General features: G+C 65.9%; 40 protein-coding genes and 2 pseudogenes. 7 read left to right on the top strand and 35 right to left on the bottom strand.

Annotated features, from left to right (window positions below):
- Positions 1-247 precede the first annotated feature (247 nt).
- Both AC1RWI_RS14475 and AC1RWI_RS14470 read right to left on the bottom strand, forming a co-directional pair.
- Positions 248-3,289: a two-partner secretion domain-containing protein gene (locus AC1RWI_RS14475; protein WP_492867116.1), complete on the bottom strand. Its 3,042-nt coding sequence runs from the start codon at positions 3,287-3,289 to the stop codon at positions 248-250.
- A gap of 79 nt (positions 3,290-3,368) precedes the next feature.
- Positions 3,369-4,946 (bottom strand): ShlB/FhaC/HecB family hemolysin secretion/activation protein, encoded by a 1,578-nt coding sequence (locus AC1RWI_RS14470; RefSeq protein WP_492867114.1) that lies wholly within the window; start codon positions 4,944-4,946, stop codon positions 3,369-3,371.
- An 84-nt stretch (positions 4,947-5,030) separates the two neighbouring features.
- Between AC1RWI_RS14470 and AC1RWI_RS14465 the strand changes: the two genes are divergently transcribed.
- On the top strand, positions 5,031-5,312 hold the full coding sequence (locus AC1RWI_RS14465) for a hypothetical protein (protein WP_492867112.1): 282 nt from the start codon (positions 5,031-5,033) through the stop codon (positions 5,310-5,312).
- Here AC1RWI_RS14465 and AC1RWI_RS14460 read toward each other — a convergent pair.
- From AC1RWI_RS14460 to AC1RWI_RS14435, 6 genes are all read right to left on the bottom strand, one after another.
- Positions 5,302-6,012 (bottom strand): fimbria/pilus periplasmic chaperone, encoded by a 711-nt coding sequence (locus AC1RWI_RS14460; protein WP_492867110.1) that lies wholly within the window; start codon positions 6,010-6,012, stop codon positions 5,302-5,304. The two genes, AC1RWI_RS14465 and AC1RWI_RS14460, sit on opposite strands and share 11 nt — an antisense overlap.
- A gap of 176 nt (positions 6,013-6,188) precedes the next feature.
- Entirely contained in the window at positions 6,189-8,498 is a 2,310-nt protein-coding gene (locus tag AC1RWI_RS14455) for a fimbria/pilus outer membrane usher protein (RefSeq protein ID WP_492867107.1), read from the bottom strand.
- A 21-nt stretch (positions 8,499-8,519) separates the two neighbouring features.
- Positions 8,520-9,287, bottom strand: a complete 768-nt coding sequence (locus AC1RWI_RS14450) for a fimbrial biogenesis chaperone (RefSeq protein WP_492867105.1) — start codon at positions 9,285-9,287, stop codon at positions 8,520-8,522.
- A 30-nt stretch (positions 9,288-9,317) separates the two neighbouring features.
- Positions 9,318-9,905, bottom strand: coding sequence for a fimbrial protein (locus AC1RWI_RS14445; RefSeq protein ID WP_043347068.1), 588 nt, complete (start codon positions 9,903-9,905; stop codon positions 9,318-9,320).
- 746 nt (positions 9,906-10,651) lie between these two features.
- Entirely contained in the window at positions 10,652-12,238 is a 1,587-nt protein-coding gene (gene aceB / locus AC1RWI_RS14440) for a malate synthase A (RefSeq protein ID WP_492867103.1), read from the bottom strand.
- 43 nt (positions 12,239-12,281) lie between these two features.
- Positions 12,282-12,983 (bottom strand): haloacid dehalogenase type II, encoded by a 702-nt coding sequence (locus AC1RWI_RS14435; RefSeq protein WP_043347073.1) that lies wholly within the window; start codon positions 12,981-12,983, stop codon positions 12,282-12,284.
- 271 nt (positions 12,984-13,254) lie between these two features.
- On the opposite strand from AC1RWI_RS14435, the gene AC1RWI_RS14430 reads away from it, so the two are divergent.
- Together AC1RWI_RS14430 and AC1RWI_RS14425 are read left to right on the top strand one after the other, a co-directional pair.
- The gene (locus AC1RWI_RS14430) at positions 13,255-14,208 is read left to right on the top strand and encodes a LysR family transcriptional regulator (RefSeq protein WP_043347077.1); all 954 of its coding nucleotides are present in this window, start codon (positions 13,255-13,257) and stop codon (positions 14,206-14,208) included.
- A 123-nt stretch (positions 14,209-14,331) separates the two neighbouring features.
- Positions 14,332-14,766 carry a universal stress protein gene (locus AC1RWI_RS14425; RefSeq protein ID WP_006161942.1) on the top strand — a complete coding sequence of 145 codons (435 nt, stop codon included), beginning with the start codon at positions 14,332-14,334 and terminating at the stop codon, positions 14,764-14,766.
- A 100-nt stretch (positions 14,767-14,866) separates the two neighbouring features.
- Here AC1RWI_RS14425 and loiP read toward each other — a convergent pair whose 3' ends face one another.
- The 21 genes from loiP to AC1RWI_RS14320 form a co-directional block, all read right to left on the bottom strand.
- Entirely contained in the window at positions 14,867-15,616 is a 750-nt protein-coding gene (gene loiP / locus AC1RWI_RS14420) for a metalloprotease LoiP (RefSeq protein ID WP_492867100.1), read from the bottom strand.
- Positions 15,617-15,958: 342 nt separating this feature from the next.
- Positions 15,959-17,251, bottom strand: a complete 1,293-nt coding sequence (aceA, locus tag AC1RWI_RS14415; RefSeq protein ID WP_043347080.1) for an isocitrate lyase — start codon at positions 17,249-17,251, stop codon at positions 15,959-15,961.
- A 352-nt stretch (positions 17,252-17,603) separates the two neighbouring features.
- Complete coding sequence (locus AC1RWI_RS14410) at positions 17,604-18,551, bottom strand: alpha/beta fold hydrolase (RefSeq protein ID WP_236701909.1); 948 nt, start codon at positions 18,549-18,551, stop codon at positions 17,604-17,606.
- A 97-nt stretch (positions 18,552-18,648) separates the two neighbouring features.
- Complete coding sequence (locus tag AC1RWI_RS14405) at positions 18,649-19,050, bottom strand: gamma-glutamylcyclotransferase family protein (protein WP_492867097.1); 402 nt, start codon at positions 19,048-19,050, stop codon at positions 18,649-18,651.
- Between the two features lie 2 nt (positions 19,051-19,052).
- Positions 19,053-19,550 carry a ribonuclease E activity regulator RraA gene (gene rraA, locus AC1RWI_RS14400; RefSeq protein WP_043347086.1) on the bottom strand — a complete coding sequence of 166 codons (498 nt, stop codon included), beginning with the start codon at positions 19,548-19,550 and terminating at the stop codon, positions 19,053-19,055.
- A 63-nt stretch (positions 19,551-19,613) separates the two neighbouring features.
- On the bottom strand, positions 19,614-20,891 hold the full coding sequence (locus AC1RWI_RS14395) for an MFS transporter (RefSeq protein ID WP_492867095.1): 1,278 nt from the start codon (positions 20,889-20,891) through the stop codon (positions 19,614-19,616).
- Positions 20,892-21,009: 118 nt separating this feature from the next.
- Positions 21,010-21,840: a LytR/AlgR family response regulator transcription factor gene (locus AC1RWI_RS14390; protein ID WP_043347088.1), complete on the bottom strand. Its 831-nt coding sequence runs from the start codon at positions 21,838-21,840 to the stop codon at positions 21,010-21,012.
- Positions 21,841-21,919: 79 nt separating this feature from the next.
- The gene (locus tag AC1RWI_RS14385) at positions 21,920-23,110 is read right to left on the bottom strand and encodes a sensor histidine kinase (protein WP_492867092.1); all 1,191 of its coding nucleotides are present in this window, start codon (positions 23,108-23,110) and stop codon (positions 21,920-21,922) included.
- 43 nt (positions 23,111-23,153) lie between these two features.
- Complete coding sequence (locus AC1RWI_RS14380; RefSeq protein WP_492867090.1) at positions 23,154-23,582, bottom strand: terminase; 429 nt, start codon at positions 23,580-23,582, stop codon at positions 23,154-23,156.
- A complete protein-coding gene (locus tag AC1RWI_RS14375; protein WP_043347092.1) occupies positions 23,579-23,785 on the bottom strand; it encodes a LiaI-LiaF-like domain-containing protein in 207 nt (68 codons plus the stop codon). Before AC1RWI_RS14375 ends, AC1RWI_RS14380 begins: the two co-directional genes overlap by 4 nt.
- A 215-nt stretch (positions 23,786-24,000) precedes the next feature.
- Positions 24,001-24,948, bottom strand: a complete 948-nt coding sequence (locus AC1RWI_RS14370; RefSeq protein ID WP_492867088.1) for a CysB family HTH-type transcriptional regulator — start codon at positions 24,946-24,948, stop codon at positions 24,001-24,003.
- The gene (locus AC1RWI_RS14365) at positions 24,945-26,069 is read right to left on the bottom strand and encodes a sulfate/molybdate ABC transporter ATP-binding protein (RefSeq protein ID WP_043347095.1); all 1,125 of its coding nucleotides are present in this window, start codon (positions 26,067-26,069) and stop codon (positions 24,945-24,947) included. Before AC1RWI_RS14365 ends, AC1RWI_RS14370 begins: the two co-directional genes overlap by 4 nt.
- Positions 26,066-27,007 (bottom strand): sulfate ABC transporter permease subunit CysW, encoded by a 942-nt coding sequence (gene cysW, locus AC1RWI_RS14360; protein WP_492867085.1) that lies wholly within the window; start codon positions 27,005-27,007, stop codon positions 26,066-26,068. The genes AC1RWI_RS14365 and cysW overlap by 4 nt, the downstream gene beginning before the upstream one ends.
- Position 27,008: 1 nt before the next feature.
- Positions 27,009-27,953: a sulfate ABC transporter permease subunit CysT gene (gene cysT, locus AC1RWI_RS14355; protein ID WP_043347100.1), complete on the bottom strand. Its 945-nt coding sequence runs from the start codon at positions 27,951-27,953 to the stop codon at positions 27,009-27,011.
- Between the two features lie 189 nt (positions 27,954-28,142).
- A complete protein-coding gene (locus tag AC1RWI_RS14350; RefSeq protein ID WP_236701910.1) occupies positions 28,143-28,853 on the bottom strand; it encodes an RBBP9/YdeN family alpha/beta hydrolase in 711 nt (236 codons plus the stop codon).
- Positions 28,854-28,866: 13 nt separating this feature from the next.
- Positions 28,867-29,751: an EAL domain-containing protein gene (locus AC1RWI_RS14345; RefSeq protein ID WP_492867083.1), complete on the bottom strand. Its 885-nt coding sequence runs from the start codon at positions 29,749-29,751 to the stop codon at positions 28,867-28,869.
- A 41-nt stretch (positions 29,752-29,792) separates the two neighbouring features.
- Positions 29,793-30,008, bottom strand: coding sequence for a TOBE domain-containing protein (locus tag AC1RWI_RS14340; protein ID WP_017224957.1), 216 nt, complete (start codon positions 30,006-30,008; stop codon positions 29,793-29,795).
- A 210-nt stretch (positions 30,009-30,218) separates the two neighbouring features.
- Positions 30,219-31,094 carry an ATP-binding cassette domain-containing protein gene (locus AC1RWI_RS14335; protein ID WP_492867080.1) on the bottom strand — a complete coding sequence of 292 codons (876 nt, stop codon included), beginning with the start codon at positions 31,092-31,094 and terminating at the stop codon, positions 30,219-30,221.
- Between the two features lie 26 nt (positions 31,095-31,120).
- Positions 31,121-31,930 carry an aliphatic sulfonate ABC transporter permease SsuC gene (gene ssuC / locus AC1RWI_RS14330; protein ID WP_043347110.1) on the bottom strand — a complete coding sequence of 270 codons (810 nt, stop codon included), beginning with the start codon at positions 31,928-31,930 and terminating at the stop codon, positions 31,121-31,123.
- Positions 31,931-31,939: 9 nt separating this feature from the next.
- Positions 31,940-33,103 (bottom strand): FMNH2-dependent alkanesulfonate monooxygenase, encoded by a 1,164-nt coding sequence (gene ssuD, locus AC1RWI_RS14325; protein ID WP_492867078.1) that lies wholly within the window; start codon positions 33,101-33,103, stop codon positions 31,940-31,942.
- A 67-nt stretch (positions 33,104-33,170) separates the two neighbouring features.
- Complete coding sequence (locus AC1RWI_RS14320; RefSeq protein ID WP_492867076.1) at positions 33,171-34,178, bottom strand: sulfate ABC transporter substrate-binding protein; 1,008 nt, start codon at positions 34,176-34,178, stop codon at positions 33,171-33,173.
- 465 nt (positions 34,179-34,643) lie between these two features.
- Here AC1RWI_RS14320 and AC1RWI_RS14315 point away from each other — a divergent pair, with 465 nt between their 5' ends.
- The 3 genes and pseudogenes from AC1RWI_RS14315 to AC1RWI_RS14305 all read left to right on the top strand — a co-directional run.
- Positions 34,644-35,018, top strand: coding sequence for a cupin domain-containing protein (locus AC1RWI_RS14315; protein WP_419188885.1), 375 nt, complete (start codon positions 34,644-34,646; stop codon positions 35,016-35,018).
- A gap of 209 nt (positions 35,019-35,227) precedes the next feature.
- Entirely contained in the window at positions 35,228-35,359 is a 132-nt protein-coding gene (locus AC1RWI_RS14310) for a hypothetical protein (RefSeq protein ID WP_492867074.1), read from the top strand.
- Positions 35,346-35,564: pseudogene (locus tag AC1RWI_RS14305) on the top strand (dehydratase); the annotation flags it as partial. The gene AC1RWI_RS14310 and the pseudogene AC1RWI_RS14305, both read left to right, overlap by 14 nt.
- Positions 35,565-35,626: 62 nt before the next feature.
- On the opposite strand, the gene AC1RWI_RS14300 reads toward AC1RWI_RS14305, so the two are convergent.
- Positions 35,627-36,298, bottom strand: coding sequence for a peroxiredoxin-like family protein (locus AC1RWI_RS14300; RefSeq protein ID WP_043347119.1), 672 nt, complete (start codon positions 36,296-36,298; stop codon positions 35,627-35,629).
- 162 nt (positions 36,299-36,460) lie between these two features.
- On the opposite strand from AC1RWI_RS14300, the gene AC1RWI_RS14295 reads away from it, so the two are divergent.
- Complete coding sequence (locus AC1RWI_RS14295) at positions 36,461-37,354, top strand: LysR family transcriptional regulator (protein WP_043347121.1); 894 nt, start codon at positions 36,461-36,463, stop codon at positions 37,352-37,354.
- 14 nt (positions 37,355-37,368) lie between these two features.
- On the opposite strand, the pseudogene AC1RWI_RS14290 reads toward AC1RWI_RS14295, so the two are convergent.
- The 5 genes and pseudogenes from AC1RWI_RS14290 to AC1RWI_RS14270 form a co-directional block, all read right to left on the bottom strand.
- Positions 37,369-37,695, bottom strand: a pseudogene (locus AC1RWI_RS14290) (hypothetical protein); the annotation flags it as partial.
- Between the two features lie 162 nt (positions 37,696-37,857).
- Positions 37,858-38,493, bottom strand: coding sequence for a glutathione S-transferase family protein (locus AC1RWI_RS14285; protein ID WP_043347127.1), 636 nt, complete (start codon positions 38,491-38,493; stop codon positions 37,858-37,860).
- A 31-nt stretch (positions 38,494-38,524) separates the two neighbouring features.
- Entirely contained in the window at positions 38,525-39,154 is a 630-nt protein-coding gene (locus AC1RWI_RS14280) for a glutathione S-transferase family protein (RefSeq protein WP_043347130.1), read from the bottom strand.
- Between the two features lie 85 nt (positions 39,155-39,239).
- A complete protein-coding gene (locus tag AC1RWI_RS14275; RefSeq protein WP_043347133.1) occupies positions 39,240-40,541 on the bottom strand; it encodes a sulfatase family protein in 1,302 nt (433 codons plus the stop codon).
- Positions 40,538-41,515, bottom strand: a complete 978-nt coding sequence (locus tag AC1RWI_RS14270) for a Bug family tripartite tricarboxylate transporter substrate binding protein (RefSeq protein WP_043347136.1) — start codon at positions 41,513-41,515, stop codon at positions 40,538-40,540. The genes AC1RWI_RS14275 and AC1RWI_RS14270 overlap by 4 nt, the downstream gene beginning before the upstream one ends.
- Positions 41,516-41,565: the final 50 nt, after the last annotated feature.

Raw genomic sequence — 41,565 nt, 5'->3', positions numbered from 1 at the left:
TGCCACCCCCGGCCGCCCCCGGCCGCCCGGCGATAGGCAATACATTGGTATTCATGCAACTCTCCATCTCCCCCCCTGTCTCCCCAGTCTTTCGAGGCGGCATCAAAATCCATGGCTCGCGCGGCCGGCAATGCATGTCCGTCCTTGTGTTCCATGGCGCGGTACTGAAATGCCCTTGCATGCCGTGCCGGAGCACGGCATGCAAGGGGCCTGCTAGGCAGGCAGTTCGGTGGACGGCTTCAGCACCTTAGTCAACGATGGTGCCGTAGTTGATGCCGGCCAGCGGCACCAGGGCAGCATTGCCGGCAACCCGGTTGCCACGCATGAGACCGAAGTTCACACCGACCAGGCCCCCATAGTTCTGGGAGTAGAACGGCATGAAGCTGACCTTGCCGCTCGCCGTCGAGTAATCGACTTGGCCCTGATTCACGCCAATCAGGCCGCCCATCGTCACATAGCTGCCACCACTCACCGTGCCGGAAGCCGACGAAGCGCGGACCATGCCGTGGTTCTGGCCAACCAGGCCACCCACCATGCTGCGGCTTTCACCCCTGACGTTGCCGCTGGCCACGCCCGACGCGATCGCGGCACCATTGGTGGCGACGTTGGTGCCGACCAGGCCGCCGACAAAGCTGTTCGCGCCGGCAGAGACGTCGCCGCTCGCTTCCACCGCCAGCAGGTCGCCGCCGTTGTAGCCGACCAGGCCGCCGGTGTGGCTGTTGCTGCCGCCCGAGGTCTTGCCTCGCGCCACCGAACTCTGGATGGTGCCGCTGTAGTTGCTGCCGACCAGGCCGCCCACGTGGTTGTTGGCGCCGCCAGTCACGGCGCCGGCGGCTTCCGCGCCGAAGATGGTGCCGCCCTCGTTGCTGCCGGCCAGGCCGCCCACATCGATGCCCGCAAAATCCGTGACGATGCTGCTGGTCTTGACGTTGGTCAGGCTACCGTTCCGGTTCTGCCCCACCAGGCCGCCGATGGCCGCGGCACCGCGGCCGTCTACGCGGCCGCTGGTAGAGGCATCGGCAATCCGGCCGCTGCCGTCGTTGAGGCCAACCAGGCCACCGATCACGGCGTTGCCGGAAGCGGCCGTGTTACCGGCGGAGAAGGCGCGCTCGATGACGCCACCGTTGTTGTAGCCCACCAGGCCGCCCACGTTCAGGCCGCCGTAGACCGTGCCGACGGTGCCCCGGCTGGACGAATCGGCTATGTACGCGTTGGGCCCGGCGTTCAGCCCGACCAGGCCACCCACGCCGCCCATGGCCGTGCGCTGCATGAACCCCCCGATGGAGACATCCGACGTGCTGCGCGTCACGCTGCCCGCGTTTTCACCGACCAGGCCGCCGATCGACTGGGTCAGGCCGCTGCCAGACAGCCAGGAAGCGCTCACCGAAGCGCGGTCGATGGCGCCGCCGGCGAGGTTCCTCCCCACCAGGCCACCCATTGAATGGGCCCGCCCGGTGGTGCTATTGAGGCGCACGCCGGTGGCGGTGACGTTGGAGATGGTGCCGGAGTTCTGACCAACCAGCGCGCCCAGCGCAGCGGCGCCGGCATCGGCGGACGTCGCGGTGACTGACAACGCCGCCAGGCCGAGGTTGCTGATGCTGCCGGACGATGCCGAGAACAGGCCGGACGAAGGCCCGGTGCTGGTCACCGAGAGATTGCTCAAGGTATTGCCCAGGCCGTCGAGGACACCGTAGAACGTGCCGTAGTCACCGCCGATCGACTTCAGCGAGTTGCCGCTGAACCAGCCGCCGCTGATCGTGTTGCCCAGCACGTAGTAGCCGCCCAGATTGTCGTTGATGCCCTGCAGCTGCGCGAGGTTCTGGATCACGTTGTAGAAAAACCCGTTCGACTTGAACGATGCCCCCGTCCCGGACAAGGTGACCACCACGCCGCTGTTCAGGTTCAGCGCACGGCCATAGTTCAACTCCAGGCCGTTGCCGGCCCCGCTGAGCGTGACCTTGTTGTTCAGGTTGATATCGTTGGCGCCGGCGGCAGTCATGGCCATGCCGGCGTTGACGCCGGTGGCGCTCAGCGCTGCGTTCACATTGACATCGCCAGCCGAGGCCAGCGTCAGCTTGTTGCCGCTGTTCCAGCTGATCGGCGCGTTGACCGAAAGATTGCCGACGGTGCTGGCCAGCTCGATATTGGTGGTGGCGAGGTTGCGCGAGAGCGTGTCGCCAAACGCGGTGATTTCGCCACTGGCGGCGGTCTGGCCGACGTTGACATCCGTCGCGCTGAGCTTCCAGGTGCCCGTCTGCCCGTTGTTGGCCTGGGTGTTGACCTGGGTGGCCAACTGCACCTGCACATCGGCGCCGCGGGTCTCGATGGTGCCGCCGTTGCCCGGGCCGGCCATCGCGCTGGCGTTCAGGCTGCCGGACACGCGCACGACGCCGGCGCTGCCGCCGTCCAGCGTGATCTTGCCGGCATTGCCCTGCAAGGTCTTGGCCTCGATCATGCCCGTGTTGTTCACCACCGCCTGCTGCAAGCTGCCAACGGCGCGGGCCGTCATCAGCACCTGGCCGCCGTCGGCCTTGAGCAGGCCGCCGTTTTGCACCAGCGAGCCCACCAGGCCGTCATTCACCTTCAGGTTGAGCAGGTTGCCGGCATCGAAGCTCACGGTGAAGTCATTGCCGGCGCCTAGCGCCACCCGGCCCATCTGTGCCTGGACAAGGCCAGTGTTGTTCACCGTCCTGCCCAGCAGTGCCACGCTGCCGCCCGCAGCGGCGGTAATCCGGCCGGCATTGGCCACCGACCCGCCCGGGCTGCCGGCAAAGCGGTAGGTCCCGCTGTTGAAATCCGCGTTGCTGATGTCCTGCGTCGAGGCCACCAGGCCGCCCACGTTGACCTGGGCGGTCTGCCCGAACACGATGCCGTTGGGGTTGACCAGGAAAACGCGGCCGTTGGCATCGATCTGGCCCTGGATACTGCTGGCGCTCGAAGTGATCACGCGGTTGAGCGCGATCGAGTTGCTGTCGGGCTGGTTGAAGAAGACCTTCTCCCCCGCGCCAACGCTGAACCCGTTCCAGTTGATGATCAGCTTGTCGCTCGACTGGTTGATCGACATGTCCCGGCCATTGTTGAAGGACGCGACATTGCCGGTGCCCGACACGATCACATTGCCGGTCGGCAGGGCATGCGCCGGCGCAAGCGCCCCCAGCCCCAGCAGTGCCACGGCGGCGGCAATCACGCGCCTGGCGCCGCCAGACTTGCCGCGGCGGCGAGTCCCTTCGCTGGCAACGTTCCAGCATCCCTGCGTCTGGTTCCAGACCAGTGCATAGTTATTGTTCATATTGACCTTTCCTTGTTATTGAGAAAGCTGCAACCATCCCTGCAGCACGGGTACTGCTCCGACACGATCCACGGCGCGCTCAGAAGTACTGCGCGCCCTGAACCCAAAACCTGGGGCTGCGCACCGGCCCCCCGCTCAGGTCGCGCTGGCCCAGCGGCCAGGCCAGCGCCAGGCTGATCTGATGTCCCTGCCCGGCCCAAGCGCCCCCAATGCCCGCCCCCGTCAACCGGCGCGTATTGCGCTCCCTGGTCCAGGGCTGCTTGTTGATGTCCACCACGCTCTTGTCCATGAAGGCGCTCAGCTGCCAGCCGGGGGCCACCGCGTAGCGCAGCTCCAGGCTGGCCTGCCAGCCCTGGTCGCCGCTGCCGGCGCCGAGCGCGTAGGCGCGTACGCCATAGGGCCCGCCCATGCCGAACTTCTCCGAGCCGTCCAGGTTGCCGGCCGCCCATTGCGCATTGGCCTGGGCATAGAGCTGGAAGCGATGGCTCAGGCGCTGCAGGCGCGCCGCGCTCAGGTTCATCTTGCTGAAGCTGCCGCCAGCCTTTGCGCTGATCTGGTCAATGAACTCGGTGAGCGGATCGTCGATGCGAAGCCGTCCGGTGCTGTAGCTCACCGAGAACATGGTCTGCCCGCCACCGAACACGTTGTCCTGCCCGTTGCCGTTCACGCCAGCGGTCCACAGCCCCACGCGCTTGCCGACGTTGGTCTCGAAGACATCCATCTGGTCGCGCAGCCGCTTGTCGTCGTACTGCAGCTGGGCGCTGAGGTTGAAGGCGCGGCCGCGCAGCAGCGGCTGCGAGACGAACACGCTGCGGATGCTGGCGCGGCCGTGCGCTTCCAGCACCGAGAAAACCTTGCCGAGGTGATAGCTCATATCCGAGTACGACACGCCCACGCGCGTGGACCAGGGCCCGGCCGGCAACTGGTAGCCGGCGCGGTAGTAGCGCTGCCGCTTGTCGCTGCCAAGCACGCGCAGGCTCAGCTGATCCCCCAGCCGCAACGGGTTGTTCAGGTAGAAGCTGCCGCCCAGGCGGTATTCGCCGGTGTAGTAGCCGCCATAGTTGTCCGCCTCCAGGCTGCCGCCGGCCAGCGGTCCGGCCTCCGCCTCGACCAGCAGGTCGGTGGTACCGGGATCGGTGCCGGACTGCAAGGTGCCCTTGGCCTCGGCACCGGGGATATCGTTGAGCAGCAGCAGGCTGCTTTCCAGTTCCGCGCTATGCACCGCCTCGCCGCTGCGGAGCTTCGACAGCGGCTGGCGCAGCACGCCGTCAAACGCGCGCGACTTGTTCTGCAGCACGATCCGACCGTACCTGCCCTCCATCACCTCGAGCCGGACCATGCCATCCTCGATATCCTGCGGCGGCAGGAAGGCGCGCGCCAGCAGGTAGCCATGCTCGTGGTAATACGCGGTAATGCGGTCCGCCGCCGCGCGCAGGCCGGCGAGATCCTGCTCGCTGCCATTCAGGTCGCCCAGCAAGGGCAGCAGCTGCGCCGAGTCGAATACCTTGTTCCCGTCGATGCGAAAGCCCTGCACCTTCAGGCGTATCCCCGGCGCGGCGGGTGCGGCGGGCGCGGTGCCATCCTCCGCCTTGGGCAGGTCCAGCTCCACCCTGGACGGCACAGGCAGTTCCGGCCGCACGGTCTCGAGATCGCGCATGGCCTGCCCGGCCCTGGGTATGCCGGATACATTCGGCGCAATGGGCGAAGTGGGCGAAGTGGGCGCAGGCGCATTCACCTGTGCATGCCCCGCGACCGGCAGCAGCAGCATCAGGCCGACACCACAGGCACGCAACCCGAAGGCGCGGCGCGCAGCCCGCCCACCGCGCGCCCGGCAGGCTTGCACATCGACATCGACATCGACATCGACAAATTTTTTACGGCCAGCATTCACTTGATTTTTTCCCATGGCAATCCCATTCATTTCATGAGCGGCCCACTCGATGTGCATGCGCCGCTCTCAGCCCGATGGCGTTGGCCCTGCTCATCGAGCCACCCATCGGCCTGCATCGAAGCTACTTTTTGACGTTTGCATTCCCGGCGATCAGTTCGCCGCTGTCCTTGACGGCTTCGTAGCGCACCACTGCTTCGTCCGCGGCGGCGCCCTTCAAGCCGGGCAGCGTGAACCGCGTGACGCCAAGTGGCGCGATGGTCTGGCCATCCAGTTCCACCGATGCGCCCCCGCGCTCGACCTCCATCCGCGCCAGCGACACGTGGTATGGCGTAGGGTTGGTCGCTTCCAGGACCGCGCCGCCTGCCTTCCCGGCCGTGACGAACGCCCATGTCACCTGCCCGATGGCCTCGTCCGCAGTGCCAGGCAATCCTGGCGGGCGGAACAGCAGCTTCATGCGCGTGCGGTAAGACAAGCGCAGAAGAGTGGCGCTGTCCTCGGCCAGCGGTGGCACCTCCAGAAAGTTGATCCAGAACACCGACTCGCGATCCTCCGGCAGCGGCTCACCGGTGTAGCGCAGCCGGAGCACCGTCTTGCGCCCCGGGTCCAGCCTGAGCAACGGCGGCGACAGGATGAAGGGCACGCTTAGCCTGGCCGGATCGGCGTTGATCTCTCCCTGGTCCAGCCACGCCTGGACCAGGATCGGGCTGTCGCCCGCATTGCGCAGCCTCACGCTCAGCGCCGACAGATCGGCGGGGTAGACGAAGCGGGTGCCGATGATTGACAACGCCGCCAGCGCCCCGGCCGGCGCCAGGCACAGCAGCAAGGCCAGCATGGCCCCGGCGCCTCGCCACGGCCGCTTGCATTGGGGCCTGCGGCAGCTTCTGCCCGCGATGATCGGATTGTTCATGCTGCTCGGCCTTTCCTGGTTCCGCATGCCGGCCGGATTGCCCGGCGCTGCCGTCCTGGTGGTACTCGCTTGCCCGGCCCCGACTCCGGGTTGGTTCGGCCTCACGGACGCGCGGCCAGTTTTTTGCTGCCCACGCCACCGGCCGGCATTGGAAGGCACGGCAGGTCCAGCATCTCGTAGCTCCTGCCTTTCCCCGCCACGCGCGCGGGCAGGGTGTAGTCGATCACGCAGCGCTCTTCAGGCTTCTTGCCCCATTCGACGCGGATCGTGCCGCGGTCCTTCTCGGTGCGCACCACCAGGCGGCTGCCCTGGCCCACGGCGCCAATCTCGGTCCCGCCTTCGGCATCGATGGCGGTCGCGGCGAAGGGCAGCAACTCGCCATTGGGCATGCGGCTATTGATGAGCACGGCGCGCGCCCTGCGGGTTTCGTAGGTGAGCATCACCACCGAGCCAGCGCGCGGCGCGACGCTGCGCGAGGTCGTCTTCAATTCGACGTCCTCGCGCATGCCCTTGGGATCGACATCGATGCTGTTCAACTGATAAGGGATCAGGCTGGGTACGATCGCGTAGCCGCGCCGGTCCACGCTGGCGCCGCCGTAGCCGACCCGGGCGCCCTGCGCATCCGCCGCATGGACCACGCCGATGGTCTCGCCAAGGGTCTGTGCCATGGAAACGCCACCCGGATGAACCACCAGGCCGCCCTGCGCGCTGGCCGATGCCTGCCGGTAACCTTTACCCTGGCCAACGCTGGCGCCCAGCGTGACGTCAGGCAAGCGCCAGTTGATGCTGGCGTTGCCCGAAGTGGCATTGCTCCGGTCGTCATAGGTGCCGGAGAGCGAGTACGAGCCCTTGCCCTGCTGGTCGACGAGCCCCGAAACGCCGGAAGAAACCTGCGTACCGGCACGGTCGTCGTGCGTGACGAAGGTGTTCAGGACGGGCGCGCCGCGGGCGGACTTTCCCAGTGGAATCGACAGGTTGAGGCTGACCAGCGTGCTGTTGCCGCTGCTAGCTCCCCCATACAACGCCCCGCCGCCCCCCGCGTTCTGCACGCGCTGCACGGACACGGAATAGGTGTTGCCGCGCCACTGGTTGCTGTAGCCCAGCGTGAAACTGAGCGCCTGGCCACGCCGGTTCCAGTACTGGAGCGAAGAGCCGTTGAGGTAGACACTGCCGCCGCGCGCGCCAAGCTGCTGGCTGATATTGGCATCCACTCTGCTGCGCATGCGCGCGAAGGAATCGGGCGCCGCGCCGCGCTCGACGGCATCGTGCAGCATCAGCGCGTCGCGCAGGCCAAGATAGCCGCGCGTGGAATAGCGATACGCCAGCAGAGAGAAGTTGGTGCCGCTGTTCGGCAGGTTCTTGCTGTACGAAACACGGAAGCTGGAACCGCGCAGGCTATCGCCGTTTGGCACGGTGGCCCTGGCCCACGTGACGTCGGCGCCAAAGCCGCCGAAAGGCGTATTGAGCGCCCCGCCCAGCAGCCCGGACGCATAGTTGCTGGCGAAGGCCACGCCACCGTAGCCGGTGACCATGTTGTTGATGCCGTGCTGCACCGTGCCCTGGACGATGTACTGTCCACTGCCTTGCAGGGAGAGATCGCTGGCCCTGCCCGCGGTCACGCTGTAGCGCGTGACGCCAGGGCGCAGCAATTGCGCGGTAGTGGCGAAGGGCACCAGGAAAGTGCGCGCCTGCCCGTTGGCCTCCGTCACGGTCACATGCAGGTCGCCGCCGTAGCTGGCAACCTGCAGGTCATTGATCTCGAACGGCCCCGGCGCCACGGTGGTCTCGTAGACCAGAAAGCCGCGCTGGTGGACCGAGACCCTGGCGTTCGAGCCGGCGGTGCCGCGCACCACAGGCGCGTAGTAGCGCTGCGTCTCGGGCAGCATGCGGTCGTCGCTGAAGATCTGCGCGCCGCGAAAAGACACCGGATCGAACAGCTCGCCGCTGGTCGAGCTCTCGCCAACCAGCAGTTGCGAGCGCAGCGCGGGCAGGTCGGTCTGCGCATAGATATAGCCACGCTGATAGCGCGTGCCGGTGCGCGGCGCCCAGGTGACCGAGCCGTTGTGGCGCAGCCGCAGCGGCCCGAGGTTTGCCCCCAGGTTCAGGCCCGCGTAGGCCTGGGTGGTGTTGTGCGCCTGGCTCTGCGTGGTGAAGATATTGGTGCTGTAGTTGAGCAGCAGCGCCGGAACGCCACTGTCCCAACTCTGCGGATCGACATAGTTCTTCGATGTGGTCAGCCGCAGATAGTATTGCGGCACGGAGAGATAGATCGTCTGCTCCGACTGGTCGAACTTGAGTTCCGCGCCGGGAACATAGTTGCCGATATCGGCACAGACCAGGCCTTCCGGCATGGGGTTGGGCGGCCGTTGCGGATCCTGGCCGCGCGCCCGGCCAGCACCGCGTCGCTTCATGTTGAAACGGCCGCCTGGTGGCTAATTTGCCAATGCCTTTTCTTCCGTGTACCGGCCACCGTAGTCGTTGATGACTTCGTATCGGACCAGGGCACCGGGATGATTGCCGGGCTTTGCTTCAGGCAGTACGAAGGTTTCCTTGCCAAGCGGGGCCACCATGCCACCACCCGCGGAGACAAACTTGCCGTCCAGCCTGGCGTCGACCCGGCCGAAGGAAACGTAGTAGGGCGTAGGGTTGCTGACCTCCACGGCAAGCTGCTTCGCCGCCTTTCCACCCGGCCCCTGGCCATCCACGGTGGCCAGCTTCCAGGCAAGCTTGCCGGGAGCGGCATCGACGTCCGTCAGTTGCACTGGACGGAAGAAGACCTTGATACGGCTCCGGAAGGCGAACAGGAGCGCGTTCTCGCCGCCCTCCTTCTTCGAGGGTACCTCCAGCACGTTGAGCCAGAACACCGTCTCGCGGTCGTCCGGCAGTGGTTCCCGCGTATAGACGATGCGCAGCACCGCGCCCTTGCTCGGCTCGACCCGGCTGACCGCCGGCGAGAGCACGAAGGGAACCTTGACTTTCTCGGGCGGCACGTCCGCCTGGCCATCGTCCAGCCAGTTCTGCACGAGAACCGGCTCGCTGCCGGTGTTGTTCAGCCTTACGGTGACCTCGCGGGCATCGGATGGGAACACCAGCCGCGTACCCTGTATGACAATGGAAGCCTGCGCCACGCTGGCGCAGGCGGCGAGCGCCACAACGCCGGCGGCGGCAAGAAGTGAAGAGATGCGAGCGACCGACGTCATGGCATTCCTGGCAATGAAACCTGGCTCGATTTAGTAGTAGGCCATCGTGTAGCGGATGAACGAGTTACCCGCACCCGCCGTGACGGCGGGCGCCGTCTGGACATAGGCCGCGCTGTAGGTCAGCGTTGCGGTGTTGCCGGTGATCGTGGCCACCTGAGGGGCCGCCTGTGCCTGGTTCAGCGCGATCTTGCCGGTGGCACTGTTGCCGTTGTCGCTGACCTCGATCTGCACGCCTTGCGCCGCGGAGGAGCCCTGCAGAATCAGGTTGCCGGTGACGGGATCGATGTTGGCGGAGCCCGTATCAAAGGAGATGGAGGCCTTCGTTTTATCCTTGCAGGCCGTGCCGCCGCCCAGTACCAGGCTGAACGGCACTGCGGGGGATTTCGTGCCAACGGCGGTGAAGATGACAGGGTCCACGCGGCCCAGATCCACGGTGGTGCGATTGTTGGGCCCGGCCGGTTTGCCGTTGATGGTACAGGTGACGTCCGTGATGGAGCCGGTGAAGTCGAGCTGGCCGTCGAACGCATGCGACAGCGAGGGAGCCATGGCTGCCATGACCACGCAGCCGGCTGCGAGAGAGCCGAGAATAGTACGCTTCCCGAGAATGGTACGCTTCATGTGATTTCCTTCTTCCGTTGATAGTTGGGGCAATGAATCGGCCGATTAGACGCACCCCGATTTAAATACGGTCCACAGGGAACCGATGCACCGGCTTCCGAACCGAACCGCACCCTGCCTGACGCACTGAACGCCAGTTGCAGTCACGGAACGATACGAAGTGGCACTGAAGCCACTCGACGGTGACCAAATCATAAGTCTCATCAAATGAAATAAACCCAAGAAAATTCTTGTTTTTGATAAAAACAATTAAATCAACACTTGGAACTTCTGGCCATTCGTCATGCACAACGCGAAGCAACGCCTCGACGACATGCCGCCATCAACAAATGAAATCTGGGCACAGCGAGCAGTAAGCCCGCGCAGGTTTGCCTTCGCGCCCGCATCTTTTCTCGCGCGAATGGAGAGCGAATGGAGAGCGCGCGATGGATGCTCGAAGACCATCCATCACTGCCTATCGGTTTCCAGGCGACGAGGAGATCGGGGGGACAGACGTGGGCGGCCTCATTGGGGGCGCACTGTGGCCAGTGCGGGCCGATTCCCGGTGGTGGACACGGATCGGGAGGATGACATCGGGGCGTTGATGACGCGTGCGAATGCACTCGGCCAGCTGGCCGGCTGACTGATGTGTTCACCCCCAAGTGGGTGCGCCCTGCCGGGCGCTCCCACAAAAAAAAACCGCAGCACCAGGCTGCGGTTTTTTACACCGGGGCGCAAGCCCCGGCCAGGCAAGTGCTACCGCCCGATCAGATCTCTTCGTACAGCGGCAGCGTCAGGAACTCGGCAAAGTCCTCCGACGTGGACATCTGCTCGAAGATCTCGCCGGCGCGGTCATACGTCGTGGTGTCGCCACCGACGAATGCCTTGACCTTGGCCAGCTCTTCCGGGATCAGCGCGCGCACCATCTCGGCGGTCACCTTGCGGCCGTCTTCCAGCTTGCCCTTGGGCGAGCGGATCCACTGCCACACTTGCGAGCGCGAGATTTCGGCGGTGGCGGCGTCTTCCATCAGGTTGTGAATGGGCACGCAGCCGTTGCCAGCCAGCCAGGAGCCGAGGTAGTGGATGCCGACGTTGATGTTCATGCGCAGGCCGGCTTCGGTGATCGGGGTTTCCGGCTGGAAGTCCAGCAGGTCCTTGGCCGCCACGTTGACGTCGTCGCGCTGCTTGTCGAACTGGTTGGGCTTGTCGCCCAGCACGGCCACGAATTCCTTCATGGCCGGCTCGACCAGGCCCGGGTGAGCCACCCAGCCGCCGTCGTAGCCGTCGGTGGCGTCGCGCTTCTTGTCGTTGATGATGCCTTGCATGGCGATGGCGTTCTTCTCCGGATCGTTCTTGATCGGGATCAGCGCGCTCATGCCGCCGATGGCGGGCGCGCCGCGCTTGTGGCAGGTCTTGAGCAGCAGCAGCGCGTACGAGCGCATGAACGGCGCGGTCATGGTGACCTTGGCGCGGTCGGCCAGGCAGAAGTTCTTGTCGACCTTGAACTTCTTGATGCACGAGAAGATGTAGTCCCAACGGCCAGCGTTCAGGCCGGCGCTGTGCTCGCGCAGTTCGTACAAGATTTCTTCCATCTCGAAGGCGGCCAGGATCGTTTCGATCAGCACGGTTGCCTTGACGGTGCCTTGCGGCAGGCCGATTTCGTTCTGGGCCATGACGAAGACGTCGTTCCACAGGCGCGCTTCGAGGTGGCTTTCCATCTTCGGCAGGTAGAAGAAGGGGCCGGCGCCGCGTGCGATCTGTTCCTTGGCGTTATGGAACAGGAACAGCGCGAAGTCGAAAATGCCGCCGGAGACGCGCTGGCCGTCGATGGTGACGTGCTTCTCGTCCAGGTGCCAGCCGCGCGGGCGCACTTGCAGCGTGGCGATCTTGTCGTTCAGCTTGTAGTGCTTGCCGTTGGAATCCAGCGTGAGGGTGCGGCGCACGGCGGCCTTGAGGTTGACCTGGCCCTGCAACTGGTTGTGCCAGTTGGGGGTGTTGGAGTCCTCGAAGTCGGTCATGTAGCTGTCCGCGCCGGAGTTGAACGCGTTGATGACCATCTTGGCTTCGACCGGGCCGGTGATTTCCACGCGGCGGCAATGCAGTGCCGGCGGCACCGGCGCGACCTTCCAGTCGCCTTCGCGCACGCTCTTGGTCTGCGGCAGGAAGTCGGGCAGCTCGCCGGCGTCCAGGCGCTTGGTGCGCTCGACACGGGCGGCCAGCAGTTCCTGGCGGCGCGGCTCGAAGGCGCGATGCAGTTTGTCCACCAGGGCCAGGGCCGCCGGCGTGAGGATGTCTTCGTAGGCCGGCAGGATTTCGCCGGTAATCTTCATGCCCGCAGGCAGCGTGATGGCCATCAGTGTTCTCCTGTGATCGATGGTTGATTTAAGGTGCCCGCCGTCAAACCGCCGCACCTTGGGTGCGGACGAATTCGAGCAGGTCATTCATGTCGTGCCCGGTGCCGGAAGGACTCACATCGAGCCGCTCCGCCGGATGACCGGCACGATTGATCCAGAACGTGGTGTAGCCGTACCAGGTGGCGCCGCAAGCGTCCCAGCCATTGGACGAGACGAAGAGGATCTCCCCTGCCGGCACGCCAAACGCCTTGGGGCCCAGCGCGTAGGCCTCGGGCGCCGTCTTGTACATGCGCACCGCGTCGACCGACAGCACATGGTCGAACAGCCCGTGCATGCCGGCACTCTTGACCGAGATATCCAGCATCTGCGGATTGCCGTTGGAAAGAATGCCCAGCGGCAGCCCGGCTGCCCGCAGACGCTTGAGCGCGCCGAGGTTTTCCGGGAAGGCCGACAAGCACGCGTACTCCTTGAGCAGTTGCGCCTCCAGGGCCGGGTCCAGCAGCAGTTGCAGGCGCTCGGCCGCATAGCGCAGCGCATCCACTGTCAGCGCCCAGAACGGCTTGTAGTATGCGCCGTCGGGCGCGGCCATCGAGCGGATGCGGGTGTAGTCGATCTGACGCTCGCGCCACAGCAGCGCCAGCGCCTCGCCCTTGCCCGGAAACAATTGCTCCGCGCGCGCGGTGACGGAATACACGTCGAACAGCGTGCCATAGGCATCGAAGACGACTGCGCGGATCTTTTGCATGAGCTGGAGCGGTTCCTTTGGACAAACTCGGCATACCCGGCATACCCGGCATACCCGGCAGGCCAGCGCTACTGCGTGGGCCTGTACACCAATGAATGCATAGCATTGTAGGGAGACGTTGCAGTGCGGCAAAGTCGGTCGAGGTCACTTGATCTTTTACTTTTACCCCACTAATCTTCGCTAACGGTGTAAAGATAAGGCACCAAATCCACCCCATTGCCTCACCCACCCCCTGCTTTGGGCGGCATGAGGCACAAAACTGGCGAGCTTCGTGGATCATTTCAAACAATTGGAGACATTGGTCTCGGTAGCCGCACGGGGCAGTCTTTCCGCGGCCGCGGCGGCTGAAGGCGTGGCGCCGGCCATCATCGGCCGGCGCATCGACGCGCTGGAAGAGCGGCTGGGCGTCAAGCTGCTGCTGCGCACCACGCGCAAGATCAGCCTGACCTTCGAAGGCTCGGCCTTCCTGGAGGACTGCCAGCGCATCCTCAACGACCTGCACAACGCCGAGGCCAGCGTCTCGGCGGGCGGCGTCAAGGCCAGCGGCCATCTGCGCGTGACTGCGCCGGCGGGCTACGGGCGCAAGCACGTGGCGCCGCTGGTGCCGTTGTTCATCGAATCGCACCCGGATGTGACCATCACGCTGGACCTGTCGGACCGCGTGGTGGATCTCGTCAACGAGGGCTTCGACTGCGCCATCCGCCTGGGCGACCTGCCTGACTCCAGCCTGGTGTCGATCCGCCTGGCGGAGAACCGGCGCGTGGTGGTGGCGTCCCCGGATTACCTGGCGCGCCATGGCGTGCCTGCCCTGCCCGAGGATCTCACCCGTCACAACTGCCTGGCCTTCGGCGCCAGCGCCAACGTGCAGCGCGGCTGGGCCTTCCAGCAGGAAGGCCGCGCGGTCACGGTCAAGGTGGGCGGCACCATGGAGTGCACCGATGGCGCGGTGCTGCACGCGTGGTGCCTGCATGGCCACGGGCTGGCATGGCGCTCCTGGTGGGAAGTCGGGCAGGAAATCGCTAGCGGCCGGCTGGTCACGGTGCTCGACGAGTTCCAGGCGCCGCCAATCGGCATCCACGCTGTCTTTCCGCAGCGCAAGCACCTGCCGCTGCGGGTACGACTGTTCATTGACCACCTGAAGAACACCTATGGGAACCCGGCCTACTGGCGCCGCGCGGAACAGGCATCCGCCGCCGGCAAGCCGCAACTGGCAGTCAATTCATAGTCCGATTTGATTTAAGGCAATGCCGCATGCGCCACCCCTGCCTACAATGAAAGCTGACAGGTGCCGTGCGGCCTGCCTCCACCCAAAGGTAAACCCGGTCCATTCGCCCCAAAGGAGCCCAGCATGTTCAAGCACATCCTGCTACCCACCGACGGTTCGGAACTGTCCAAGAAGGCCATCGACGGCGCGCTGGAGCTGGCAAAGACAATCAACGCGCGGGTCACCGCCTATGTCTGCCTGGAAGAGTATCCCTACACACCGTTCAGCGAGATCGTGGTGGAAGCGCCGCAGGCCTTCAGGGACCGCATCGAAAGCCAGGCCAAGCTATACCTGAAGGAAGTGGAAACCGCCGCCCGGGCCGACGGCATCAGCTTTGACGCCGACATGTCCACCTTTGCGGTGCCCTACCTGGGCATCATCGACGCGGCCGAGCGCCATGGCTGCGACGTGATCTTCATGGCCTCGCACGGCAGGCGCGGCTTGTCGGGCTTGCTGCTGGGCAGCGAAACCCAGAAGGTGCTGACGCACACCGACATCCCGGTGATCGTGTATCGCTGAGCGCGCCCTGGCGACAAACGACAAAAAGGCTGGCCACCCCGAACAGGGCAGCCAGCCTTTTTGCTTGACCGGCCCGCCTATGGGGCAAGGCCGGCCCGGATCAGCTGCTCTTCTTGATGCGGTCTTCGATGTGCCTGGCGCGGTCGTCCGAGCCAGGGTGCGACGAGAACATGCTGGACTTGCCGCCATCGAGCTTGGCCAGCTTCTGGAACGCCGTGACCAGGCCACGGGTATTGGCCTTGTTCTTGGTCAGCACGTCGAACGAGTAGTCGTCGGCGGCGCTTTCCTGCGTTTGCGAGAATTGCGCGTTGATCAGTTGCTCGCCCATTTCGCCCAGCTGCGAGGCCGACAGCGCGGCAACCGTGCCACCGGCGGCGGCCAGCGCGCCGCGCGCCGCCATGGCGGTATACGCCACCTGCATCTTGTTCTTGGTGTGGCCAAGCGCCACGTGGCCAAGCTCGTGCCCCACCACGCCGCGCACTTCGTCGTCGGTCATCATGTCCATCAGGCCGCTGTACACACGCACGCAGCCGTTGGCCATGGCCCAGGCATTGACATCCTTGGTCAGGTAGACCTTGGCGTTGACGCTGGGCAGGCCGCTCGACTGCAGGCCCCCCATGATCTTGGTCAGGCGCTTGTTGTAAGTGCTGCCAGGGGCCGCAATCTTGTTGGCCTTGTCGAGCTCGGCGCAAGACTGGTCGGACATGGACTTGACGTCGCCGTCGCTCAACGAGGCCGCCTTGAGCAGCGAGGTGCCCGCGCCCATCATGCCGTCGACATTGGTGCCGGCGCAGCCGGCCAAGGCAGCGCAGAGCGCAAGGATAGCGGCGAGGGAAAGTTTGTGCTTCATGTTTGTTGCCTTCTTGGGATCGACACCGACCGGGTTGCTCGCCAGTGACTTGAGTGGAGATGTGCCGGCGGCTGGCCGGCGACCTGCGGTGTGGCTCTGCTTGCACACGGACAGCATCATATCGCCTAAAACATCTCAATCAACCATTAAATGACATAATTGCCACAGACACATTTTTTAACATTTTCCGCAGGCTGCCCCCAAAAAGCAAAAAACCGCGCCGTCCCTGAGAGGGAGACGGCGCGGCGCCTAATTGAGGGGCGTGATGGTCGCACGCCCTTCAAGATGACCGGCTATCGGGCCGGTCAGCCATTCCGCTTTTCGATCTCGCGATCTGAAGCCTCAGGCCACCTTCTTGTCGAAGAATTGTTCGTCTTCGGTCGAACCCTTGAGGGCGGTCGTGGACGACTGGCCGCCTTCGATGGTCTGGGTCACGGCGTCGAAGTAACCCGTGCCGACTTCGCGCTGGTGCTTGACAGCGGTGAAGCCCTTCTCGGCGGCCGTGAACTCATTTTCCTGCAGTTCGACGAATGCGCTCATATGGTTGCGGGCATAGCCGTAGGCCAGGTTGAACATCGAGTAGTTCAGCGAGTGGAAGCCGGCCAGCGTGATGAACTGGAACTTGTAGCCCATGGCGCCCAGTTCCTTCTGGAACTTGGCGATGGTGGCATCGTCAAGGTTCTTCTTCCAGTTGAACGACGGCGAGCAGTTGTAGGCCAGCATCTTGCCCGGGAACTTGGCGTGAACAGCTTCGGCAAATTTCTTGGCGAATTCCAGGTCAGGCTTGCCGGTTTCGCACCACACCAGGTCGGCCACTTCGGCGTAGGCCAGAGCACGGGAGATCGATTGCTCGATGCCCGGCTTGACGCGGTAGAAGCCTTCCACCGTGCGCTCGCCGGTGCAGAACGGGCGATCGCGCTCGTCCACGTCGGAGGTCAGCAAATCGGCGGCTTCGGCGTCGGTACGGGCGATCACCAGGGTCGGCACGCCGGACACGTCGGCGGCCAGGCGCGCGGCGGTCAGCTTGGCAACGGCTTCACGCGTCGGCACCAGCACCTTGCCACCCATGTGGCCGCACTTCTTGACCGAAGCCAGCTGGTCTTCGAAGTGAACGCCGGCTGCGCCTGCGTCGATCATCGACTTCATCAGTTCGAAGGCATTGAGCACGCCGCCGAAACCGGCTTCGGCGTCAGCCACGATCGGCGCGAAGAAATCGGTATCGCCCTTGCCTTCGCTCCACTGGATCTGGTCGGCGCGCTGGAAGGTGTTGTTGATGCGGCGCACCACTTGCGGCACCGAGTTGGCCGGGTACAGCGACTGGTCGGGGTACATTTCGCCGGCCAGGTTGGCGTCGCCTGCGACTTGCCAGCCCGACAGGTAGATGGCCTTGAGGCCAGCCTTGACCTGTTGCATGGCCTGGTTGCCGGTCAGCGCGCCCAGCGTGTTGACGAACGGCTCGGTGTTCAGCAGGTGCCACAGCTTCTCCGCGCCGCGGCGGGCCAAGGTGTGCTCGATTTGCACGGAGCCGCGCAGGCGCACGACATCGTCGGCGGTGTAGTGACGCGCGACGCCCTTCCAGCGTGGATTGGTATCCCACTCTTTTTGCAGGTTCCTTGCTTCGGTTTCGCGGGACATTTCACTCTCCTGGTGTGTAAAGCGGGGATGGCACTGGATACTTGCGACAGGCTTGGCGGACCGTGGCGCCGACTTGCCGGCAGGGGCGCTTTCGGGGGTGTTTCGGCGGCGCTGACCTGCTGGCCTCACCACCCCTGTTTTTTGCCGCTCAGGTTATGTGTCTTATATAAGAGTGTAGAAAAACACACCGCATTGCAACAGCTCCGAATGCGGTCCTTGATTAGTTTTTTTATCTTTTATAATCAAATATTTACAAGTTATTTTCCACGATGTGGCAGGCAGTCTTCCATCATGAGAAATGCCCGTTGTGCCACGCATCACCATTTTTTGCCGCGCAAAACATCCTTCCGCATTATGGAATTTCGGAATTTGGCGCCATCCGTGCCTGGCGCAATGCCAGCGGCTCCGGGCCACCATCGATATGGCCGGCCAGGTCACGCACCATCGCGGCCATGCCGGCTGGGTCCGCCAGCGGTAGCCAGTGCCGCGCGCCGACCTCCCGGCGCCACCAGCGCCCCACCCAGCGCGACAGATCCTCGGACAGCGCCGGCCTGACGTAGCGATCCAGCAGCGGCACGATCACCTGCACCGGCGCGTGCGCGTGGCGCTCGCCCGGTGAAAGCAGGCGCGGCAGCATATTGGCGCGGTACAGCGCCAGCCCGTGACGGCCATCCGCGGCCTGGGTGGGATTGGGATCCGCCTCGATGCCCTCGGTTTGCCTCAGGTAAAGCGGCCAGGCGCGGCCCATCCAGAGCCGCCAGCTTAGCTCGGGCAGCCACGGCAGGTGGAAGATATAGATGTACCAGGACGAGGCCATTTGCCGCAGCGAGCGCGAAAGCGCCGTGAACGACAGGCGCCGGTTTCCCCGCATCCAGTGGCCGACATGGTCCAGGCAAGGCCCGGAGCACGACGTATAAGAAGCGATGCGGCCACGCAGGCGCGGCTCGGTGACAAACTCCCAGCACTGGATCGCGCCCCAGTCATGGCCGACCAGGTGGACTGGGGCATTGGGAGAAACGGCGTCGATCACCGCGCTGAAATCTTCCGTCAGCCGCTCCAGGCGATAGGCCGCCACGCCCTTGGGCGCCGAAGAACCGCCGGCACCGCGCACATCGTAGGCCACGACGTAATAGTCGTTGGCCAGCAGAGGCGCCACGCCATGCCAGACCGCGCTGTTGTCCGGATAGCCGTGCACCAGCACCATGGCCGGGTGCGCGGGATCGCCCCAGGTCTTGACGGCAAGCCGCACACCGCCGGACTGGACAAATCGCTGGTTGGGAAGGGAATGGGGAGCGTGCATGCTTGACCATGACATCGGACGATGGAATGGTTGCCGATGCTACGCCAAGACCGGCCGCGCGGCGAGCGCACGGCATGGCGTTTCAAACGAGAGCGGGCTAGCGGGCGCGCCGGTAGGCCACCCAGTCTCCGGATGCAATGCGCGGCAGGCCCGCGACCGCGTCCTCGCCCACCGGGTAAAGCAGGCAGCTGACGGCTTGATCGCCAACCGCCACCATGCGTTCCTCGCGCACGAACAACGAGGCTTGCCCCGGATAGACCTCCTCGATCTCGTCGAGCACAGGTACCAGCGCGGCATCGACCTCGTACAAGTCGCCGGCCACGCCGGGCGCGGCGGCGTCCAGCACCAGCCCGGGATACGTGCCGAAGTCATAGAGCCGCCCCGCCACGGTCGCGCGGCCGATCAGGCGCGGCGCGGCAATGCCGTGCTTGCGCGCGGCCGCGTTAAGGTCGTTGACCTCGCCCGCGCGCAGCGTGCCATAGACAAAGACCACCGGCATGCTCAGCCCTCCAGCCTGGTGTCCGCCACCAGCACGCCATCGGCGTCAGCATAGATCCAGTTGCCGGGCCGCACCACGGCGCCGGGCATTTGCACCGTGACCTCGCGCTCGCCCACATTGCGCTTCTGGCTCTTTTGCGGATGCAGGGCCAGGGCGCGCACGCCGATGTCGCACACCGCAAGCTCCCCACTGTCACGCACGCAGCCATTGACGAGGATGCCGACCCAGCCGTTCTTCTCGGCCAGCACGCCGAGGTTGCCGCCCACCAGCGCGCAGCGCAGCGAGCCGCCGCCATCGACCACCAGCACGCGGCCGTTGCCCGGCGATTCGACCGTCTCGCGCACCAGCGAGTTGTCCTCGAACACCTTGAGCGTGGCCGCCGGGCCAGAGAACGCGGCGCGCTTGCCAAAATGCTGGAATACCGGCGACAGCACGCGCAGCGAGCCGTCGGCCAGGCGCGCCTCATTGGCGTCGCACAGGTCAGTGGTAGCAAAGCTCATGAAGGACTCCCGAATCGGAAAAGTGGAAATTGGATGCGGTGCGAATGCGTGCGTCAGTTCGTGTCAGCCGGCGGCCGCCCGCTTGGCCGCCGGCTTGGCCCCCACCGCGCGGCGGGAACGGTTGCCATTGCCAACCGTGACAGCGGTGAAGATCGCCAGCATCTGGAAAGCGCCGATCATGAAGAACACCCAGCTCGGCCAGTGCGCATCCATCAGCATGCCGAAGAACAAAGGCCCGCTGGCCAGGCCGATATCGAGGCCGGAGTAGACCACGCCATAAACCCGGCCCGTGGCGCCGGCAGGCGCTGCCGCACGCACCAGCAGGTCGCGCGAAGGCCCGGCCGTGCCCGCGCCAAAGCCGATCACGCCCATCAGCACCGGCACCATCACGGCCGGCAGCACGCCTAGCCCCACCACGATCGCGACCAAGCCCGACAGCGTGAAGCTCATCGCGATCAGGCGGTCGTGGTTGCTGGTGCGTGCCGCGGCAAAGCCACCCACGATCATGCCGCCCGCGCTGCACAACATATAGACGGTGTACGACGCCGTGGCGAGCGTCAGCGGCATGCCGTAGAGCTGGGTCAGTGCGGTCGGCGCGAAGCTCTGGATGCCGGAAAACGAAAAGGTGGTGACGAGGAAGAAGGCCCAGCAGATCCACACTTGCGGCAACTTCAGGAACGCCAGCATGCTGCCGCCCGCCTTGGCCGCCGGTGCGCCCGCCCTGGTCGCCGCTCCCGCGCCGGCGCGGGGATCCAGCACATGCCGAAAGGCCAGCAGCACGGCCAGCACGCCAAAGGCCACCGCCGAGGCGCTGGCGAGCGCGGTGCGCCAGCTGCCGAGCTCGGCAATGGTCACCAGGAAAATCGGCGCCGCGGCCCAGCCGAGGTTGCCCGAGATGCCATGCACCGAGAACGCATGTCCCAGCCGCGGCTGGGAAACATGCTTGTTGAGCAAGGTGAAATCGGCGGGATGGAACACGCCGTTGCCAATCCCCGCCACGCCCGCGCCAAGCAGCAGCATCGCATAGCTCGGGCTGATCGACAGCAGCAAGGCCGCCGCGCCCAGCAGCCCGATGCCGCCGAACAGCACCGGCGTCGCGCCAAAACGGTCCACCACGAAGCCCGACGCGGTCTGCACCACGGCCGACACGGCAAAGAACACCGTCATCAGCAAGCCCAGCTCCGCATAGCTCAGGCCGAACTCGGCCTTGATCCACGGGAACAGAGGCGCCAGCAGCAGGTGAAAGAAGTGGGAAACGCCGTGGGCCAGGCCGACCAGGCCGATGACCTGGGCGTCGTGGCGCAGCGGATTGCGAACGGGATCGAGGGTGGCGGCAGTCATCGGGCGGCTATCTGGCTGGGCTTGGCATGGCGCGCCGGCCATGCTGCCAGGCTCAAGAGGCGCGCTGCGAATACCGCATCATAGAGTAAAACCACCCGTGGCAGGGGTGCCCTGCGCGTTACATCTGTTTAAACAGATAGGCGTACTGACGCGCCACCGGCAAGGTCTCGGAGCGATTGCGCAGCTTGAGCGCGAGCCGCCCCAGCGACTGGTTCACGGCACTGGCCACGCAGTCGATATTGACCACCGTGCCGCGATGGATCTGCCAGAAGCGCTCGGGGTCCAGCTGCTGCGACAGCTCGCGCAGGCTGGTGCGGATCAACGCCTCGCCGCTGGCGGACACCACGTTGACGTACTTGTCCGTCGCCTCCAGGTAGATCACCTCATCCACCGGAATGATGCGGATCTCCTGGCCGACCAGCGCCTTGATAAAGCGCAGGTAGCCATGTTGCGGCGCGCCCGCCAGCGCATGCTGCCCGGGCCCGCCGCCTGGCTCCATGGTCTCCAGGCGCGCCAGCAGCTGCGCCAGGCGATCGGTATCGAGGGCGGCGCCGCCCTCCTCGCTGGCCTGCGCCTGGGCCGCCAGCCTCGCCTTGAGGCGGTGCACCGTGGCCTCAAGCCGCTCGGGCTGCACCGGCTTGAGCACGTAATCGACCGCCTCGCGCTCGAAGGCTTCCAGCGCGAACTGGTCGTATGCCGTGACGAACACCACCAGCGGCGGCGGATCGAACTCCATCAGCTCGCGCGCCACGTCCATGCCGCTCATGCCTGGCATGCGGATATCGAGAAACGCGACCTGGGGCTGGTGCTGGCGGGCCGCCTCCAGCGCGGACACGCCGTCATGGACCACGCTGACGATCTGCGCCTCGGGCCAGAGGCTGGACAATTCGGCATGCAAGGCGCGCGCGAGCAGCGGCTCGTCGTCGGCGATCAACAGGGTCGGGGCCATGGAAACGGTAGTAAGGGGCGGATGGGTCGATGCAGTCTAAGCAGTCGAAGAAGTCGAAGCGGCTAAGCAGCGAGGTGCGTCAAGAATGGGAAATGCCTTGCGTGGCAGCGCTCACAGGGGGGATGGCGCGCGCGCCGGCAGCCTTGCCCGCGGGCACCGGCACGGGGGCGTGGGCGGCGGCAGGCGCCGCCGTGCGCACAACGGGTAACGTCAGCCGGACGATCACGCCGCGTGGCGTGTTTTCTTCCATCTGCATGCTGGCCGCCGCCCCGAAAATCCGCGCCAGCCGCTCGCGCACATGGGTCAGCCCGAGGCCGGAGCCCTTGGTCACGGCATGTCCGAAGCCTACCCCGCTGTCGGTGATGACAACCTGCACCGCGTTGTCACCCTGCGCCCGGGCCGACAGCACGATCCTGCCGCCATGCATGCACGGTTCGATGCCGTGGCTGACCGCGTTCTCCACCAGCGGCTGGATCAGCATGGGCGGGATCTCCACCTCCGCCAGTTCGGGCGGAAGCTCGATCTCATAGGCCAGGCGCGTGCCGAAACGCAGCGCCTGGATGTCCAGGTAGCTGCGCAGCAACTCGAACTCCTGGCGCAGCGTGCATTGCTCGGCGCGCGTGTGGGACAGCGACATGCGCAGGAAGCCGATCAGCCGCTGCAGCAGGCGCCTTGCGGCCTGCTGGTCGGTGGCAATCAGGCAATCCAGGTTGGCCAGGGAGTTGAACAGGAAATGCGGCTCGATCTGCGCCTGCAGGGCCATCAGCTGCGCGCGCACCAGCTGCTTCTCGGCCTCTTCGCGCTGCAGCGCGTCGAGCGCGGCCTGCCGCTCGAGATGGGCGAGCTTCTCGCGCGACCAGTAGAAGTAAATCATGCTGGCCGATGCAAGCATGCCCACTACCAGGCACATGCGCAGCATATCGGTTGCTTCCTCGAAGGACTTCGCCGGCTCGCTCAGTACCACGCGCGTGGTCCAGCTGCCCATGATCACGCCCAGCGGCACGGCAACGGCGGTCAGGCACAGGAAGGGCCAGCGCCTGGGACGATCATTCCACCAGATCAGTACGCGGGCGATGTCGATCAGCAGCCAGATCGACAGGCCGATAAGTTGACTGTAGACGAAGTTGTGCCACAGCGAGCCGCCCGTGCGGAAACCGTAGTTCAGGCTGACTGCGATGATGGTGTTCGCGCACAGCACGAACACCAGGTCGCGCGCGAGGATCGAGATCCTGGAGGGAATGGCGGCGGGACAGCGATCCAGCGCTTTCATAGGGGCAAGGTCGAGGATGACTGATCGTTATTGTAAAGGCCGGTCACTGGCGCCGGCAGCCGTCGCCCGGCTCGCATATACGCTGCGACACGTTGGCGTCATCCATCGCGGGATTGGCGCCGTGGCCGTGCAACGCGGCCCACCACTGCCCGGACAGGACATAGCGCGGAAACGTGATCCATTGCTCGGCCAGGATGCGCTGCGCCACGTCGAGCGGGCCGACGAACGGCTCGGGCCTGACCGCCTCGAGCCGGTGCCCGCGCCCTTGCAGCATCATCGACAAGGCCATGCACAGCACGCCAAGCCCTACCGCGGGCACGGATAGCGACAGCACGCCATAGGCCAACAGCACATTGCCGGCCATGAACATCGGCACCGCGACAATGTGCAGCAGCAGGCTGCGCGGGTGATTGTGATTGCGGGCGTAGCCGTGCCATTGCCAGCTCAGCAGCCCTTGCGGGCGCGCGCTCATGGCTTCGGGCCGCGCTGGTCGACGCGCCGCCAGGCCAGGCGGCGCACAAGCACGATGGCGCCCAGCGCGATCAGCAGCACGGGCCAGCCATCCCGCACCAGATAAGCCGGCAGCAGGCCGCCGTTTTGCGCGAGGAACACCGCGCCCAATGCAATCAGGATGATCGGGGCGATCAGCCCCCTGCCGCCACGGCCTTGCTTCATCTCGCTCTCCTCTCGTGCCGACCCGCGCACCGTCGATATTGCGGTGCATCAAGCCATGTGACGGTATCAGCGTATTCCGCCACGGACAGTTGTGACTTTACGCGGACACCTGCCGGGACGAAAGTGGCGTGCGACGAATGGAGAGCGGATGGCGCGAAACGCGAGGATGCGGCGCGATCGGCACCGGAGCACTCAGGCCCCGCAAGCCCGGGCCGTCAAGCCTCGACCACCTGCCCGCCTGCCGGCTCGGACAGCGCGCTGCTGACCGTGTCGCGCGAGAGGTGCGGCGCGAACATGTTGATGAAAGCGTGCGCGTAGCCGCGCAGGTAGGCGCCGCGGCGCACGGCCACGCTGGTGGTGTTGGGCTCGAACAGATGGTCGGCCGCGATCCGCACCAGCCCGGCGTCCTTGCGTTCGTCGTAGGCCATCGAGGCGATGATGCCCACGCCCAGCTCCAGCTCCGCGTAGGTCTTGATGACGTCCGCGTCCATCGCGGTCAGCACGATCTCCGGCTGCAGGCCGGCGGCCGCAAAGGCGTCGTCGATCTTGCGGCGCCCGGTGAAGCCGGCGTCGTAGGTAATGATCGGGAAGGCGGCGATGTCTTCCAGCGTCGGCTCAGGCAGGTGCGTCAGCGGATGATCCGGCGAAACCACCAGCACGTGGCGCCAGGTATAGGCCTCGAACGAGGTCAGCCCGGCCTCGCTGGCCACCGCCTCGGTTGCAATGCCGATATCAGCCTGGCCGCTCAGCACCAGTTCCACGATATGCGCGGGCGAGGCCTCCTGCAGCGCCAGCGTCACATGGGGGTAGGCGCGGCGGAAGCTCTGCACCACTTTGGGCAAGGCATAGCGCGCCTGGGTGTGGGTGGTGGCCACCGTCAGGCGGCCGGTATGGCGCCCGGCGAATTCGTCGCCCGCCTGGCGCAGGTTCTCGGCCTCGAGCAGCAGGCGCTCGACGATGCGCACGATTTCGCGCCCGGGCTCGGTCAGGCCGGTCAGGCGCTTGCCGTAGCGCTCGAAGATCTCGACGCCGAGCTCTTCCTCCAGCTCGCGGATCTGGCGCGAGACGCCGGGCTGCGAGGTATAGAGCGCATTGGCCACCTCGGTCAGGTTGAATTGGCGGCGCACCGCCTCGCGGATGGAACGCAGTTGCTGGAAGTTCATTGTGCGGCTCCTGCCGGCGTGCCCCTGGCGCTAGCCGGGGCGGATGCATGGGGTTGGACGAAGACACGCAGCCGGCGCGGCCGCACGGCGAGCAGCTCGCCCTCGCGGAAGCCCTGGTGGCGGAAGCGCTCGAGCGGCAGCGCCACTTCGATGACTTCCTGGGTGTCTTCACGTTCCAGTTCGAGCTGGGCCACGGGGCCCAGGGTGAGCGCGCGGCGCAGCGTCACGGCAATGCCGTCGGTGCCGGGCGAATAGCGCTCGAGGTCGAGATCGTGCGGGCGGACATAGGCCACGGCGTCGCCGGCGGTCTCATGGCCGCTGCCGATCACCGGCAGGATCGAGTCGCCGGTATGCAGCAGGCCGCCCCGCTCCCCGACCTCAAGCCGGCCGTGGAACAGGTTGACGTTGCCGAGAAATCCGAACACGAACGGCGTGGCCGGATGGTTGTAGACCGCCTCCGGCGTGCCCGCCTGCTCCACATGGCCACGGTTCATCAGCACCACCTGGTCGGCCACTTCGAGCGCCTCTTCCTGGTCGTGGGTGACGAACACGCTGGTGACATGGAGCTCGTCGTGCAGGCGGCGCAGCCAGCGGCGCAGTTCCTTGCGCACCTTGGCGTCGAGCGCGCCGAACGGCTCGTCGAGCAGCAGCACGCGCGGCTCCACCGCCAGCGCGCGGGCCAGTGCGATACGCTGGCGCTGCCCGCCGGACAACTGCGGCGGATAGCGGTCGGCCAGCCAGTCGAGCTGCACCAGTTCCAGCAGCGCGCGCACCTTGTCGCGGATCTGCGCCTCGCCGGGGCGCTCGGCGCGCGGCTTGACGCGCAGGCCGAAGGCCACATTCTCGAACACCGTCATGTGCTTGAACAGCGCGTAATGCTGAAACACAAAACCGACCTGGCGCTGGCGCACGTGCTGGTGCGAGGCATCGCGCCCCTCCAGCAGGATCTGGCCGGCGTCCGCGCGTTCCAGGCCGGCGATGATGCGCAGCAGCGTGGTCTTGCCACAGCCCGAGGGCCCCAGCAACGCCGTCAGCTGGCCTTCATCGAAATCGAGGGTGACGTCGTCGAGCGCGACGAAATTGCCGAAATGCTTCTGCACATTCTTGACCTGGATGCTCATGATGCCTGTCCTTGCAATTTGCCAGCGCTCGGGTTCTCCGGCGCAAAGTTCTCGTCTTCCCTGTGCTCGCGGCTGGCGCGGTACTCCACCAGCGTCTTGATGCCGAGCGTGACCAGGGCCAGCAGTGTGAGCAGCGACGCCACCGCAAAGGCGGCCGCGAAGTTGTATTCGTTGTAGAGAATCTCCACGTGCAGCGGCATGGTGTTGGTCAGGCCGCGGATATGGCCCGACACCACCGAGACCGCGCCGAACTCGCCCATCGCCCGCGCATTGCACAGGATCACGCCATACAGCAGGCCCCAGCGGATATTGGGCAGCGTGATGCGGCGAAAGGTCTGCCAGCCCGAGGCGCCCAGCACGATGGCGGCCTCCTCCTCCTCGCTGCCCTGCGCCTGCATCAGCGGGATCAACTCGCGCGCCACAAAGGGAAAGGTGACGAAGATGGTGGCCAGCACGATGCCCGGCACCGCGAACATGATCTTGATGTCGTGCGCCTCCAGCCACGGCCCCAGCCAGCCCTGCGCGCCGAACAGCAGCACATAGACCAGGCCGGAGATCACCGGCGACACCGAGAACGGCAGGTCGATCAGCGTGGTCAGCAGGCTCTTGCCGCGGAAATCGAACTTGGCGATGGCCCACGCCGCCGCCACGCCGAACACCACATTGAGCGGCACCGCGATGGCGGCCACCAGCAGCGTGAGCTGGATCGCGACCACGGCATCGGGCTCCACCAGCGCATCGAAGTAAGTCTGCACGCCTTTGCGCAGCGCTTCATAGAACACTGAAGCCAGCGGAATGAACAGGAACAGCGCGAGGAACAGCACCGCGACCGCGATCAGGGTGTAGCGCACCCACGGCGCTTCACCCGTGGCATCCCGGAGTTGCGTGGCGGCGGGGGCGGCACGGCCGCCCAGGCCCTTGGTAACGACGCCGGCCATTTCAGCTCTCCTTGTCCGGCGAGACGGACGCACGCACTGCCTGGTGGTGACGGCGTGTCCACGCTTGCAGCAGGTTGATCAGCAGCAACAACGCGAAGGAGATCACCAGCATCACCACCGCCACCGCGGTAGCGCCCGCGTAGTCGTATTGCTCCAGCTTGGAATAGATCATCAGCGGCGCGATCTCGGAGACCATCGGCATGTTGCCGGAGATGAAGACCACCGAGCCGTACTCGCCGGTGCCGCGTGCGAACGACAGCGCAAACCCGGTCAGCAGCGCCGGCAGGATGGTTGGCAGGATCACGCGGACAAAGGTCTGCAAGCGCGTGGCGCCCAGGCTGGCCGCAGCTTCTTCCAGCTCCTGCTCCGCGTCCTCAAGTACTGGCTGCACCGTGCGCACCACGAACGGCAGCCCGATAAAGGTCAGCGCCACCACCACGCCCAGCGGGGTGAAAGCCACCTTGATGCCCAGCGGCTCCAGGTAGCGGCCGATCCAGCCGTTGCCGGCGAACAGCGCAGTCAGCGCGATGCCGGCCACTGCGGTAGGCAGGGCAAAGGGCAGATCGACCAGCGCATCGACCAGGCGCTTGCCGGGAAAGCGGTAGCGCACCAGCACCCAGGCCACGATCAGCCCGAACACCGTGTTTACGATGGCGGCGATCAGCGAGGCGCCGAAGCTCAGTTGCAGGGAGGCGACCACCCGGGGCGAGCTCACTGCGGCCCAGAAGGCCTCCCAGGTCATGGTGAAGGTCTTGAGGAAGGTGGCCGACAGCGGGATCAGGACGATCAGCGTCAGGTAGAACAGCGTGAAGCCCAGCGAAAGGCCAAAGCCTGGGAGCACGGTAAAGCGCTGCTTGCCTGGCTTGGGCGGCGCGCTCTTGCGCGCTTGTGGGGCATCCGGTCTCGCCGGGGGCGGATTGTCCGCCAGGGAAATCGAGGGTGGCATGTTGTCTCGTCTGTGCCGTCAGTGTGTATCCGCCCCCGGAGAATGGCTTCCGAGCGGGATTCGCCGGAAACCGAAGCAGCGGGGGCGGCTTCTTTATGACGCCGGCGCATAACACACCGGCCTACGAGACAAATTCTGCAGATGCCGCCTTATAAACAGAACGAATCTTTACGTATGTTCTTAGGCGTTTTAGATATAAGGAAACGTGGACGACACTTCCAGCCCGCCGTCCCAAGGCCCGGCGCGGTCGCCGGACGGGCCGGCGCTGCCGTCGGCCTCGATCCGCTGGATCAAGGTATCGAGCAAGGCAAGCCCCTCGGGCCACTGGCCAAGCCCGGAATCGGCGTTAATGTGACCCAGCATGCCCGCATCATGAAGCTCGCTGCCCCACAGCGTGCCCCAGCTGAACGCGGTGCGCTGCTGCATCCAGGGATCGTTGCGGCTGGCCACCAGGATGGTGGGAAACGGCAGCCGGTACGCGGGCAGCAGCCCGGCCACGCCAAACTTGTCGGGGTCGGCCGGCGCCACCAGCACCGCGCCCGCGATGCCCTCGGGGTCGAGCGCTGCCTGGCGCAAGGTGGCCAGGCAGCCAAAACTGTGCGCCACCAGGATGGCCCCGCGCGGGGCCACGCGCTGCGCCCGCATGATGCTTTCCGACACGCGCTCGGCCCACAGCGGCAGGCTCGGGCGCGACCAGTCGTGCTGCTCCACGCGCTGCCAGTCCGGGAAGCGCTGCTCCCAACGGCTTTGCCAGTGGCCCGGGCCACTGCCATGCAACCCCGGCACCGTCAGGATCTGCAAGCCCTTGGGCACCTTCAACCGTACGTCGGCGGGTCGCGCGCTTGCGCCCGCCTGGCCGCCGCGCTGCTCCCGCGCGGCCGGCCTCTTCGTCTGCGTCATGTCGGCTCCTTGGTCAACGCCATGGGACGCCGCCGGATCCGCTCCGGGACATCCCGCCCTTGAACTCCTGACTGCCCGCCTCGCCGGACACTGCATGCAGCTGGCGCGCGCTCACCGCCGAGCCGGTGAAGCTGCCCTGCCCCAGCACGATGCCGGCTGCCTGCAGCCGCTCGGCGTTCTCGGCATTCTCCAGCCGGCGCCCGATCAGCGTCACGCCGGCGCTGTCGGCGCTGGCCTGCAGCCCCGCCAGCTGGCGGTCGGTCCAATTGCGGTGCATGTCCAGCTTGAGCCAGTCGGGCAGCGCGTGCGCCATCAGCGCACCGGCCTCCGCCGGGTCCGATGCCTGCAGGCTCACCGCAAAGCCGTTGCGGCGGTAGTTGCCCACCACGTGCAGCAACAGCGGCAGATCATCGTTGGCGCTGGCCGGCACCTGGATCACGAACCGGTCCAGCGGCAGGCCGAGCGACTGCAGCGCGCGCCGGAAGGCCGCGCCGTGATCGTCGGCCACGGCGGCCAGCAGCCGGTTGTGCACGTTGAGCACCAGCTTGCGATCGCCATCGGCCGCGAAATAATTGATGGCATGCACCAGGCGCGAGAGCCGGTCGAGCGAGACCAGCGAGGCATCGTCCGCCGCCATCGCAAACAGCTTCCATGCGCTCAGGCCGACGCCGTCGCCGGCGTAGGTGCGCAGCGTGCCTTCGTGCGCCACCACGTCGCGGCTGGACAGGGTGATGAGCGGCTCGAACGCGCTGGTCAGCGAGCAGTTATAGAACTGGCCCTGCACCTGCCCACGCGCGTCGCGCCACAGCTGGCGATCGCTCTCGGGGCGGCGCGGCAGCCCTTCCAGGTAGTGGGTGAGCGCCGTCAGTGCCGCGCCTGCTTCGTTCGCGCTTGCCATTGCGATTTCCTTTGCGTTGCGCTTGCGCCTCGGGCGAGGCATCAAAGCTTGGCCAGGGATACCTCGGTAGCCTTGACCAGGGCAACGACTTCGCTGCCGATGGCAAGGCCGAGATCCTTGACCGAGCGGGTGGTGATGACCGAGGTGACGATGCCGGCCGGCGTCTCGACGTCGACCTCCGAGACCACAGGGCCTTCGATGATGGCGGCAACCTTGCCGCGGAACTGGTTACGTACGTTGATCGCCTGAATGCTCATGATAGAAGTTCCTTTGCGTGAGTGAAAATGAGAAATGCGTAAAACCCTGGTTCAGCGGATGGCCCCCGCGCGGGTGAGTGACGTTGCACTCTCACCTATGGCTGCCACCGCTTGCGCGGGTTGCGCCGGCTTCGCTCGAGGCTGGCCGCGCGGCCTATGTTTCATACTTGTTTGCTGCTAGCCTGGCGTGCTTGCGCCGCGGCCAACGCCCTAGATTGCCCAGCGCACTGAATCGAACGTGCGCGCCACCGACCAGTCCACCGCGGGCAACAATGCTTGCCCGTGCCGGCTCTCATCGGCAGCCGGCGTGCCCTCACGCCGCATCACCCGGCGCAGCACCGCGTCCTCGAGTTGCGCGAACGCCGCCGAGCCGCGCTGGCGCGGACGCGGCAGCGCCACCCTCTGGTCCAGCGCGATGCGGCCGTCTTCGATCAGCACCACGCGGTCGGCCAGTGCTACCGCTTCCGATACATCGTGGGTGACCAGCAGCGCCGTGAAGCCCAGGCGTTGCCACAAGGCTTCGATCAAGCCCTGCATCTCGATGCGGGTCAGTGCATCCAGCGCGCCCAGCGGCTCGTCCAGCAGCAGCAAGCGCGGGTGATGCACCAGCGCGCGCGCCAGTGCCACACGCTGGCGCTGGCCGCCCGACAGGCGCGCCGGCCACTCGCCCGCGCGTTCGGCCAGGCCGACCTGGCCCAGCACCCTGGCCGCATCGGCCAGCCGCGCGCGCGGCAGCCCCAGCGCCACGTTGTCCAGCACCGTCTTCCAAGGCAGCAGGCGAGCGTCCTGGAACATCACCCGGAGCGCCTCGCGCTGCTTGTTGCCAGGCGCGCCGTCCAGCGTCACGCCACCGCCGTCGCTGTCTTCCAGGCCGCCCACCAGCCGCAACAAGGTGCTCTTGCCGCAACCGCTGCGGCCCACGATGGCGAGGAACTCGCCGGGCGCGGCCTGCAGGTCGATGCCGTGCAGCACCTCGCGCCCGCCGTAGCGCTTCACCACCTGCTGCACGCGCAGCGCGAGGCCTTTGCCATCCTGGCTGGCAGGCACATCGGCCAGCGCGGCTTGCTCGATCGGGTTGCTTTGCATATCGGGTTCTCCTTGGCCGGCGGCGCTCAGTGCGCCTGGTAGCCGGGGTGCCAGCGCAGCCAGAACCGCTCCAGCCCGCGTGACAGCAGATCCGCCAGCTTGCCCAGCAGCGCGTAGAGCAGGATGCCCACCAGCACGACATCGGTCTGCAGGAACTCGCGCGCATTCATGGTCATGTAGCCGATGCCCGACTGCGCCGAGATGGTCTCGGCCACGATCAGGATCACCCACATCAGGCCGAGCGAGAAACGCACGCCGACCAGGATGTTGGGCAAGGCGCCCGGCAGGATCACCTCGCGGTAAAGGCGCCAGCCCGACAGTCCATAGCTCTTCGCCATCTCGATCAGCCCGGGGTCGACCGCGCGGATGCCGTGGTACGTGTTCAGGTAGATCGGGAAAAACACACCCAGCGAAACCAGGAACAGCTTGGCGGTCTCGTCGATGCCGAACCACAGGATCACCAGCGGGATCAGCGCCAGCGGCGGAATGTTGCGCACCATCTGCAAGGTGCTGTCGAGCAGGGTCGCAGCCGGCCGGAAGGTGCCCGTCAGCAAGCCCAGCGCTAGCCCGAAGCCACCGCCGATGGTGAAGCCAAGCACGGCGCGCCAGGTACTGACCCACACGTGGCGCCACAGCTCGCCGGTCACGGACAGGCCCCAGGCGGCCTTCACCACGTCGAGCGGCGCCGGCAGGATGCGGTTGGACAGCCAGCCCAGCTGCGAGGCCAGCTGCCACGCCGCCACCAGCAGCACTGGCACGATCCAGGGCGCGGCCGAGCGAGCGGCATGGCGCAGCCAGTCAGGGTTGCGCGCGGGCAGGGTCAAGGGAGCAGACATGGTTGCCTCCTACCCGCGCGCCGCGCGCGGCACGATGCCGGTTGCCATGACTTCGCCGACAGGGCCGGACAGCACCTTGCCATGCAGCTTGTCGCGCACCGAGCGCGGCAGCAGCGGAAAGACCAGCTCGGCGAAGCGATAGGCTTCCTCCAGATGCGGGTAGCCGGACAGCACGAAGGTATCGATGCCCAGCGCCGCGTACTCCTTGATGCGCGCCGCCACGATGTGCGGGTCGCCCACCAGTGCCGTGCCCGCGCCGCTGCGCACCAGGCCCACGCCGGCCCACAGGTTGGGGCTGATCTCCAGCTCCGCGCGGCTGCGTGCGCCGCCACCGGCATGCAGCGCGGCCATGCGGCGCTGCCCTTCGGAATCCATCTTGCCGATCGCCGCCTGCGCGCGCGCCACCGTCGCATCGTCGAGCTTGCTGATCAACTGGTCGGCCGCGGCCCATGCCTCGTCCTCGGTCTCGCGCACGATCACGTGCAGGCGGATGCCGAACTTCACGCTACGCCCGTGGCGCGCCGCGCGCTGGCGCACGTCGGCGAGTTTCCTGGCGACCTCCGCCGGCGGCTCGCCCCAGGTCAGGTAGGTATCCACCTGCTCGGCCGCGAGCTCATGCGCGGCAGCCGAGGAGCCACCAAAGTACACCGGCGGATGCGGGCGCTGCAGCGGCGGGAACAACACCTTCGCGCCCTTGACCTTGAGATGCTTGCCCTCATAGTCGAGCTCGGCGCTTTCATGGCTGGCGGCCAGCACTTCACGCCAGATACGGATGAACTCGGCGCTGGCTTCGTAGCGCTCGGCATGGTCCAGGAACAGGCCATCGCCCTCCAGCTCTGACGCGTCGCCGCCCGTCACCAGGTTCACCAGCAGGCGTGCGCCCGACAGGCGGTCGAATGTCGCCGCCATGCGCGCGGCCAGCGTGGGCGCCATCAGCCCCGGGCGCACCGCCACCAGGAAGCGCAGCCGGGCGGTGACCGCTGCCAGCGTGGAGGCCACCACCCACGGATCCTCGCAGGAGCGGCCGGTGGGAATCAGCACGCCTTCGTAGCCAAGCGTATCGGCCGCGGTAGCGATCTGCTTCAGGTAATCGATATTGACCTCGCGCGCCCCTTCGGAGGTGCCGAGGTAGCGGCTGTCGCCGTGCGTGGGGATAAACCAGAAGACCTGCATGTCCGTGCCTCTTCAGCGCTGTTTGTGGATCGTGGCCGTCCGGCCCTCGCCTGCCGCCGGCTATGTCCTACTTCTTGCCAGGCTGGTAGACCTGGTCGAACGAGCCACCGTCGGCGAAGTGCGCCTTCTGCGCTTTCTGCCAGCCGCCAAAGGCCTCATCGATGGTGAACAGCTTGACCTTGGGGAAGTTGCTCGCGTACTTGGCGGCAATCTTCTCCGAGATCGGGCGGTAGTAATTCTTGGCCGCGATTTCCTGGCCCTCGTCGGTGTACAGGAACTGCAGGTAGGCTTCGGCCACCTTGCGCGTGCCCTTCTTGTCCACCACCTTGTCCACCACCGCCACCGGCGGCTCGGCCAGGATGGAGATTGACGGCGCGACGATGTCGAACTTGTCCGGGCCCAGTTCCTTGATCGCCAGGATGGCCTCGTTTTCCCAGGCAATCAGCACATCGCCCAGGCCGCGCTCGACAAAGGTGGTGGTGGCGCCGCGGGCGCCGGAATCCAGCACCGGCACATTCTTCAGCAACTGGCCGACGAACTCCTTGGCCTTTTGCTCGTTGCCGCCCGGCTGGCGCAGCGCGTAGCCCCAGGCCGCCAGGTAATTCCAGCGCGCGCCACCCGAGGTCTTCGGGTTAGGCGTGATCACCTGCACGCCAGGCTTGACCAGGTCGTTCCAGTCCTTGATGCCCTTGGGATTGCCCTTGCGCACCAGGAACACGATGGTCGAGGTATAGGGCGACGCATTGTGCGGCAGGCGCTTTTGCCAGTCCGGCTTGAGCAAGCCCTTCTCGGCGATGGCGTCGATGTCATAGCCCAGCGCCAGCGTGACCACATCCGCATCCAGCCCATCGATCACCGAACGCGCCTGCTTGCCCGAGCCGCCATGCGACTGGCGGATGGTCAGCGCATCGCCGCCCCTGGCCTTCCAGGCCTTGGCAAAGGCGGCATTCACGTCCACATACAGCTCCCGCGTGGGATCGTACGAAACGTTCAGCAGGGCGGTGTTGGCCCAGGCGGTCTGGGTGGAACCGATGACGGCCAGTGCCGCGAGTCCGATGGCCAGCTTGCGAATCATGTGTCTTGCTCCCGTATTCTCGTCGTGAAATGGCGCATTCGCGCCGCGTTTCATGGCCTTCCTTGTGTGGGAAGGCTTGCGTCAGGGATGAAGACTACCGAGGGGGCTATCTGAAAGGAACGAATGGTTTCGCCGATCCTTGCACGTTTTCCGCATAAGATTCGACGGAAATATGAACATGCCGGAGGGGGTGGTAGCGCGGCTCGCAGCGGCAAGGCGCTTGCACCGGCCACCACGAAATGCGCATCAAATGACACATCATGCAGGTGAGGCAAACTCACGAGCCAACTGCTAGCATGTCCGACATTCAGCGGCATGCCGCATGCAGCCGCCCTGCCCGCTTGAGCCCGGTTCCACGCGTCACCGGCGTGTTTCGCTTTCCAGGGGACATGCCTTCTGTAGTCCAACGCAGCAAAACAAGACCATGACGGGAGAAGACAGATGATGAACATCAGAACTCTGGGGATGCTCGCGGGCGTCGGCCTATCGATCGCCTCCGGCGCCGTGCTGGCGCAGAACAGCGGCCTCACGCGCACGATTGTCGGCAAGGAAGATGTTTCCGTGCCGGGGCGCGAAGCGGTCGTGGCGCGCGTGGAGCTGGCGCCAGGGATCCATGCCGGACGGCATACGCACCCGGGAGACGAGATCAGCTATGTGGCCGAGGGGCAGGCCGAGTTGCTGGTCGAGGGGCAGCCACCTCGCCTCGTCAAGGTGGGCGAGTCGTTCGTGGTGCCCGCAGGAGTTGTACATGACGCCCACAATTCCGGCACGACACCGACCCGGCTGATTGGCGTGTACGTTGTCGAGAAGGGCAAGCCGCTGGCCACGCCGGCACCCTGAGTTCGCCGCAGCGGCATCCCAGGGCGGCCAGCACACTAACCTGTATCGACGCTGGCCGCCCCGGCTCACAACCTGGACATTGCCGTCAGCGGCCTGCGCTGTTGACGCGGGCCGGCCACTGTCCATCGGCGATCAGCGCGCGAACCGTTTCCATCAGCAGATCCAGCAACGCAGAGACCGCGATCGACCTGAGCAAGCGAGCCTTCGAGATGGGCCTGGTTATCGAGTCCGGTTCAACGCCGCAGGCACGCGACGCACACGTGAGCAGTGAGATCGCCAAATGGCAGATCGTCGCGCGGGCGGCCGATATCGAGGATGCAATGAAGCATGACCCGACCTGACGTTGCAAGCGCATTCGACCCCAGCCGACACCGCATGCGCGCACAGCGGTGTTTCGAGGATTTCGCCGTTGGGGAGCGCTTCGTACTGCCATCCCGCACCATGACCGATGCCATGTTTGCCGTATTCCAGCTCGCCAGCGGCGATAGCCATCCCGTGCACTGTGACGTGGAATACTGCCGCGCGCGCCCTGAGCCGCCGTGGCTACCCGGCGATACAATTCCGCTGGTCTTGCTCACCCATCACACCGACACGGGATTGTGCCGCCCTTACCTGCCGCCTTTGGCGTGGCGCAGCGCCGGCAACATCTCGGCAGGCTCCGGCCGGTGCGTGTAGTCAGGATTGACCTCGGCATACAGGATGGTCCCATCCTGCCCGATCACGTAGCGCGCCGGCATCGGCAGCGTCCAGCTCGCGTCGCCGTTGAAGGCCGGCAGGTCGTTCTTCAGTTGCTTGTACAGATCCACCAGATAGTTCGGCAGTGCGAAGCGCAAGCCAAACGCGGCAGCCACGTCGTTATGCGTGTCGCTGAGGATGGGGAAGCTGAGCTTGTTGGTGCGCACGGACTTGCGGCTATTGACCGCGTTCTGCGGCGAAATGGCCACCACGCTGGCGCCGGCTTCCCTGAACACCGGCACGGCCTCTTCCAGCGCCTGCAGTTCCATATTGCAATACGGGCACCACACCCCGCGGTAGAAGCTGACGATGAGTGGCCCTTGCGCCAGTAGCTCCTCCGAGGAAACCGGTGCGCCCTCCGGGTCCGTCAGCGTGAAGACGGGCGCCGTGTCCCCCGCCTTCAGCGCGCGGCCTGCTTGTCCCGAGGCAATCAATTGAGCCGTAGCCCGTTCCATGATGGGATGGATTTCCGGCGGTGCGAAATACGGCGCCTTGCCGGCCTTGAAGTCCGCCTTGATGGCGTCGAGTTTTTGCTGCAGTGACATGCTGACTACTCCATCTGATCCAAGTAAGCTGCTCGATGCGAAGGTGCACGTTGCTGGAATCATGTTCGGTCAAGCTGCTTCCCGCCGGTAGGCGAGCCGCGGGAATATGATTCATTCTTTCCGGACATAACCCGGCGGCAATCCAATGAGAGGAAGCGCATCGTGGACAGGATGACTGCCATGGAAACACTGGTTGCCGTCGTCGAGGCAGGCTCTTTCTCGGGCGCCGCGCGGCTGCTGAAGGTCGGGCAGCCGTCCGTATCGAAATCGGTCGCACAACTGGAAGCACAGCTCGGCGTGCGGCTGCTCGTGCGGTCCACCCGCGGCCTGTCGCCGACCGAAGCAGGAAAGAATTTCTACGAGCACGCCAAGCGCGCGATCGAGGAAGCGGATGCCGCGGAGCATGCGGCCAGGGGCTCGGGCGCCAGTCTTTCCGGCCGTCTGCGCGTGACCGCGGCCGTCACCTTCGCGCGGCTGCATATCGTGCCGCACCTCAAAGCCTTCCTGGCCGAGCATCCGCAACTGGTGGTGGACGTGCTGCTGGAGGATGGCAATATCGACCTGCTCGAGCATGGAGTGGATGTCGCCCTGCGCATGGGCGCGTTGCGAGATTCGGCCATGACCGCCAGGAAGATCGCGCAAAGCCAGCGGGTCGTGGTCGGCACGCCGCGCTACTTCACCGCTGCCGGCGAGCCAAAGGTGCCCGCCGACTTGCTCGCGCATGAGGCCATCGTCTACGACCGCGAGGGCGGCGGCGATGCCTGGGCGTTTCGCCGCGACGGCGCCGAGGTATCCGTCGAGGTGTCCGGCCGCTTGTGGGTCACGGCCGCCGAGGGCGTGCGTGCCGCAGTGCTCGCGGATATCGGTGTGGCGATCGGCTCCGAATGGATGTTCGCGCCGGAACTGGCCAGCGGCGAAGTCAGGCAGGTGCTCGCCGGATGGACGCTGGCACCGGTCGACCTCTGGGCGATATTTCCGACCGGCCGCATGGCCAGCGCGAAGGTGAGAGCTTTTGTCGCGTTCGTGGAAGCGGCACTGCGCCGCGACATCGCTTAGCGAAGAGAAAAAAACGGATGCCGCAGCGTCAGCACGATGCGCTCGGTCTGGCTAGCCAGCGCGCCAAGGAACACGCAGGGACCGAGATGCCCAACCGGGTCCGGATAGTCGGCGCTGTTCAGCGGCACGTCGCGCACCCACAGTGCGCGGAATCCGAGCACGTCGGCGAGCTTGGCCGGCGCCGCCTGCTCGCGGAAGTCCGCGACGACCTGGCCCACAACCGGGCGAGCCGGACCATTAGGAACCGATAGCGCCGGGCGGACAAGCGACAAGAAAAAGCCCGCCCCACTTGCGTGGCGCGGGCCAAGTTTCCGTATTCTGGAAACGGGTAGACAAGTCATGAAGAGCGCCCCCGCATCTCCATGACGGAAATCATCTTAGCGGGCGGCACCATCCTGGTCCTTGACCCACATCAAATGGCCGTCTGGTTTGTGCTGTGGTGGTGCAAAGGTAGTGCGAAGGCAGTGCGGCGCTTGTATGGAGATTGTACGGATTTGCCGGCGTCAAGCCAGGTCATCCAGCTTGACCGCAAAGCCGCGCTGCACGCCGGGACGCGCAAACAGGGCGTCGTACCAGCGCCTGACATTGGGAAACTGCGCCAGCGAGACCTGATGGCGCTCGTGGCGCCAGGCCCAGCCCAGGATCGCGAAATCCGCCACCGACAGGTCGCCGGCCACATACTCCACCTGCGCCAGGCGCCGGTCCAGCACGCCGTACAGGCGCCGCGTTTCCTCCGAGTAGCGCTTGAGCCCATAGTGCCGGTCGGCCTCCGCCTCGACCGTGCGGAAGTGATGCACCTGGCCCGGCATGGGCCCGAAGCCACCCATCTGCCACATCAGCCACTCCAGCACCGGCACACGGTCACGCAAGCTCGCGGGCAGGAACTTGCCGGTCTTCTCGGCCAGGTAAAGCAGGATCGCGCCGGATTCGAAGACGCTGATCGGCTGCCCATCGGGGCCATCCGCATCGACGATGGCCGGGATCCGGTTGTTGGGGCTGATGCGCAGGAAATCCGGTTGGTGTTGCTCGCCCTTGGTGATATTGACGGTCTTGACGGCATACGGCAGCGCCATTTCCTCGAGCGCGACACTGATCTTGCGGCCGTTCGGCGTATTCCAGGTGTGCAGGGTGATAGTCATGGGAATCGGTTCGTGATGAGGGGATCCAGGCTCAGCTCAAGGGCGCCGCAACGTATTGGCGGAAGCCGGCGCGCTCGCTCACTTGCGCATACCAGCGTTCGAGATTGGGCAGCGCGGGACGATCGATCTGGCCATCCAGGCCGAACCAGCGGCGTGCGTAGGCGCCCAGCACCAGGTCGGCCAGCGTGAAGACGCCGCCCTCCATATAGTCGCGGCCTTCCAGGTGCTGATCGAGCATGCGCCACAGGCCTGCCACCACGCCGGCCTCAGCCGTCAGGCGAGCCACATCGCGTTCGGCGGCGGGCGTACGCACAAAGCCCCAGAAGACCGGCCGTTCGGCCGGCTGCAAGGTCGACAGCGACCAGTCCAGCCATCGGTCCACGCTGGCGCGCACCTTTGGCCCGGCCGGGTACAGCGCACCTGCCTTGCCATACTCCATGGCGAGGTAGCGCAGGATGGAGTTCGACTCCCACAGCACAAAATCGCCATCCATGATCGTCGGGACGCGCCCGTTGGGATTCATGGCGAGATAGCGGGGCTCGTTGTTGCCGCCGAACTGCATGCCGGCGTCGATCCGCTGGAACGGCAAGCCAAGTTCTTCGCAACCCCACAGTACCTTTTGCACATTGACCGAATTCGCACGGCCCCAGATCGTCAGCATTCGATGTATTCCCGTTGGAGAGTCCCGCGTTTCGCGCAATCTTCAACGATACACCAAGGTGCGGACCGGAGCCTCGGCCGGGTCGTTACCGCTGCGGCATATCCGCCGCCGAATACCCCAGGCTGACCGTGGCATCCTCCGGAATCGGCGGCATGCCCGCATTCCACGCCAGCCAGGCCTCGCGCATCGCCGCCAGCCGCTGGGGTTCGCGCTTCGCCAGGTTGGCGCGCTCGCGCTCATCGCGGCTGAGATCGAACAGGTACTCGTGTCCGTCCACCTGCAGATACTTCCAGTCGCCGTCGCGCAGCGCGCGCTGGTCGCGGTGGTTCATGCGCCAGTGCAGCGGGCGGTGGAAGCGGTGCGCCGCATCGCGCAGCAACGGCATCAGCGACACGCCGTCCAGCGGGTAGCCGGGATCGGCCTGCACGCCCGCCGCATCCAGCATCGTGGCCGACCAGTCCATCGTCATGCAGTGCTGCGCGCTGGTGCCTCCCGGCGCGATCATCGCGGGCCAGTGCGCGATCCATGGCACACGGATGCCGCCCTCGGTCAGGTCCATCTTGCCGCCCACCAGCGGCCAGTTGTCCGAGAAGCGCTCACCGCCGTTGTCGCTGGTGAAGACGATCAGGGTGTTGTCGAGCTGGCCGAGCTGGCGCAGCGCCTGCACCAGCCAGCCGATGCCCTCGTCCATGTGGCCGATCATGCGCCGGTAGGTGTGGATGTTGCCGCCATCGAGATGGAACAGGTTGTTGCTGACCTGCGGCGCCAGCGCGGCGTCGTCGCGGGTTTCCCACGGCCAGTGCGGCGCGGTGTAATGCAGGCTCAGGAAAAACGGCGCGCCCTCCCCGCTCATGCGCGTCACGTAATCCACCGCGCGCCGCGACAGCAGATCGGTCAGGTAGCCGGGCTCCTGATGTTCCGCGTCGTTGTGCCACAGATCGTGACGGCCGCTGGAATCGCAATGCGTGAAGTAATCGACACCGCCCGCCATGGGGCCAAAAAACGCCTGATAGCCCGACAGCAGCGGGCCGAATGCCGGCGCAAAGCCCAGGTGCCATTTGCCGATCAATGCCGTGCGATAGCCCTGCGCCCGCAGCAGCGAGGGCAAGGTGGGATGCGCTGGCGGCAGGCCCAGCGCGCTGCTGCCACGGCTTTTGCTGTTGATCGGCTCCTCGGCCGCGCCGCGCAGCCGGTACTGGTAGCGCGCCGTCATCAGTGCAAAGCGCGTGGGAGAGCACACCGGCGAGTTGGCATAGCCCTGCGTCAGCATCAGGCCGTTGGCGGCCAGGCTGTCGAGCACCGGAGACACCGGCTCGCGCCCGCCATAGCAGCCCAGGTCCGCGTAGCCGAGATCGTCGGCGACGATATAGATCAGGTTCGGTTTCATTCGACTTTCATGCCGGTGGCAACGATGAGTTGACGATATCGCTCGGACAGGTCCGACAACCGCCGCGCGGCGGCCGCGCCGGTGATGGCTTCGGGCTGTAGGTCCAGCGCCTGCATGCGAGCCTGCACATCGGGCCGCGCGAGCGCGTCGGCGATGGCGCGCTCGAGCACGCGCACCACCGGCTCCGGCGTGGCCGCCGGCACCATCGCCACATACAGTACCTCATGCTCCAGCTCCTTCATGCCAAGCTCGGCCACGGTAGCAATGCCCGGCGCCAGCCGCGAGCGCTGGTGGCTGGTCACCGCCAGCGCCGTCACCTTGCCCGCCTTGACGAAGGGCAGCATGCTGGGCGTGGCCAGGATGCCGCCATCCACCTCGCTGCCCACCACTGCGGTCACCGCCGGCGTGCTGCCCTTGTAAGGCACGTGGTTCAGCTTGAGGCCGGTGGCGCGCTGGAACTCCTCGATGGCCAGGTGGCCCGGGCTGCCGCTACCTCCCGAGCTGAAGTTCAGGCGCTTCGCCTTGGCCTGTTTGACCAGGTCCGGCAGCGAAGCGATGCCCGACGACGGGGACGTGCCTACCAGCAACCCCGAACTGGCCAGTATCATCAGGGGCTTGAGCTCGCCAGGCCGGAACGGCATGGCGCCGTAGATATGCGGATTGACGGTAAAAGTGGTATCGATGCCGAACAGCACCGCATAGCCATCGGCCGGGCTCTTGGCCACCGCCCCCGCGCCCAGGTTGCCGCCCGCCCCCGGCTTGTTCTCGACCACGAAGGCCTGCTTGAGCTCGCCCTGCAGCACCTCGGCCACTGAACGGGCCAGCAGGTCGGACGGGCCACCCGGCGGGAACGAGTTGACGAAGCGCACCGGCTTGGCCGGATAGCGCTCCTGGGCGTGCGCGGCGAGTCCCGGCGCGCAGAGCAGGAGCGCAAGGGTTGCGGCCCGCAGCGGGGCGGCAAGGCGATGGAACATGGCGTGGTCTCCGTTGTTATGCATGCACTGGCATTGGGGCGCCTCGTGGC

It is taken from the genome of Cupriavidus sp. MPR-AND1C, assembly GCF_058809705.1.
The sequence above is the reverse complement of the archived record's forward strand: the minus strand, read 5'-3'. Positions and strand labels throughout refer to the sequence as shown.

Excerpts from the sequence above, each read along its gene's own strand:
- AC1RWI_RS14405 (WP_492867097.1), bottom strand. The coding sequence starts at position 19,050 with ATGCCGGTGGTCTTTGTCTATGGCACGCTGCGCGCGGGCGAGGTCAAC.
- AC1RWI_RS14365 (WP_043347095.1), bottom strand. The coding sequence starts at position 26,069 with ATGAGCATCCAGGTCAAGAATGTGCAGAAGCATTTCGGCAATTTCGTC.
- AC1RWI_RS14465 (WP_492867112.1), top strand. The coding sequence starts at position 5,031 with ATGCCCCGCGACCGGCAGCAGCAGCATCAGGCCGACACCACAGGCACG.
- AC1RWI_RS14395 (WP_492867095.1), bottom strand. The coding sequence starts at position 20,891 with ATGACTGCCGCCACCCTCGATCCCGTTCGCAATCCGCTGCGCCACGAC.
- rraA (WP_043347086.1), bottom strand. The coding sequence starts at position 19,550 with ATGAGCTTTGCTACCACTGACCTGTGCGACGCCAATGAGGCGCGCCTG.
- AC1RWI_RS14410 (WP_236701909.1), bottom strand. The coding sequence starts at position 18,551 with ATGCACGCTCCCCATTCCCTTCCCAACCAGCGATTTGTCCAGTCCGGC.
- AC1RWI_RS14380 (WP_492867090.1), bottom strand. The coding sequence starts at position 23,582 with ATGAGCGCGCGCCCGCAAGGGCTGCTGAGCTGGCAATGGCACGGCTAC.
- AC1RWI_RS14455 (WP_492867107.1), bottom strand. The coding sequence starts at position 8,498 with ATGAAGCGACGCGGTGCTGGCCGGGCGCGCGGCCAGGATCCGCAACGG.
- ssuD (WP_492867078.1), bottom strand. The coding sequence starts at position 33,103 with ATGCAGGTCTTCTGGTTTATCCCCACGCACGGCGACAGCCGCTACCTC.
- AC1RWI_RS14345 (WP_492867083.1), bottom strand. The coding sequence starts at position 29,751 with ATGGCAAGCGCGAACGAAGCAGGCGCGGCACTGACGGCGCTCACCCAC.
- AC1RWI_RS14310 (WP_492867074.1), top strand. The coding sequence starts at position 35,228 with ATGGGCCTGGTTATCGAGTCCGGTTCAACGCCGCAGGCACGCGACGCA.
- cysW (WP_492867085.1), bottom strand. The coding sequence starts at position 27,007 with ATGGCCGGCGTCGTTACCAAGGGCCTGGGCGGCCGTGCCGCCCCCGCC.
- AC1RWI_RS14335 (WP_492867080.1), bottom strand. The coding sequence starts at position 31,094 with ATGCAAAGCAACCCGATCGAGCAAGCCGCGCTGGCCGATGTGCCTGCC.
- AC1RWI_RS14445 (WP_043347068.1), bottom strand. The coding sequence starts at position 9,905 with ATGAAGCGTACCATTCTCGGGAAGCGTACTATTCTCGGCTCTCTCGCA.
- AC1RWI_RS14285 (WP_043347127.1), bottom strand. The coding sequence starts at position 38,493 with ATGACTATCACCCTGCACACCTGGAATACGCCGAACGGCCGCAAGATC.
- AC1RWI_RS14425 (WP_006161942.1), top strand. The coding sequence starts at position 14,332 with ATGTTCAAGCACATCCTGCTACCCACCGACGGTTCGGAACTGTCCAAG.
- AC1RWI_RS14390 (WP_043347088.1), bottom strand. The coding sequence starts at position 21,840 with ATGGCCCCGACCCTGTTGATCGCCGACGACGAGCCGCTGCTCGCGCGC.
- aceA (WP_043347080.1), bottom strand. The coding sequence starts at position 17,251 with ATGTCCCGCGAAACCGAAGCAAGGAACCTGCAAAAAGAGTGGGATACC.
- ssuC (WP_043347110.1), bottom strand. The coding sequence starts at position 31,930 with ATGTCTGCTCCCTTGACCCTGCCCGCGCGCAACCCTGACTGGCTGCGC.
- AC1RWI_RS14315 (WP_419188885.1), top strand. The coding sequence starts at position 34,644 with ATGCTCGCGGGCGTCGGCCTATCGATCGCCTCCGGCGCCGTGCTGGCG.
- AC1RWI_RS14435 (WP_043347073.1), bottom strand. The coding sequence starts at position 12,983 with ATGCAAAAGATCCGCGCAGTCGTCTTCGATGCCTATGGCACGCTGTTC.
- AC1RWI_RS14280 (WP_043347130.1), bottom strand. The coding sequence starts at position 39,154 with ATGCTGACGATCTGGGGCCGTGCGAATTCGGTCAATGTGCAAAAGGTA.
- AC1RWI_RS14460 (WP_492867110.1), bottom strand. The coding sequence starts at position 6,012 with ATGCTGGCCTTGCTGCTGTGCCTGGCGCCGGCCGGGGCGCTGGCGGCG.
- AC1RWI_RS14375 (WP_043347092.1), bottom strand. The coding sequence starts at position 23,785 with ATGAAGCAAGGCCGTGGCGGCAGGGGGCTGATCGCCCCGATCATCCTG.
- AC1RWI_RS14370 (WP_492867088.1), bottom strand. The coding sequence starts at position 24,948 with ATGAACTTCCAGCAACTGCGTTCCATCCGCGAGGCGGTGCGCCGCCAA.
- AC1RWI_RS14350 (WP_236701910.1), bottom strand. The coding sequence starts at position 28,853 with ATGACGCAGACGAAGAGGCCGGCCGCGCGGGAGCAGCGCGGCGGCCAG.
- aceB (WP_492867103.1), bottom strand. The coding sequence starts at position 12,238 with ATGGCCATCACGCTGCCTGCGGGCATGAAGATTACCGGCGAAATCCTG.
- AC1RWI_RS14320 (WP_492867076.1), bottom strand. The coding sequence starts at position 34,178 with ATGATTCGCAAGCTGGCCATCGGACTCGCGGCACTGGCCGTCATCGGT.
- loiP (WP_492867100.1), bottom strand. The coding sequence starts at position 15,616 with ATGAAGCACAAACTTTCCCTCGCCGCTATCCTTGCGCTCTGCGCTGCC.
- AC1RWI_RS14475 (WP_492867116.1), bottom strand. The coding sequence starts at position 3,289 with ATGAACAATAACTATGCACTGGTCTGGAACCAGACGCAGGGATGCTGG.
- cysT (WP_043347100.1), bottom strand. The coding sequence starts at position 27,953 with ATGCCACCCTCGATTTCCCTGGCGGACAATCCGCCCCCGGCGAGACCG.
- AC1RWI_RS14450 (WP_492867105.1), bottom strand. The coding sequence starts at position 9,287 with ATGACGTCGGTCGCTCGCATCTCTTCACTTCTTGCCGCCGCCGGCGTT.
- AC1RWI_RS14385 (WP_492867092.1), bottom strand. The coding sequence starts at position 23,110 with ATGAAAGCGCTGGATCGCTGTCCCGCCGCCATTCCCTCCAGGATCTCG.
- AC1RWI_RS14470 (WP_492867114.1), bottom strand. The coding sequence starts at position 4,946 with ATGCGCGATCTCGAGACCGTGCGGCCGGAACTGCCTGTGCCGTCCAGG.
- AC1RWI_RS14275 (WP_043347133.1), bottom strand. The coding sequence starts at position 40,541 with ATGAAACCGAACCTGATCTATATCGTCGCCGACGATCTCGGCTACGCG.
- AC1RWI_RS14270 (WP_043347136.1), bottom strand. The coding sequence starts at position 41,515 with ATGTTCCATCGCCTTGCCGCCCCGCTGCGGGCCGCAACCCTTGCGCTC.
- AC1RWI_RS14340 (WP_017224957.1), bottom strand. The coding sequence starts at position 30,008 with ATGAGCATTCAGGCGATCAACGTACGTAACCAGTTCCGCGGCAAGGTT.
- AC1RWI_RS14300 (WP_043347119.1), bottom strand. The coding sequence starts at position 36,298 with ATGTCACTGCAGCAAAAACTCGACGCCATCAAGGCGGACTTCAAGGCC.